This is a genomic window from Rahnella inusitata (assembly GCF_018288855.1).
GTDB lineage: Bacteria > Pseudomonadota > Gammaproteobacteria > Enterobacterales > Enterobacteriaceae > Rahnella > Rahnella inusitata.
In genome coordinates this window covers 1610673-1667609 of the sequence record NZ_CP065024.1, presented here as the reverse complement: position 1 = coordinate 1667609, position 56937 = coordinate 1610673, and the positions used below count along the sequence as shown (strand labels likewise).

General features: G+C 54.6%; 55 protein-coding genes and 6 tRNA genes (2 of these 61 running past the window's edge). 36 read left to right on the top strand and 25 right to left on the bottom strand.

All coding sequences use genetic code 11. The features are described 5' to 3' along the window. The 3 genes in view from hypC to hypA are tightly spaced (at most 28 nt apart) and all read right to left on the bottom strand, a layout consistent with a single transcriptional unit that may run on beyond the window. Window positions 1–108, bottom strand: partial view of a HypC/HybG/HupF family hydrogenase formation chaperone gene (gene hypC, locus I2123_RS07875; protein WP_112168305.1) — the 5' portion only. Its footprint begins 171 nt before the window's first position; 108 of the gene's 279 nt are visible here — the first part of the coding sequence; its start codon is at window positions 106–108; its stop codon lies beyond the left edge, outside the window. Beyond that, on the bottom strand, window positions 99–896 hold the full coding sequence (gene hypB, locus I2123_RS07870; RefSeq protein ID WP_213052138.1) for a hydrogenase nickel incorporation protein HypB: 798 nt from the start codon (window positions 894–896) through the stop codon (window positions 99–101). The genes hypC and hypB overlap by 10 nt, the downstream gene beginning before the upstream one ends. 28 nt (window positions 897–924) lie before the next feature. Continuing rightward, window positions 925–1269 (bottom strand): hydrogenase maturation nickel metallochaperone HypA, encoded by a 345-nt coding sequence (gene hypA, locus I2123_RS07865; protein ID WP_213052137.1) that lies wholly within the window; start codon window positions 1267–1269, stop codon window positions 925–927. A 322-nt stretch (window positions 1270–1591) separates the two neighbouring features. On the opposite strand from hypA, the gene hycA reads away from it, so the two are divergent. The 13 genes from hycA to I2123_RS07800 all read left to right on the top strand — a co-directional run bounded on the left by hycA (window position 1592) and on the right by I2123_RS07800 (window position 16220). After that, window positions 1592–2059 carry a formate hydrogenlyase regulator HycA gene (gene hycA / locus I2123_RS07860; RefSeq protein WP_112168302.1) on the top strand — a complete coding sequence of 156 codons (468 nt, stop codon included), beginning with the start codon at window positions 1592–1594 and terminating at the stop codon, window positions 2057–2059. Window positions 2060–2234: 175 nt separating this feature from the next. Then, on the top strand, window positions 2235–2855 hold the full coding sequence (locus I2123_RS07855; RefSeq protein ID WP_213052481.1) for a 4Fe-4S dicluster domain-containing protein: 621 nt from the start codon (window positions 2235–2237) through the stop codon (window positions 2853–2855). Then, entirely contained in the window at window positions 2855–4759 is a 1905-nt protein-coding gene (locus I2123_RS07850; protein WP_213052480.1) for a proton-conducting transporter transmembrane domain-containing protein, read from the top strand. Before I2123_RS07855 ends, I2123_RS07850 begins: the two co-directional genes overlap by 1 nt. 10 nt (window positions 4760–4769) lie before the next feature. Continuing rightward, on the top strand, window positions 4770–5723 hold the full coding sequence (locus I2123_RS07845) for a respiratory chain complex I subunit 1 family protein (protein ID WP_213052136.1): 954 nt from the start codon (window positions 4770–4772) through the stop codon (window positions 5721–5723). A 44-nt stretch (window positions 5724–5767) separates the two neighbouring features. Beyond that, window positions 5768–7492 carry a hydrogenase large subunit gene (locus I2123_RS07840; RefSeq protein ID WP_213052135.1) on the top strand — a complete coding sequence of 575 codons (1725 nt, stop codon included), beginning with the start codon at window positions 5768–5770 and terminating at the stop codon, window positions 7490–7492. A 14-nt stretch (window positions 7493–7506) separates the two neighbouring features. Beyond that, window positions 7507–8064, top strand: coding sequence for a formate hydrogenlyase complex iron-sulfur subunit (locus I2123_RS07835; RefSeq protein ID WP_112168299.1), 558 nt, complete (start codon window positions 7507–7509; stop codon window positions 8062–8064). Beyond that, window positions 8061–8858, top strand: coding sequence for an NADH-quinone oxidoreductase subunit B family protein (locus I2123_RS07830; protein WP_213052134.1), 798 nt, complete (start codon window positions 8061–8063; stop codon window positions 8856–8858). Before I2123_RS07835 ends, I2123_RS07830 begins: the two co-directional genes overlap by 4 nt. Beyond that, a complete protein-coding gene (locus I2123_RS07825; RefSeq protein ID WP_213052133.1) occupies window positions 8858–9337 on the top strand; it encodes a formate hydrogenlyase maturation HycH family protein in 480 nt (159 codons plus the stop codon). The genes I2123_RS07830 and I2123_RS07825 overlap by 1 nt, the downstream gene beginning before the upstream one ends. After that, a complete protein-coding gene (gene hycI, locus I2123_RS07820) occupies window positions 9330–9824 on the top strand; it encodes a hydrogenase maturation peptidase HycI (RefSeq protein WP_112168296.1) in 495 nt (164 codons plus the stop codon). Before I2123_RS07825 ends, hycI begins: the two co-directional genes overlap by 8 nt. 218 nt (window positions 9825–10042) lie before the next feature. Continuing rightward, window positions 10043–10588, top strand: a complete 546-nt coding sequence (gene hydN / locus I2123_RS07815) for an electron transport protein HydN (RefSeq protein WP_056774212.1) — start codon at window positions 10043–10045, stop codon at window positions 10586–10588. A 23-nt stretch (window positions 10589–10611) separates the two neighbouring features. Then, window positions 10612–12783: a formate dehydrogenase subunit alpha gene (fdhF, locus tag I2123_RS07810; protein ID WP_112168295.1), complete on the top strand. Its 2172-nt coding sequence runs from the start codon at window positions 10612–10614 to the stop codon at window positions 12781–12783. 98 nt (window positions 12784–12881) lie between these two features. After that, window positions 12882–15179, top strand: a complete 2298-nt coding sequence (gene hypF, locus I2123_RS07805) for a carbamoyltransferase HypF (protein WP_213052132.1) — start codon at window positions 12882–12884, stop codon at window positions 15177–15179. Between the two features lie 15 nt (window positions 15180–15194). Then, complete coding sequence (locus tag I2123_RS07800) at window positions 15195–16220, top strand: HoxN/HupN/NixA family nickel/cobalt transporter (RefSeq protein ID WP_213052131.1); 1026 nt, start codon at window positions 15195–15197, stop codon at window positions 16218–16220. Window positions 16221–16225: 5 nt separating this feature from the next. Here the strand turns inward: I2123_RS07800 and csgC are convergent, their stop codons facing one another. From csgC to I2123_RS07785, 3 genes are all read right to left on the bottom strand, one after another. Beyond that, window positions 16226–16555, bottom strand: coding sequence for a curli assembly chaperone CsgC (csgC, locus tag I2123_RS07795; protein ID WP_213052130.1), 330 nt, complete (start codon window positions 16553–16555; stop codon window positions 16226–16228). 91 nt (window positions 16556–16646) lie between these two features. Beyond that, window positions 16647–17120, bottom strand: a complete 474-nt coding sequence (gene csgA / locus I2123_RS07790) for a curli major subunit CsgA (RefSeq protein ID WP_112168291.1) — start codon at window positions 17118–17120, stop codon at window positions 16647–16649. Window positions 17121–17169: 49 nt separating this feature from the next. Continuing rightward, the gene (locus I2123_RS07785; protein ID WP_213052129.1) at window positions 17170–17658 is read right to left on the bottom strand and encodes a curlin; all 489 of its coding nucleotides are present in this window, start codon (window positions 17656–17658) and stop codon (window positions 17170–17172) included. Between the two features lie 874 nt (window positions 17659–18532). On the opposite strand from I2123_RS07785, the gene csgD reads away from it, so the two are divergent. The 4 genes from csgD to csgG all read left to right on the top strand — a co-directional run bounded on the left by csgD (window position 18533) and on the right by csgG (window position 20942). Continuing rightward, window positions 18533–19183, top strand: coding sequence for a biofilm master transcriptional regulator CsgD (csgD, locus tag I2123_RS07780; RefSeq protein WP_112168289.1), 651 nt, complete (start codon window positions 18533–18535; stop codon window positions 19181–19183). A gap of 4 nt (window positions 19184–19187) precedes the next feature. Further along, entirely contained in the window at window positions 19188–19583 is a 396-nt protein-coding gene (csgE, locus tag I2123_RS07775) for a curli production assembly/transport protein CsgE (protein WP_213052128.1), read from the top strand. Window positions 19584–19643: 60 nt separating this feature from the next. Then, on the top strand, window positions 19644–20036 hold the full coding sequence (gene csgF / locus I2123_RS07770) for a curli production assembly/transport protein CsgF (protein ID WP_112168310.1): 393 nt from the start codon (window positions 19644–19646) through the stop codon (window positions 20034–20036). A gap of 72 nt (window positions 20037–20108) precedes the next feature. Next, a complete protein-coding gene (gene csgG / locus I2123_RS07765) occupies window positions 20109–20942 on the top strand; it encodes a curli production assembly/transport protein CsgG (RefSeq protein ID WP_112168287.1) in 834 nt (277 codons plus the stop codon). A 60-nt stretch (window positions 20943–21002) separates the two neighbouring features. Here the strand turns inward: csgG and I2123_RS07760 are convergent, their stop codons facing one another. Further along, window positions 21003–21461 (bottom strand): nuclear transport factor 2 family protein, encoded by a 459-nt coding sequence (locus I2123_RS07760; protein ID WP_213052127.1) that lies wholly within the window; start codon window positions 21459–21461, stop codon window positions 21003–21005. Window positions 21462–21677: 216 nt separating this feature from the next. On the opposite strand from I2123_RS07760, the gene I2123_RS07755 reads away from it, so the two are divergent. Beyond that, window positions 21678–23453, top strand: a complete 1776-nt coding sequence (locus tag I2123_RS07755; RefSeq protein WP_244879894.1) for a DUF4153 domain-containing protein — start codon at window positions 21678–21680, stop codon at window positions 23451–23453. Between the two features lie 49 nt (window positions 23454–23502). Here the strand turns inward: I2123_RS07755 and I2123_RS07750 are convergent, their stop codons facing one another. From I2123_RS07750 to I2123_RS07740, 3 genes are all read right to left on the bottom strand, one after another. Beyond that, window positions 23503–24021, bottom strand: a complete 519-nt coding sequence (locus I2123_RS07750; protein ID WP_213052125.1) for a cytochrome b — start codon at window positions 24019–24021, stop codon at window positions 23503–23505. Window positions 24022–24156: 135 nt separating this feature from the next. Further along, on the bottom strand, window positions 24157–25416 hold the full coding sequence (gene alaC, locus I2123_RS07745; RefSeq protein ID WP_213052124.1) for an alanine transaminase: 1260 nt from the start codon (window positions 25414–25416) through the stop codon (window positions 24157–24159). Between the two features lie 119 nt (window positions 25417–25535). Continuing rightward, complete coding sequence (locus I2123_RS07740; RefSeq protein ID WP_213052123.1) at window positions 25536–26072, bottom strand: GNAT family N-acetyltransferase; 537 nt, start codon at window positions 26070–26072, stop codon at window positions 25536–25538. 157 nt (window positions 26073–26229) lie between these two features. Here I2123_RS07740 and I2123_RS07735 point away from each other — a divergent pair, with 157 nt between their 5' ends. Further along, window positions 26230–27933 (top strand): sensor histidine kinase, encoded by a 1704-nt coding sequence (locus tag I2123_RS07735; protein ID WP_112168282.1) that lies wholly within the window; start codon window positions 26230–26232, stop codon window positions 27931–27933. Window positions 27934–28007: 74 nt separating this feature from the next. Next, the gene (locus tag I2123_RS07730) at window positions 28008–28763 is read left to right on the top strand and encodes a LytR/AlgR family response regulator transcription factor (protein ID WP_213052122.1); all 756 of its coding nucleotides are present in this window, start codon (window positions 28008–28010) and stop codon (window positions 28761–28763) included. Window positions 28764–28799: 36 nt separating this feature from the next. On the opposite strand, the gene glk is transcribed toward I2123_RS07730, so the two are convergent. Then, window positions 28800–29765 carry a glucokinase gene (gene glk / locus I2123_RS07725; RefSeq protein ID WP_112168280.1) on the bottom strand — a complete coding sequence of 322 codons (966 nt, stop codon included), beginning with the start codon at window positions 29763–29765 and terminating at the stop codon, window positions 28800–28802. A gap of 327 nt (window positions 29766–30092) precedes the next feature. Between glk and I2123_RS07720 the strand changes: the two genes are divergently transcribed. Beyond that, window positions 30093–31358 carry an ion channel protein gene (locus I2123_RS07720; protein WP_213052121.1) on the top strand — a complete coding sequence of 422 codons (1266 nt, stop codon included), beginning with the start codon at window positions 30093–30095 and terminating at the stop codon, window positions 31356–31358. Between the two features lie 3 nt (window positions 31359–31361). Here I2123_RS07720 and I2123_RS07715 read toward each other — a convergent pair whose 3' ends face one another. Further along, window positions 31362–32063, bottom strand: a complete 702-nt coding sequence (locus tag I2123_RS07715) for an aspartate/glutamate racemase family protein (protein WP_213052120.1) — start codon at window positions 32061–32063, stop codon at window positions 31362–31364. Between the two features lie 102 nt (window positions 32064–32165). Next, window positions 32166–32639, bottom strand: coding sequence for a multidrug/biocide efflux PACE transporter (locus I2123_RS07710; RefSeq protein WP_213052119.1), 474 nt, complete (start codon window positions 32637–32639; stop codon window positions 32166–32168). Between the two features lie 131 nt (window positions 32640–32770). Here I2123_RS07710 and I2123_RS07705 point away from each other — a divergent pair, with 131 nt between their 5' ends. After that, window positions 32771–33658, top strand: coding sequence for a LysR family transcriptional regulator (locus tag I2123_RS07705; protein ID WP_112168276.1), 888 nt, complete (start codon window positions 32771–32773; stop codon window positions 33656–33658). Here the strand turns inward: I2123_RS07705 and I2123_RS07700 are convergent. Then, a complete protein-coding gene (locus tag I2123_RS07700; RefSeq protein WP_213052118.1) occupies window positions 33647–35305 on the bottom strand; it encodes an alpha-keto acid decarboxylase family protein in 1659 nt (552 codons plus the stop codon). The two genes, I2123_RS07705 and I2123_RS07700, sit on opposite strands and share 12 nt — an antisense overlap. Before the next feature lie 319 nt (window positions 35306–35624). Here I2123_RS07700 and mgrA point away from each other — a divergent pair, with 319 nt between their 5' ends. Both mgrA and I2123_RS07690 read left to right on the top strand, forming a co-directional pair. Beyond that, window positions 35625–36614 (top strand): L-glyceraldehyde 3-phosphate reductase, encoded by a 990-nt coding sequence (mgrA, locus tag I2123_RS07695; RefSeq protein WP_112168308.1) that lies wholly within the window; start codon window positions 35625–35627, stop codon window positions 36612–36614. 158 nt (window positions 36615–36772) lie between these two features. Then, window positions 36773–37207, top strand: a complete 435-nt coding sequence (locus tag I2123_RS07690; protein ID WP_112168274.1) for a DUF2502 domain-containing protein — start codon at window positions 36773–36775, stop codon at window positions 37205–37207. Between the two features lie 71 nt (window positions 37208–37278). On the opposite strand, the gene I2123_RS07685 is transcribed toward I2123_RS07690, so the two are convergent. Then, window positions 37279–38508 (bottom strand): Nramp family divalent metal transporter, encoded by a 1230-nt coding sequence (locus I2123_RS07685; protein WP_112168273.1) that lies wholly within the window; start codon window positions 38506–38508, stop codon window positions 37279–37281. A 409-nt stretch (window positions 38509–38917) separates the two neighbouring features. Between I2123_RS07685 and I2123_RS07680 the strand changes: the two genes are divergently transcribed. Continuing rightward, window positions 38918–40105, top strand: a complete 1188-nt coding sequence (locus I2123_RS07680; protein ID WP_112168272.1) for a NupC/NupG family nucleoside CNT transporter — start codon at window positions 38918–38920, stop codon at window positions 40103–40105. Between the two features lie 143 nt (window positions 40106–40248). On the opposite strand, the gene I2123_RS07675 is transcribed toward I2123_RS07680, so the two are convergent. Both I2123_RS07675 and I2123_RS07670 read right to left on the bottom strand, forming a co-directional pair. Beyond that, window positions 40249–40324 (bottom strand) — tRNA-Ala (locus I2123_RS07675). Window positions 40325–40407: 83 nt separating this feature from the next. Next, window positions 40408–40483 (bottom strand) — tRNA-Ala (locus I2123_RS07670). Between the two features lie 352 nt (window positions 40484–40835). On the opposite strand from I2123_RS07670, the gene I2123_RS07665 reads away from it, so the two are divergent. After that, window positions 40836–41627 (top strand): formate/nitrite transporter family protein, encoded by a 792-nt coding sequence (locus tag I2123_RS07665; protein ID WP_112169553.1) that lies wholly within the window; start codon window positions 40836–40838, stop codon window positions 41625–41627. Between the two features lie 73 nt (window positions 41628–41700). Here I2123_RS07665 and gltX read toward each other — a convergent pair whose 3' ends face one another. Then, a complete protein-coding gene (gene gltX / locus I2123_RS07660) occupies window positions 41701–43119 on the bottom strand; it encodes a glutamate--tRNA ligase (RefSeq protein ID WP_213052117.1) in 1419 nt (472 codons plus the stop codon). A gap of 263 nt (window positions 43120–43382) precedes the next feature. On the opposite strand from gltX, the gene I2123_RS07655 reads away from it, so the two are divergent. The 4 genes from I2123_RS07655 to I2123_RS07640 all read left to right on the top strand — a co-directional run bounded on the left by I2123_RS07655 (window position 43383) and on the right by I2123_RS07640 (window position 43780). After that, a tRNA-Val gene (locus tag I2123_RS07655) sits at window positions 43383–43458 on the top strand. A 44-nt stretch (window positions 43459–43502) separates the two neighbouring features. Next, window positions 43503–43578, top strand: a tRNA-Val gene (locus tag I2123_RS07650). Window positions 43579–43621: 43 nt separating this feature from the next. Further along, window positions 43622–43697, top strand: a tRNA-Val gene (locus tag I2123_RS07645). Window positions 43698–43704: 7 nt separating this feature from the next. After that, window positions 43705–43780 (top strand) — tRNA-Lys (locus I2123_RS07640). Window positions 43781–43883: 103 nt separating this feature from the next. Here the strand turns inward: I2123_RS07640 and eutC are convergent. From eutC to eat, 3 genes are read right to left on the bottom strand one after another with little or no spacing between them, the layout of a single operon-like run. Beyond that, window positions 43884–44669, bottom strand: coding sequence for an ethanolamine ammonia-lyase subunit EutC (eutC, locus tag I2123_RS07635; RefSeq protein WP_112165007.1), 786 nt, complete (start codon window positions 44667–44669; stop codon window positions 43884–43886). A 30-nt stretch (window positions 44670–44699) separates the two neighbouring features. Further along, entirely contained in the window at window positions 44700–46082 is a 1383-nt protein-coding gene (locus tag I2123_RS07630) for an ethanolamine ammonia-lyase subunit EutB (protein WP_112164991.1), read from the bottom strand. Between the two features lie 21 nt (window positions 46083–46103). Further along, window positions 46104–47513, bottom strand: coding sequence for an ethanolamine permease (gene eat / locus I2123_RS07625; protein ID WP_112164989.1), 1410 nt, complete (start codon window positions 47511–47513; stop codon window positions 46104–46106). A 261-nt stretch (window positions 47514–47774) separates the two neighbouring features. On the opposite strand from eat, the gene I2123_RS07620 reads away from it, so the two are divergent. Together I2123_RS07620 and I2123_RS07615 are read left to right on the top strand one after the other, a co-directional pair. Further along, window positions 47775–48332 (top strand): nucleotidyltransferase family protein, encoded by a 558-nt coding sequence (locus I2123_RS07620; protein ID WP_244879893.1) that lies wholly within the window; start codon window positions 47775–47777, stop codon window positions 48330–48332. A 103-nt stretch (window positions 48333–48435) separates the two neighbouring features. Further along, window positions 48436–48777, top strand: a complete 342-nt coding sequence (locus tag I2123_RS07615) for a FlxA-like family protein (RefSeq protein ID WP_112164985.1) — start codon at window positions 48436–48438, stop codon at window positions 48775–48777. Between the two features lie 32 nt (window positions 48778–48809). On the opposite strand, the gene I2123_RS07610 is transcribed toward I2123_RS07615, so the two are convergent. Further along, window positions 48810–49736 carry a LysR family transcriptional regulator gene (locus tag I2123_RS07610; protein ID WP_213052115.1) on the bottom strand — a complete coding sequence of 309 codons (927 nt, stop codon included), beginning with the start codon at window positions 49734–49736 and terminating at the stop codon, window positions 48810–48812. A gap of 100 nt (window positions 49737–49836) precedes the next feature. On the opposite strand from I2123_RS07610, the gene I2123_RS07605 reads away from it, so the two are divergent. Continuing rightward, a complete protein-coding gene (locus I2123_RS07605; protein WP_213052114.1) occupies window positions 49837–50829 on the top strand; it encodes a bile acid:sodium symporter family protein in 993 nt (330 codons plus the stop codon). A gap of 51 nt (window positions 50830–50880) precedes the next feature. Here the strand turns inward: I2123_RS07605 and I2123_RS07600 are convergent, their stop codons facing one another. The 3 genes from I2123_RS07600 to zipA all read right to left on the bottom strand — a co-directional run bounded on the left by I2123_RS07600 (window position 50881) and on the right by zipA (window position 54205). Next, window positions 50881–51123: a DUF3820 family protein gene (locus I2123_RS07600; protein WP_112164979.1), complete on the bottom strand. Its 243-nt coding sequence runs from the start codon at window positions 51121–51123 to the stop codon at window positions 50881–50883. A gap of 3 nt (window positions 51124–51126) precedes the next feature. After that, complete coding sequence (gene ligA, locus I2123_RS07595) at window positions 51127–53148, bottom strand: NAD-dependent DNA ligase LigA (RefSeq protein WP_213052113.1); 2022 nt, start codon at window positions 53146–53148, stop codon at window positions 51127–51129. A 70-nt stretch (window positions 53149–53218) separates the two neighbouring features. Next, window positions 53219–54205 carry a cell division protein ZipA gene (gene zipA / locus I2123_RS07590; protein ID WP_213052112.1) on the bottom strand — a complete coding sequence of 329 codons (987 nt, stop codon included), beginning with the start codon at window positions 54203–54205 and terminating at the stop codon, window positions 53219–53221. 223 nt (window positions 54206–54428) lie between these two features. Between zipA and cysZ the strand changes: the two genes are divergently transcribed. The 3 genes from cysZ to ptsH all read left to right on the top strand — a co-directional run. Then, entirely contained in the window at window positions 54429–55214 is a 786-nt protein-coding gene (gene cysZ / locus I2123_RS07585; protein WP_213052111.1) for a sulfate transporter CysZ, read from the top strand. A 234-nt stretch (window positions 55215–55448) separates the two neighbouring features. Next, complete coding sequence (cysK, locus tag I2123_RS07580; protein ID WP_213052110.1) at window positions 55449–56414, top strand: cysteine synthase A; 966 nt, start codon at window positions 55449–55451, stop codon at window positions 56412–56414. Window positions 56415–56814: 400 nt separating this feature from the next. Further along, window positions 56815–56937: the beginning of a phosphocarrier protein Hpr gene (gene ptsH / locus I2123_RS07575; protein ID WP_003038086.1), read on the top strand. 135 nt of this gene lie beyond the right edge of the window; the window shows 123 of its 258 coding nt (coding positions 1–123); it begins with the start codon at window positions 56815–56817; its stop codon lies off the right edge, out of view.

Genomic DNA, 56937 nt, shown 5'->3' with positions numbered 1-56937 from the left:
CACCAGCGCAATATTCACTTCGCGACGCATGCCGCACACTTCTGCCCAGGCATGATCGGGCTGCTGTTCGTGCAGCGCGACAATTTGTCCCGGAATGCCTATGCACATCGTTGCTGCTCCAGCCACGCCAGCCACTGTTCCATGCCCTCGCCTGTCGTGGCCGAAAGCTGAATAACTTCAATCTCTGGATTCACCTGACGCGCATTGGCGATGCAGGTGTCGACATCAAAAGTGACGTAAGGCAGAAGATCGATTTTATTGAGGATCATCAGCCGCGACGCCGCGAACATATGCGGGTATTTCAGCGGTTTGTCTTCACCTTCGGTGACCGAAAGCACTGCCACTTTATGACGTTCGCCAAGATCGAAACTGGCCGGGCACACCAGATTGCCGACGTTTTCGATAAACAGCAGGCTGTTATTTTTCGGTGCCAGCTGATGTACGGCATCGTGAACCATCTGCGCATCCAGATGGCAGCCTTTACCGGTATTGACCTGGATTGCCGGAACGCCCGTCGCGCGGATGCGATCGGCATCGTTGGTGGTTTGCTGATCGCCCTCAACTACCGCGCAGTCAAACTGCAAAGCCAGACGGGTGAGTGTGCTGGTCAGCAACGTGGTTTTACCGGAGCCGGGGCTGGAAACCAGATTCAGTGCCAAAATCGACGCCTGCGCAAAATGCTCGCGGTTATGGGCGGCGATATGATTATTTTTGGCCAGAACGTCCATTTCGATATCAATCAGGCGACGCGGTGCAAACGGCAGGCCGTGGGAATGATCGTGAATGTAGGAATGAGAATGCGGGGAAGCGTCGTCAGAAGAGTGATGATGAGAATGTTCGCTGCTGACGCCTTCAATCCGAAGCTCGCCGCTGGCGCAACCACAGGTACTGCACATAGTTTTCTCCCCGGGCACATCGTGCCCGTTATTCGATTTCAATACGTTTGATTTTCATGCCATCGTCGGCAATGACCCTTAAATTGCGGCCGCCGCACTGCGGGCAGAGCAGCACGCCGGGGCTGAGCAAGCGGATATCCTGCTGGCAATCGTGGCACCAGCTAACGGCGGCGGGCGTCGCAAGATGCAGCTCGCAGCCTTGTGCCAGCGTTTCGCGGCAGGCCAGTTCAAAGCAGAATGTCAGCGCCTCTGGCTCAACGCAGGAAAATGCGCCCACTTCCATCCACACGGCAGTAATTCTGTGCGCATTATTTTGCCGGCCAAATTCCTGCATGATTTCCACGGCATTCTGGCACAGGGTTATTTCGTGCATGATTTCCGCTCTCTTTGGAAAGTGATGAAGGATGTTTGCAATATTAATGCCAGAGTTTTTCGCACGAATTAAATCCGCGACTGACAGTAAAATCACGTCACGACATATATGTCGAAATAAGGTGTCATCGACATGTCATTTCTTTCCCCGCAGAAGACACTTAAAAGTTATTAATTCATCAAGCTGTTGATTTTAAATCTGTTATATCAAAATTATCGTAACTGGCACGCTTTATGCCAACAGAGACTTATGCGCCGTATTTTCGTCGTCATCTGACATTTCGAAATGGCACCCATAAAGAACTCAATAACGGGTAAATACCATGAGCACTCTCAGCGAACTGACCAGCAAAGCGGATTACATTGCCAGTAAAAATAATCACCTTAAATCGCAATGGCACACCTATCAGAACAGCCTGATTCAGGCGATTACCACGTCAAATAAGAAAATAAATCATGAGTTTACCTGTAGCGAAGAACAGGACATCCGTTTCACCCTGTTTAACCATTTCTCCGTCAGTATTCATCTGAGCGACGATTTTTACAGTCAGGATGTTATCTACAGTTTGAATATGACCCCAGCCAGTGAAGAGCCTGATTTCAAAGCCTTCGCCCACGCAAAACTGAGTGAAGACGGGCGTCTCGACGGCACCGTGGATATCCGCGATAAAAATGCTGTACAGGAACATTACCTGAATAAAATTTCCGCTATTTATCAGTGTCTGTTTGACTCCCTGCATAACAATCAGCCCGTATTACCGCAATTAGAAAAATTATTAATTCAGGCATGAATATTCGCCTGAATACATTTTTAAGGCATGGCGAAAATTAAATTACGCCTCGCGAAACTGCCGTTGAATTAATGCAATTCATTCTGACATAAGTGTCGAAATGTCATTTTAAGTGCCGATTTCGTCATCTTTGACGAAACAGAGAGGAGACTTCATGAGCCGCACTGCCGTTGCCATGAATCAATATGTGATAGCCGATCCGAAGCTCTGCATCGGCTGCAATACCTGTATGGCCAGCTGTTCGCAGGAACATCAGCGCCACGGCTTACAGTCTGCACCGCGTTTGCAGGTGATGCGTAACCGTCTGGATTCCGCGCCGGTGATGTGTCACCAGTGTGAAGATGCCCCCTGCGCGCAGGTGTGTCCGGTCAATGCCATCACCCGCGAGAATAACGCCATTCATCTCAATGAAAGTCTGTGCGTCAGTTGCAAACTGTGCGGCATCGCCTGCCCGTTTGGGGCCATCACCTTTTCCGGCAGTACGCCTGTGGATATTCCGCGCGACTGCAACACCTCGAAAGCGCTGCCCGCCCCTCGTGCGCCGCGCGCTGTCAGCCCGTTTCTCGACTGCGTTCCCGGCATCCGCGCCGTGGCGGTGAAATGTGATTTATGCAGTTTCAGCCCGCAAGGTCCGGCGTGCATCACCACCTGTCCGACCCAGGCGATCACCCTGGTCACCGCTGATCTCTCTGACCGTGCCAGCCAGCTAAAACGCCTTAACGCCATGAACGTTTTCCCGGCAGAACTTCCTGTCGAACTCACGGCCTTCAACACCCCTGACGCGGAGGCAAAATGATGACCTCTTTATTTGCATGGACGCCGGCATCGCTGCTGACGCTGGCGCTGATGATCTGGCTGCTGAGCGGCATCGTGAGCTGGCTGGTGGCGGCTTTCGCCCGTCTGAGCAGCCTGATATCCGGGGCGGGAGGCATGCTGGCTTCACTGGCTGTCATCCTCGCCGCGATGCAGATTTTGCACAGCGGGCCCGCACAGAGCATCACCTTACCGGTACTGCATTTTGCTGCCGAATTTAGCCCGCTCAACGGTCTGTTACTGCTGGCGATGGCGGTCCCGGCGCTGTTTTGCAGCCTGTATGCCTGCGCATGGCTTAACAGTGTGAACCAGCGCAAACGCGCGCGCACCGGACTGTTGTGTAACCTGCTGCTGGCCGCGCTGACGGCGGCGGCAATATCCGCCAATGGCGCCGGGCTGATTTTGATGATGGAGCTGGCGGCGCTGTGTGCATATTTCCTGATAGTGCAAACCGACGATGTGAAAAGTCGTCGCGCCGGTCTGAATCAGTTTCTGTCCGGGCGTCTGGGCACGCTGTGCCTGATCCTGGCCTTTGCCCTGCTCCATCACGCCAGCGGCAGTGTGAATTATGATGTGCTGCGCCATACAGAATTCACCCCCGGCGTGAAATCTCTCGCTTTCCTGCTGTCGCTGCTCGGTTTCGGGTTGTACGCCGGGATTATTCCGCTGCACGGCTGGGTACCGCAGTCGCACTCCAGCGCACCGGCACAGGCTGCCGCGCTGTTCTCTTCCGCCCTGATGAAAATTGGCATCATGGGTGTCATAAAAGTCGGTCTGGATCTGCTCGGTGCGCCGCCACTCTGGTGGGGCCTGATGGTGCTGCTTCTGGCGATCCTGACCGCATTTATTGGCGGATTGTACGCCCTGATGGAACACGATATCCGCCGCCTGCTGGCCTATCACACACTGGAAAACGTTGGGATTATCCTGCTCGGCGTCGGCGGCGCAATGGTCGGCGTGGCGCTGAAGCTGCCGGTGCTCGCATCTCTCGCACTGCTGGCCGGGTTGTTCCATCTCTTCAATCATGGCCTGTTCAAAACCGCGCTGTTCCTCGGCGCCGGTGAAATCGAAATGCAGACCGGTATTAAGGATATGGAAAAGCTTGGCGGGATGGCGCGCCTGATGCCGTGGACCGCCGTGGCGATGCTGATTGCGCTGATGTCGATGGCCGCGCTGCCGCCGCTGAACGGCTTCGCCAGTGAATGGCTACTTTACCAGTCGCTGTTCCAGCTGAGCGGCAGTCATGTGTTTATCGCTCGCCTGCTCGGGCCGCTGCTGGCGGTCGGGCTGGCGCTGACCGGTGCGCTGGCGCTGATGTGTATCGCCAAAGTGTTTGGTGTGACCTTCCTCGGCGCACCGCGCAGTCAGGCCGCGGCCGATGCCACACCGGCACCGCTTCCGATGACGCTGGCCAGCCTGCTGCTGGCACTGCTGTGCGTGATTTTTGGCGTCGCGTCACCGTGGCTTATTCCGCATTTCTCCGCCGTGGCGGCGTCGGTGCTGAACGCGCCGTTGATGCCGTTTGCCGGTCAGGGCGCGGCGATGACCGGCACTTCCGCCGTATCGGCACCAATGATTGCCCTGCTGCTGCTGGCGATGCCGGTGTTGCCGTGGCTTATCGCCAGTCTGTTGCGCGGCCAACGTCTGCCGAACCGGCTGCGCGGCGATGCCTGGGCCTGCGGCTACGGGCATTCGCCGGACATGGTGGTGACTGCTACCGGTTTCGCCCAGCCGCTGCGTGTGATGTTTGCGCCGCTGTACCGTCTGCGTCAGCGCGCTACGCCTGCCGCACTGGTGACCGCGCTGCATCAGGGCTGGCTCGGCGCTTTCTGCCGCCGTCTGGCTTTCATCGAACTGGCTGTGTTGCTGGTCGTGGCTTTCGCCTGAGGAACTGACTATGAATTTTCCCGTTTTGATGAGTAACGCGCTGTGGCCGCTGGCGCTGATCCAGGCCATTGCACTGCTGGCCGTTGCCCCGCTGTTCGCCGGATTCAGCCGCGTCATACGCGCCAAAATGCACAACCGTCAGGGACCGGGGGTGTTACAGGAATACCGCGACATCGCAAAGTTGCTGAAAAGGCAAAGCGTCGCCCCGGCGGCGGCGGGTGCAGCGTTTCGCAGTATGCCGTATCTGCTAACTGGCGGCCTGCTGGCAATCGCCACCGCCTTGCCGATGGTGACGCTGGCATCGCCGATGGGCGCAGCCGGCGACCTGATCACGGTCATTTATCTCTTCGCTATCGTGCGTTTTGTGTTTGCCATCGCCGGTCTGGATACCGGCAGCCCGTTTACCGGTATCGGCGCCAGCCGTGAAGCCGTGCTCGGCGTGCTGGTCGAGCCGATTTTGCTGCTCGGCCTGTGGGTGGCGGCGCTGGTCGCCGGTTCAACGTCCCTCGGCGCGATTGCTGACTGTGTACGCCACTGGCCGGTTTCCTCTTCCTTAACGCTGATTCTCGCCGGTCTGGCCTGCGCTTTCGCCACTTATATCGAAATGGGCAAACTGCCGTTTGATATGGCGGAAGCCGAGCAGGAGTTACAGGAAGGGCCGCTGACCGAATATTCCGGCGCGGCGCTCGGTGTGCTGAAAATGGGGATCAGCCTGAAACAGCTGGTGGTCTTACAGCTGTTCCTCGGTCTGTTTTTCCCGTTCGGGCTGGCGGAAAACCTGACGCCGCTGACGCTACTGGTCGCCGTGGTGCTGTGCCTGCTGAAACTGCTGATCGCCGTTTTTGTCGTCGCGCTTCTTGAAAACAGCGTTGCCCGTCTGCGCTTTCTTAAAACTTCCCGCACCACCTGGGCGGGCTTCGGGCTGGCGTTTCTGGCGCTGGTGTCCTGGCTGGTCGCAGGCTGACCTGACATTTTTCTTGTCCCGCTGCGGCGGGAAGAGGCTTTGTAATGAGTGATTTCAATACCGCGTTAAACCAAAATCCGGTCGGTAAGCATTATCTGGCGGCGCTGGCGAAACAGTTTCCGTCGGCGATTTTAGGCAGTGAATGGCAAACCGACACGCAGGCAACCGTGACAATCAAACTGAACGCCCTGCCGGAAGTGGTTGAGTGGCTTTACTACCAGCAGGGCGGCTGGCTGTCGGTGCTGTTCGGCAATGACGAACGCACGCTGTGCGGCAATTACGCGCTGTATTACGTGCTCTCGATGGAGCAAGGCGTGAAGTGCTGGATTACAGTACGCGCCGAAGTGGATCCGGTTTCGCTGGAATTCCCGTCCGTAACGCCACGCGTGCCTGCCGCTGTCTGGGGCGAGCGCGAAGTGCGCGATATGTACGGTCTGCGTCCGGTCGGATTGCCGGATGAACGCCGTCTGGTGCTGCCCGATGACTGGCCAGACGATTTATATCCGCTGCGCAAAGATGCCATGGATTATCGCCAGCGCCCCGCGCCGACCACTGACGAAGAAACCTATCCGTTTATTTCCGAAGCCAAAGAAGGCAGCAAAATCGTGCCGATTGGCCCGCTGCACGTCACCTCTGACGAACCCGGACATTTCCGTCTGTTTGTCGATGGCGAAGACATTATCGACGCCGACTACCGCCTGTTCTACGTTCATCGCGGCATGGAAAAACTGGCCGAAACCCGGATGGGCTACAACGAAGTGACGTTCCTGTCGGATCGCGTCTGCGGCATCTGCGGCTTTACGCACAGTGTGGCCTATACCTCATCGGTGGAAAACGCGATGGGGATTGTGGTGCCGGAACGCGCGCAGATGATCCGCTCAATTTTGCTGGAAGTTGAACGTCTGCACAGCCACCTGCTGAACCTTGGGCTGGCCTGCCATTTTGTCGGGTTTGACTCCGGCTTCATGCAGTTTTTCCGCGTCCGTGAGCAATCCATGAAAATGGCAGAAATCCTCACCGGCGCGCGCAAAACCTACGGCATGAATCTGATCGGCGGTATGCGTCGCGACATTCTCAAAGACGACATGACAGCCACCATTGCACTGGCGGGCAGCATGCGCCGTGACCTGCATGAGCTGGTGGATATTCTGCTCAGTACGCCGAATACCGAACAGCGCAGCATCGGCGTCGGCCTTCTGGATCCGCAGGTTGCGCGCGATTTCAGCAACGTTGGTCCGATGGTACGCGGCAGCGGCCACCGCCGTGATATGCGTCAGGATCATCCTTACGCCGGTTACGCCAGGCTGCCCTTTGAAATTTGCAGCGAAACCGGTAACGACGTTTATTCCCGCCTGAAAGTGCGCATCCACGAAGTGTTCAACTCCCTGAATATGATCGAGTTTGGCCTGCAAAGCCTGCCGGGCGGCCCGCTGGCGGTGGAAGGCTTTAACTACATTCCGCACCGCTTTGCGCTGGGCTTTGCCGAAGCACCACGTGGTGACGACATTCACTGGAGCATGACCGGCGACAACCAGAAACTCTTCCGCTGGCGCTGCCGCGCGGCGACCTACGCCAACTGGCCGACGTTGCGCTACATGCTGCGCGGCAACACGGTGTCAGACGCGCCACTGATCATCGGCAGTCTCGACCCTTGTTATTCGTGCACCGACCGCATGACGGTGGTGGATGTGCGTAAGAAAACGACCATCGTCGTGCCTTACAAAGAGATCGAACGTTACGGCATTGAACGTAAAAACTCGCCGCTTTAAGGAGCCGCCCAATCATGCTGAAACTGATTAAAAAAGTCCTGAAGACCGGCAAGGCGACGGTGGGCTACCCGTTCACACCGCTGGATCTGGCACCGAATTTTCGCGGCAAACCGCAGTACGACGCGCAACAGTGTATCGCCTGCGGTGCCTGTGCTAACGCCTGCCCGTCCAACGCGCTGACCATGACCACGGCCGAAGACGGTGAAAATATCCGCTGGTCGCTTTTTTTAGGGCGCTGCATTTTCTGCGCCCGCTGTGAAGAAGTCTGCCCGACGGCAGCTATAAAACTTTCACAAGAGTTCGAGCTGGCGGTGTGGCGCAAAGAAGACTTATACGAAACTGCCGATTTCCCGGTCTGCCACTGCCGTGAATGCGGCAAACCTTACGCCGTGCAAAAGGAAATCGACTTCGCGCTCAGTCTGTTACAGGAGAACGGCGCGCTGAGCGACCGGCAAATCGATGACCGCCGCGCGCAGTATGAAACCTGCCCGGCCTGCAAAAAAATGCACTGTCTTTCATCCACGGACCGAATTGATATTGGCCGTCATATGACCACGGAGGCGCAGTCATGAGCCAGACACTGATCGGCCCGCGTGACGAAAATGGTCTGCCGGTGCCCGTCACGCTTGACGAAAGCATCGCCAAACTTAAATCCACCCTCCTCACCAGCATCCGCCGCTCGGCCTACGTGTATCGCGTGGACTGCGGCGGCTGCAATGGTTGCGAGATTGAAATTTTCGCCGCAATTTCGCCGCTGTTTGATGCCGAACGCTTCGGGATCAAAGTAGTGCCCTCGCCGCGTCATGCCGATATTTTGCTGTTCACCGGCGCGGTGACACGTGCCATGCGGGTACCGGCACTGCGCGCCTGGGATTCGGCACCGGATCCAAAAATCTGCATTTCTTACGGGGCCTGTGGCAACAGCGGCGGCATCTTCCACGACCTGTATTGCGTCTGGGGCGGTACCGACAAAATCGTGCCAGTGGACGTCTATATTCCCGGCTGCCCGCCAACGCCCGCCGCCACGATTTATGGCTTTGCGATGGCGCTCGGCCTGCTTGATCAAAAAATCAAAGGCCAGCAACACGATGAAGAAGCAGCCCTTCCCGCGATGTTGCTGCACCCGGATTTGCCACAACCGCTGCGCGTATTGCTCGATCGCGAAGCGCGCCGCATGGCCGGTTATCGCTATGGTCGTCAGATTGCCGACCGGTTTATGCAACTGGTCGCCGCCCCCGGTCTGCAACCGGCTGAGGAGCGCGTATCGGCATATCTGGAAGAACAGGGGGATATGCGTCTCAATGAAATCGTCGGCAATCTGCAACAAATTTATCAGCAGGTACTGCGCGGGGAGGTTCGCCTGTGATGACCCCGGCCAACGACCAGCGTTACGCCCGACACCAGACCATGGCGGGCGTGAAAGCAGAGAAAAACAAAGTGATTTTCTATTCGCTGAGCAGCAAGTTCGTCGATGAGAAAAGTGCGCAGAAACGCAGCTCACAAAAAGTTCAGGAGGTGATTTATTACAGCCTGGCGATCGGCCATCACCTGGGGGTGATTGACTGCCTGAAATCCCGTCTGGAATGCCCGCTCGACGACTACAGTCAGTGGATGGACTGCCTGGCGGAAAACAGCGAGGCGCGCCGCAAATTGGCCGGTGTTCAGCGCTTTGGTGAAATCAACATCGACAGCACCCACACCCATTGTCTGGCGCTGGCGCTGCGCGATGCCCGCGAAAAGATGAACTTGCAGCAGCAGGGCTGGAGCGACGCGCTGATTGTGCTGCTCCAGCAAATCGAAAACGACCCCGCCATGTACCTGATGGTCAGGAGATACGATGCCTGATATCGCTTCCCATTTATCCCGCTTCGCCCTGCTGTGCGTCGGCAACAGCATGATGGGGGATGACGGCGCTGGCCCGCGGCTGGCTGAAATCTGTGCTGAACACCCGCTGAGCGGCTGGACGGTGGTCGACGGCGGTGCCGCGCCGGAAAACGACATCGGTTTTTTGCGCGAACTGCGCCCGGATTATCTGGTGATTGTCGACGCCACCGACATGGGGCTGGCACCCGGTGAGATGCGCATCATTGATGAAAATGACATCGGTGAGATGTTCATGATGACCACGCACAACTTGCCGTTAACGTTCCTTATTCAGCAACTGCGCGAAGATATTCCGCAAATCACCTTTGTCGGCATCCAGCCTGACGTCGTGGCGTTTTATTACCCGATGAGCCCGGTGGTGGAGCAGGCGGTTAGCCGCTTGCATCAACTCTTACCCCGACTGGAAACCGGGCTGGGCATCGCTCCTTACAGGGCGGAAATAGCCTGACGCCAGCTTTCGACACAACTGTCGAGGCAGTGACGAAGCGGACATGACGTCAGCGCCGGATTTCGTCACTGCCCTAGCCATCTCGGCTAACCCATTGAATAAATAACGTAAAAATTAATCACCGGAACTGGCACGGTTTATGTATAGCCAGTGCAGCAATGTCGTCAGGCCGGTGTCATCCGGCTTCATAAGAAAATCCGGAATCAGGAGAGTTGAAGATGAACCGGTTTATTATCGCCGACCCTAAAAAATGTATCGGCTGCCGTACCTGTGAAATCGCCTGCGTCATGGCTCACAGTGAATCACAGGATATCTCCCTGCTCAACGCCGCCACGTTTGCGCCGCGTTTGCATGTGATCAAAGGCGTCAATCTGAGCACCGCCGTGATGTGTCGCCAGTGTGAAGATGCGCCCTGCGCCAATGTCTGCCCGAACGGCGCCATCAGCCGCGTCGGTGACCGCGTTCAGGTAATGCAGGAACGTTGCATCGGCTGCAAAACCTGCGTCGTCGCCTGTCCGTACGGTGCGATGGAGGTCGTCACCAAACCGATTTTCCGCCAGAACGGCGCGGCCATGACCGCCACCTCTGACAAAGCCGAAGCGCATAAATGCGACCTGTGCCATGCCCGCGCTGGCGGCCCGGCCTGTATGGAGATCTGCCCGACCAAGGCGCTTTATGCCATCGATCGCAATCACTTACAGGAAATGAACGCAGAAAAACGCCGCCGCGCTGCGCTCGATAGCACCTCCCCCCTGCTGTTTTAACCTCGAAGAGAGGAAGGAAGAACATGAAAAAAGTCACCACTGTCTGCCCATACTGTGGGGCGGGATGCAAAATGAACCTCATTGTAGATAATGGCAAAATTATCCGCGCAGAAGCCGCCAATGGCGTGACCAATCAGGGCGAACTGTGCCTGAAAGGTTACTACGGCTGGGATTTCCTTAATGACACCAAACTGCTGACACCGCGCCTGACTCAGCCGCTGATCCGCCGTCAGAAAGGCGGCAAATTCGAAGCCGTCAGCTGGGATGAAGCCATCCGTTACACCGCGCAGCGCCTGAAAGAGATCAAACAAAAACACGGCCCGCGTTCGATTATGCATACCGGTTCCTCACGTGGCACCGGCAATGAAACCAACTATGTGATGCAGAAATTCGCCCGTGCGGTGATCGGCACCAACAACGTCGACTGCTGCGCCCGTGTGTGCCACGGCCCGTCAGTTGCCGGATTGCAGGCCACGCTCGGTAACGGCGCGATGAGCAATTCCATCGGCGATATCGAGAACTCGAAATGTCTGCTGGTGATCGGCTATAACTGCGCCGATTCCCATCCGATCGTCGCCCGCCGGGTGATCAAAGCCAAAGAGAAAGGCGCGCAGATCATTGTCTGCGATCCGCGTCGTATCGAAACCGCGCGTATTGCCGATCAGCATCTGCAAATCACCAACGGCTGCAACATGGCGCTGGTGAATGCGTTTGCCTATGTGCTGATCGAAGAAAATCTGTACGACCATGACTATGTCGCCAAATACACTGAGGGCTTCGAGGAGTACCGCAAAAACGTCGCGAATTATTCACCGGAAGCGGTGGCGGAGCAGACCGGTGTGACTGCCCAGCAAATTCGTCAGGCGATGCGGACTTATGCCGCTGCGCCTTCAGCGACCATCATGTGGGGTATGGGCGTGACGCAGTTTGGTCAGGCGGTGGATGTGGTGAAAGGTCTGGCCGGTCTGGCGTTACTGACCGGTAATCTGGGGCGCGCCAACGTCGGCGTCGGGCCGGTGCGCGGCCAGAATAATGTGCAGGGTGCCTGTGATATGGGCGTGCTGCCCAACGAATTCCCCGGCTACCAGTCGGTCACCGATCCGAAAGTGCGTGCGAAATTCGCTGATGCCTGGGGGATCGACGTGAACCAGATGGATCCTGAAATCGGTCATCGCATCACCGAGATCCCGCATCTTGCGCTGGAAGGCCACGTCAAAGCCTATTACATCATGGGCGAAGATCCATTGCAGACCGAAGCGGACCTGAGTCTGGTACGTAAAGGCTTTGAGGCGCTGGAATTTGTGGTGGTGCAGGACATCTTCATGACCAAAACTGCCGAACAGGCCGATGTGATCCTGCCTGCCACCTCATGGGGCGAGCACGGCGGCGTGTTCTCCTGTGCGGATCGTGGCTTCCAGCGTTTCGAGAAAGCCATCGAACCTAAGTACAACGTGAAGCGCGACTGGGAAATCATCAGCCTGCTGGCGACCGAACTCGGTTATCCGATGCATTACAACGATAACCAGGAAATATGGGACGAAATGCGTGAGCTGTGCCCGCTGTTTTACGGTGCGACCTACGAAAAAATGGGCACGCTCGGGCATGTACAGTGGCCGTGTACCACGCTGGAAAGTCCGGGAACGCAGTACCTGTATCAGGACAATCACTTCGATACCCCGACCGGCAAGGGCCAGCTGTTCGCCGCACCGTGGCGCGCACCGGCTGAAGTGCCGGACAGTGATTATCCGCTGGTACTCTGTACCGTGCGCGAAGTTGGCCACTACTCCTGCCGCTCAATGACCGGTAACTGCGCCGCTCTGCAAACGCTGGCCGACGAACCGGGTTTTGTGCAGATGCATCCACAAGACGCGCAGGCGCTGGGCATTCGCGATCAGCAACTGGTGTGGGTTGCCTCGCGCCGTGGCAAAGTCATTTCCCGCGCCAACTACAACGAGCGCATCAACATTGGCGCGGTTTATATGACCTATCAGTGGTGGATCGGCGCCTGTAATGAACTGACGCAGGAAAATCTGGATCCAATATCTAAAACGCCGGAAACCAAATACTGCGCGGTCAACGTCGAGCAAATCGCCGATCAACGCTGGGCGGAAGATTATGCCCAGCAAAGCTACAGCGATATGAAAGCGCGTCTGCGCAGTGCCGTTGAAGATGTGATCCCGGTGGTTGAGGTGTAGTTTTTTTGCTTCATAAGTCGATGCTTTTAGCGCCTCCCCCTGCCAGCCTTCCCCTCGTGAGAGGGGAAGGCGATATCGCTCCATTTCAGAGAAACTTTATGTCTGATTCTTTACTTATCCGCATCAGTGGCAAGGTTCAGGGGGTCGGTTTTCGGCCCTTTATCTGGCAACTGGCTGACCGTTTACGGCTTCGTGGCGACGTCAGTAACGACAGCGCGGGTGTGGAAATCAGACTGCTTCAACCGGTCAATATCGATAGTTTTATCGAACAGTTACAACGCGACTGCCCGCCACTGGCACGCATCGACAGCATGACTCTCGCCCCTTTTGACTGGCAGAGTCCCCCGCAAAACTTCACCATTACCGGCAGTCGAAAAACGCAGATGGATACTCAGGTAGTGCCCGACGCCGCGACCTGCCCGGAATGCCTGAAGGACATAAATCAGCCCGGCGATCGTCGCTTTGGCTACGCCTTTACCAACTGCACCCACTGCGGCCCGCGCTTTACGCTGATCCGCGCGATGCCTTACGACCGCCCTTCTACCAGCATGGCGGATTTTCCGCTGTGCCCGGCGTGTCAGCAGGAATATCAAAACCCGGCCAACCGGCGCTTTCATGCGCAGCCAGTGGCCTGCCCACACTGCGGTCCGCAGGTCAGCGCCACGTTGCAAAATGGCGAAATCGTGGCGCAAAGTCAGGCGGCCATTGAACAGGCAGTGATTGCGCTGCGCGCCGGAAAAATCGTCGCCATCAAAGGGCTCGGCGGTTTTCATCTGGCCTGTGACGCCACACAACAGGCCGCCGTAATGCGGCTGCGTCAGCGGAAACATCGCCCGACAAAACCGCTGGCCGTCATGCTGCCGGACATCGTCTGGCTGGCGCGTTGCAGCGACGAAAGCCCCCAGTTTGCGCTGCGGGAAGTGTTGCAATCCCCCGCCGCGCCGATTGTGCTGACGCCGCAGAGTGCGATAACACCTCTTTGCGCGGCCATTGCGCCGGAGCTCGATGAAGTCGGCCTGATGCTGCCATTTACGCCACTGCACCATTTACTGATGCAGGCCTGCCAGACGCCGCTGGTGATGACCTCGGGGAATTGCGCAGGCAGCGCCCCTGCATTAACTAACGCGGACGCACTGAACCAGCTCGACGGCATCGCCGATCTGTGGCTGCTGCACAACCGCGATATCGTCCAGCGCGCTGATGATTCGCTGGTGCGCCTGACCCCCGGGGGCATCGAAGTATTACGCCGCGCCAGAGGTTATGTGCCCGATGCTTTGTCGCTGCCTCCGGGTTTCATCGCGCTGCCGCCGTTACTCGCGCTGGGTGGCGATCTCAAAAATACCTTTTGCCTGGTGCGCAACGGCCAGGCAGTGCTCAGCGCACATTTTGGTTCGCTGGCGCATCGCGATATTGCCCTGCAACAGCAACAGGCGCAGGAACATTTTCAGCATCTCTTTGCCTGTACGCCGTCTGTCATCGCGCGCGATGCGCATCCCGCCTACGTCAGCCATGTTCAGGCCAACCGCCACGGAATACGGGTGATTGACGTTCTGCATCACCACGCGCATATCGCCGCCTGCCTGGCAGAACACCGCTGGCCACTGGACGGCGGAAACGTCATCGGTCTGGCGCTTGACGGTCTGGGATATGGTCAGAAAGGTGAACTGTGGGGCGGCGAATGTCTGAACGTGAATTATCTGCGCTGTGAACATTTGGGCGGATTACCGGCGGTGGCGCTGCCCGGCGGCGACCGCGCTGCGCGGGAACCCTGGCGAAATCTGCTGGCACAGTGGATGGCGTTCGTGCCCGGCTGGGAACAGCTTCCCGAGGCACAGGCGCTGCTGGCGCATCCGTGGCAGCCGCTGTCTAAGGCGATCGCCGCCAGGATTAATTCACCGCTGGCCTCTTCTTGCGGGCGCTTATTCGACGCCGTTGCCGCCGCCCTCGGCTGCGCGCCGGAGAAACTCAGCTGGGAGGGCGAAGCTGCCTGCCGCCTGGAAGTGCTGGCGCGGCGGGCGTATGGCGTAAAACATCCGGTCACCCTGCCGCTGATTCATGCAGACAAGGGGACGTTTCTCGATTTGGCGGTCTTCTGGCAGCAGTGGCTCGCCTGGCAGGCGACACCGGCGGAGCGGGCTTTTGCCTTTCATGACGCGCTGGCACAAGGCTTTGCTGCCCTCGCCCGCTATCACTGCACGAAAACCGGCACCCGCACGGTCGCGCTCGGCGGCGGCGTGCTGCATAACCGGTTGCTGCGCCAGCGTTTATACGACGCGTTAACGCCACTGCAGGTACTCATGCCTCTCGACTATCCGGCAGGCGACGGCGGGCTGGCGCTGGGTCAGGCGGTTATCGCCTGTGCCCGTCTTCAATCTGTTTCTGAATTAACTGAATGATAAATAAGGATTCCCATGATTAACCGCGCGTTTTTTCATACCCATCGCCGTGCCTTTTGGCTTTTTATAGGCCTGATCGCCGTCAATCTGCTGGCCTGGGGCTGGGCGCTGGCGGCGTTTCGCCACAGCGCAGCACTGATTGCGGCGGCGCTGCTGGCCTACGGTTATGGCCTGCGCCACGCGGTGGATGCCGACCATATTGCGGCGATCGATAACGTCACCCGCAAGCTGATGCAGCAAGGCCAGCGTCCGGTCGCGGTTGGGGCGTTTTTTTCACTCGGCCATTCGAGCATTGTTGTGCTGGCCTGCGTGGCAATCGCCGCCACATCGCTGGTATTCGGCAATAAAATCGGCTGGCTGCACGATTACGGCAGCACCATCGGCACGCTGGTTTCGGCGTTATTTTTGCTGATGATGGCGCTGCTGAATGCGTTGATCCTGCGCGATGTCTATCGCCGTTTTCAGCAAGTGAAACACGGCAAAACTTTCACGGATAAAGAGGAATTGCACCAGATTCAGGGCGGCGTGATGAGCAGGCTATTCAGCTTCGCCTTCAATATGGTGAATAAGAGCTGGCAAATGTATCTGGTGGGATTTCTGTTCGGGCTGGGCTTTGATACCGCCACGGAAATTGGTCTGCTGGGGATTTCAGCGGCGGGGGCATCGTCGGGCATGTCAGTGTGGAGCATCATGGTGTTTCCGGCGCTGTTCGCCAGCGGCATGGCGCTGATTGATTCACTGGATAACTTTGTGATGGTCGGTGCCTACGGCTGGGCGTTCGACAAGCCGGTGCGTAAGCTCTATTACAATATGACCATTACCGCCACCAGCGTGGTGATTGCGCTATTTATTGGCGGGCTGGAAGCGCTGGGGCTGATGGCCGATAAGCTGGAACTTCACGGCGGAGCGTGGTCGGTGGTTGAGCGACTGAACGACAATATGGGCAGCGTGGGTTACGCCGCGGTGGCTATCTTCGTGGTGTTCTGGGGGATCTCGGCGCTGAATTATCGCCGCAAAGGGTACGATAATCTGGCGGTCTGATGCCGTTACGCATCACCCGGTAAAGTAATTCGTTTTTCCAGACGCAACGTGCCGCCGTCGGTGACGGTAATCATGATTTGCGTTTTGCTGCCCGGCGTTACCGAAAAACGCATACGCCCCAGCGGCTGAGGCTGATTGGCTGAGAGGTTGACGTTGCTGCTCTGATGGCTGGTACTGTTACCGGCGCCGCCTTCTTGCGAGACCGACACCGCCACCTGACAGGCACAGGCTTTGGTGAGATTGACCATCGGCGTCACTACGTAACTTTGTGCATCGCTTTGGGTATCGAACCAAAGCTGATTCGACATGACTGCCGCGATCAGAAGTAAATGCATATTTTTATCCTCAGACACATCATTAAAACAGTCGAAAAAAAACAGGGCTAGTGCCCTGTTTTTAACTCACTCCGTATAAGGAGAAAGCGAATCAGTTTTGAGACGCATACGCCAGGTTAGCAGTGCCCACCTGAGTGATGCTGGTCAGAGAACCATTGGCACCCTGAGAAGCTTGCGCATAGTTGCCTGAACCATTCTGGGAGACCAGAACTTTACTGCCGTTAGCGCTTTGCGCCACGTTAGTATTGTTATAGTCACCTTTTTGAACCACGCTGATCAGGCTGCCATCACCGGTCTGATTGGTACCGGCACTGTTTCTGTACCCATCCTGATTAACCGCAGTCAGCGATTTTTGAGCCCCGGTCTGAGTGGCATTCGCGAGGTTTGCGGTACCCTGCTGATAAATCTGAATTTCAGAATTCCACTGGGTGGCCGTAAACGTCGGCACTGTGGATGGAGGAGTAGAAGGACCGCCGCCACCACCGCCGCCGTGATTGTTACCGGTTGCGAATGCACTGCCACTGACGACTAAAGCGGAGACTGCCACAATTTTCCAAAGTTTCATGATGCTACCCCATTAGTTAAATATCGGATGTCATAAGAACGTATGTTATTTAATGCTGTGTCACTCTAATCGCCATTCCTGACGAGTTTTGTACAACACCGCTGGTCTGGTTCGTACCATTCTGGCGTATCTCAGTTACACTCCGGCCTTTTTGCAGAATGTAAGCCGTGTTGCCAAAATTTTGTTGCGTAATGGATGAATTCCCGCCGCCGGTTTGCGAAATATAGGCAAAATTATCGCTGCCGCTTTGAGAAATATCCGCGTTATTTCCATTACCTCGTTGTTTTATCAGTGCGGTATTGTCTGAGCCTGACTGCCGGATAATGCTGGAACTGCCATTTCCCGCCTGATTACTGTAGGCCGCATTACTATTACCGTTCTGATAAATCATTGATGTATTCCCTGATGAACTTCCCGCACCGGTATAATATTGTTCGGCGCTGCCGGAGCTTATCTCCGGGAAAGCCATATCATATTGTTGTGCGTGAACGACCCAGGATGCTGAAAGTAACGCCAGGGTCAATAAAGTCTTTTTCATTGCGTCACCCTGTATTAAAGCCGGAAACCAATTTCTTGCTGACCGGTTTTATTGCTGTTGACGAATTGATTATGGAGTTATCGGGAAATAAGAAACTCACCCGCACGGCGTATTTTAATTTCGCAGTTCATTACAAAGTATGAGTCGCTCCGTCTCATGCGGATTGACCAGACGATTTTGGCTAAAGGTCAATATCGCTAATCTGGTGTATGGCATTAATCCTAAAGTAACGGGAAAGAGTCATTTAATTAATCACACAAATGCAACTATTCTTAATACTTCGGGAACGTTCCCTTTTCAAATAAAGCGATCTGCGCCACAATTCCGAGGCTTATAATTGAGGTCAAACCCCCGCCATACTGCCGTTTCCCACCTTTTGCACCCCGCAGAAGGGTGTTCTTACGTCCGCCACCTAAGTTAAATCGATAATTAGGGGGGCCAATATTTGCGTTATTAAAGAGGAAACATGCAGTGTATTGCAGTTTACGGAGGGTGTTTATGGCCAGCGTAACGTTAAAAACACAGGCTTAACAAAGGCAAACGTTAAGATTATGTAAACTGCATTACTTAAGTTTAATTTAACAGGCCAGAAGAAAATACTCACAATACATTAGGAAAACTTTATACATTTTGAGTTACATTTTGAAACATAAATAAGCCTTGCGTAAGAGAGGCCAAACGCTAAATTGAGTCTGTACCGCACATGAAATGACCTGAATTATTATGTGCACCAGGTTGTGTTTATTTTCTCTTTTTAGATATACACAGCAAATAACCAGCTATAGATTTAGCAAAAAAGTTAACGGCCTATTTTCTGTTTCCTCTATCGGATGACAGCAGGCCGTGACGATAAAAATCAGGGCAGGGTTTGATTATGCTTAATGAAGCGGCGATCAATAATAATATCCTTTTATTAGTGACAAAACCGTCATTGCAGGCCAGTGCTTTATTGCAACAATTGAAACAGCAACTTTGTGTCAACACACGACTTCACAACATTCATAAATCTTTAGAGGATCAATATCTTCATCAGACGTTAATTCTCTTCGATATGATGGAGGCTGATCGCCGCACGATTGATCACTGGCAATCAGCATTACATCATTATCACGATAGCGTGAAGTTATTATTATTAAATACGCCTGACGAATATCATTTCCGGGAAATTGAAACCTGGCCGCGGATCAGTGCTGTGTTTTATCTCTCGGCCGATGAAAACAATCTGGTTGAAGGAATTAAAAGCGTGATCCGCGGAGAGTGCTACTTCTCGCAGGGCTTTGCCAGCTATCTGATCAACCAGTCCGGTGCCTTCCGTCATCTTCATTCTGAGGACACCGGACTGACCCATCGTGAAAAAGAGATCCTCAATAAATTACGCGTCGGCGCCTCGAACACTGAAATCGCGCGGTTGCTGTTTATCAGTGAGAACACCGTAAAGACGCATCTCTATAATTTATTTAGAAAAATCTCGGTTAAAAACCGCACTCAGGCGGCGTCCTGGGCCAACGACAATCTCAAGCGCTGACATCATGACACTTTGCAGGAAGACCTTCTGGCTGTGGCTGGTGCTGCTCTGCGCCTCCTGCCTGCATGTTCAGGCAGCAGATGTGAAAGACCCCGGCCTGATTACCGACCACACGGTAACCTCGGTCGGCCATGATTTTTATCGTGGTTTTACCGATAAGTGGGACCGCAACTACCCGGAAACCATCACTATTTCTGAACGACCCAGCGCACGCTGGGGCAGCTGGATCAGCATCAAAATAGGCCAGGACACGCTCTATCAGACGCTGTTGTTCCCAAACCGTCGCAATTTTAATAAGGACATCGACACCGCCATAGATGGCGTCACCGAGGCGCTTTCACGTCGCCAGTTAGACAAGGCGTTACTTGGCACCGGGGATCTTGCCCATGATGAATTTTAATGCACAGCCTCTTGTAAGGAGAGCATCGTGAATATTCCAGTTTCAGTCCCCCGCTCGGTGATGCTGCTGGCGTTGCTGACGGCGTCCCCACTTTCCTGGGGCGGCAATATGGTGTTCCAGTTTGTGAATCCGAATTTTGGCGGTAACCCGAATAACGGTTCGTTTTTACTCAACGAGGCGCAGGCGCAGAACTCGTATAAAGACCCTGACAGCTATGACTTTGGGTCGTCCGGCACCTCGGCGCTGGATAACTTCACGTCATCGATTCAGTCGCAACTGCTTGGCAGCCTGATGGGTAACATCAATCAGGGCAAACCGGGGCGGCTGGTGACGCAGGACTTTATAGTCGATATCCAGAATACCGACGGGCAGCTGGTGATGAATGTTACCGACCGCCAGACCGGCAAGGTATCCACCATTCAGGTTCAGGGTTTGTCTTCCACGACGAACTAATACCGAAGAACAAAATCCCCAAAATAATTCGATATGAAATCGAAATAAGAAGGGAAAAATGGGAATCAGATCATGCGCAATTACTTATTACTCATCGCAGTTTTTGTGTTGAGCGGGTGCCTTGCAGCAGCACCTAAAGAAGCCGCAAGACCGACATTATTACCACGTGCGCCCAGCTACACCGACCTGACACATCTCCCTGCCCCGCAGGGCCGGATCTTTGTCTCTGTGTATAACATTCAGGATGAAACCGGGCAGTTTAAACCGTATCCGGCGAGTAACTTCTCGACGGCGGTGCCGCAGAGCGCCACGGCGATGCTGGTCTCCGCGCTGAAAGATTCGAAATGGTTTATCCCGCTGGAACGTCAGGGGCTGCAAAACCTGCTTAACGAACGCAAGATTATCCGCGCCGCGCAGGAAAATGGCAGCGTCGCCATCAACAACCAGCGACCGCTGGCTTCGCTGGTGGCGGCAAACATTTTGATTGAAGGCTCAATCATCGGTTATGAAAGTAATGTGAAATCAGGCGGGATTGGCGCGCGGTACTTCGGGATCGGCGCCAGCACGCAATACCAGTTGGACCAGATAGCCGTGAACCTGCGCGCTGTCGACGTCAATACCGGGGAAGTTCTGTCGTCAGTGAATACCAGTAAGACGATATTGTCATATGAAGTGCAGGCCGGGGTGTTCCGCTTTATCGACTATCAGCGTCTGCTGGAAGGCGAACTGGGCTATACCACCAACGAGCCAGTGATGCTTTGCCTGATGTCGGCCATTGAATCCGGGGTCATTTATCTGGTCAATGACGGTATCGATCGTAATCTGTGGCAGTTGCAGAATCCTTCAGAGATCAATTCACCGGTTCTTCAACGCTATAAGAACACTATTGTCCCTGCCGAATCCTGATGGGAGGCAGTTGGCGAAAGATAGCCGCTGGTTGAGGCGGCTGTCTTTCCTTTTTTAACGTCAGGCTTTATTTTCCTCAGTTTTCACCACCTGCCGGTAATTATTGACGCGTTTTTTATCCTCAAGATTGAAGTCAGGATCAAGGTAAATGCTCACCCGCTTAATCAGTAACGCGTCAAATTCAAACACCGTACAAAAATGATGACTGCCTGTTTGTGACGTCGGCCAGCGATCGCCGTTTTGCATCACCCCGCGCATCTGGCCTTCCAGCACCAGGGTATCGCCATCATAGACAAACCGGAACCCATCCTGAATGTGCTGGATTTTGTCGATCTCCAGCGCGAAACGCTTACCTAATTCTCCCAGTGAGGATTTGCCCTGAGCGGTGCCAAACTTAGGAAAGAACAGCTGTACGTCTTCCGCAAAAAGATCTAATAAGGAAGCATCTGCCAGATCCAGTTTGGCGTAAAAATTCTTCACAACGTTGATGCGTTTATCTTTCAATTGTTGTTCTGTCATTTTCACCTCGAATTCTCTCTCCCAGCCTCAAGCCTAGTGACTGTCGCTGAATTTGCCAGTTATGCAGCCGGGCTCACAAAAATGACAGCCTGGCCAGATCAAAGAGTTTTCTGCACTCCTTCGCGGAACCCATTACACTGACAGCACTTTTTAATTTACCTGCCCTTACATTTTGGAGAGTCACGGATGCCTCAGTTCACCCGCGCAGGCAGCGTTATGCCACCTGTTCCCTCAGCCACCCGCGCATTGATCTTCGCGATTTGCGTACTCCAGGGGCTGTTGCTGTATTTCTTCCTTTCGTACCACGCGTCACCCGCGCTCGAATCCCTTAGCCATAATATTTACGGCCAGACGATGGCATTTACATTACCGGTACTGATTTCTTTATCTGTGGTGAGACTGAATGACCGTCGTTTTTGGGGCTGTATGGCTGTGCTCGCGCTGCTGCTCGCGGGCATGTCGGCATGGGTTAACAGCAACAGCACGGCAACACCGGCGGACTCGCTGCTCCTGCCTTTTTATCTTTCACTGATCCTGCTTATCTATTTTGTGCTGCCGTGGTTGCAGGTGCAGTCTTTCCCGTCAGAGACGCGCTACCGCTATGCCAATCTGGCCGCCTGCTATTCGCAAAATACGCTATGCCTGATGTTCACCCTGCTGCTGATGCAGCTGACCGTCGGCGTGCTGGCCCTGTGCAGCGCGCTGTTCCGGCTGATTGGCATTGATTATTTCCACGAGCTTTTCTTCGACACGCCGCTGTTTATGTGGCTGGTTTACGGGGTATTGCTCGGGATCAGTATCATCACCTGCCGCACACAGCCGTCGCTGATGAATGTCACTAAAAATATCATCCGCCTTATCCTGAAATGTCTGCTGCCGCTGGTGGCGTTCGTGGCATTGATCTTCCTTTTCGCCCTGCCGTTTACTGGCCTGAAAGCCTTGTCGACGGCCTGGTCTGCCGCCAGTCTGCTGACCGTGATGGCGATGAGCATTCTGATCCTGGTTAACGTGGTACGGGAAACGGACAGCGCGGTGAAGCCCTATCCGCGCTTCATACGCCTGATGGTCAATGCCGCTGTCCTGCTGCTGCCGGTGTATGCAGCGCTGGCGATGTACGCGACCGGGCTGCGCATCGCGCAGTACGGCTGGACGCCGCAGCGCATGTGGGCGGTGCTGACCATCGGCGTGACACTGGTGGCGTCGGTTTGCTATAGCCTGTCGGTTATCGATAAGCGCCCCGAGTGGTTGCCGCACATCACGCAGTTCAATAAACCGCTTTCGCTGCTGGTGGTGCTGCTGGTGATCGCCGTAAACAGCCCGTTGCTCGACCCTTATCGCATCAGCGTGAATAATCAGATTGCCCGTTTAGACGAAGGGAAAACCCAGGCGAAAGATCTCGATCTGAGCATGTTGCGCTTCGATACCGGTCGTCGCGGAAATGAAGCGCTGAAAGATTTACAGCAAAACCCGGCGTTTATGACCGATCCACGCCTGATGGCCATACTGAAAAATACGATTTCGCAGACGTCACGCTGGGGATCTTACGGTGTGGAAGATGCCGCTCAGGCGGCAAAAAATTATCGTCCGGAAAACGCGAAGAAAATGTTTCAGCTGGCGAAAGGCTCGGTTTCACCCGAGGATGCCTGGTGGAACAGCCTGCCGGAACTGGAGAAATACAGTAGCACGTTGCGCGATTGTCTTGGCCTGCAGGGCGCGTGCATCCTGAATACGCTTGAGCTCAATAATGACAAACAGAAAGAAATTTTCCTGTGTAATACGCTCAATACCGTTTCCATTAACTGCCGTATATACGCTAAACAGTCAGGGAAATGGCAGCAATCCGGCGAACTTTATCTTTATGATGACAAAGATAAAAACGGGCTGATCCAGGCACTGCGCGACGGGGAAGTGAAACCGGTGCCGCGTAAATGGGCGGACGTGCAGATTCAGGGGAAACGTCGGGTGGTCCATTACAGCAGCGAAAATGAGTAATTCTATATGTCATTCACCGGCAGGCATTCCGCCTGCCGGTTTATCAAAATTAAGGCGTCATACGTAACAGCGTATCGTCCTTACGAACGTAATGATGATAAATCGCCGCCAGCGCGTGTAAGCCAATCAGGTAATAACCGCAGTTCGCCAGAAACTCATGCGTTGCTTTTACCGCACTGCGCGTGTCGGGATCAGGCGTCACAAACTGCGGCACCTGCCAGCCCAGTAAAAACCACTCTCGCCCGCCAAACTCCAGCGTCAGCACGCCCAGCACCGGTAACGACAGAAAAAGCAGATACAAAATGCCATGAATCGCATGCGAAGCGGCATGTTGCCAGCGCGGCAGCGGCGGCGTGACCGGCGGCGTGGCGTGACGGGTGCGAAGAAAAATACGCGCAAACATCAGCAGCCAGACGCAAATCCCAAAGTTGAAGTGCAGCAGCTTGACCAGCGGCTGATTGTCTTCCGGGAAATAATCGCGGGTTAGCATTGCGGCGTAGGTCAGGATAATCATCAGCAACGTCGCCCAGTGCAGGCTTATCTGAGACAGCGAATAACGGGTTTTCATAAGTCATTTCCTGGGGAGGATGAACACAATATCAACAGGGGTATCGAAGTGAGTATAAGGGGTAATCATGCAGACTTTATGAAAACAAAAGATAAAAAAACCGGGACAAGCCCGGTTTAATGCAAAGACATTGAATTACGGATTGAGCGCAGGATCCTGTTCCACCGGGGGTTCACCCGCCGCTTTCTTCGGAGGAAGCAAACCGTCGGCGCGGAACATCGCTTTGATGCCGCGAAGCGCCTGACGGATCCTGTCCTGATTTTCGATCAGCGCGAAACGCACGTGGGTATCGCCGTAATCCCCAAAACCGATGCCCGGAGACACGCAGACTTTGGCCTCCGCCAGCAGACGTTTAGCGAATTCCAGCGAACCTAAATGGGCATACGCCGGCGGGATTTTTGCCCAGACATACATCGACGCTTTCGGATTTTCCACCATCCAGCCTGCTTCGTGCAGACCGCGTACCAGCACGTTACGACGCTGACGGTACTGCTCGGCGATATCTTTCACACATTGCTGATCGCCCTCGAGCGCCGCAATCGCTGCAACCTGAAGAGGCGTAAAGGTGCCGTAGTCGTGATAACTTTTGATACGCGCCAGCGCGCTGACCAGCTCAGGGTTACCCACCATGAAGCCGATGCGCCAGCCCGCCATATTGTAGCTTTTTGATAGCGTAAAGAATTCCACCGCGATGTCTTTTGCACCCGGCACCTGCATGATCGACGGAGCTTTCCAGCCGTCATAGACGATGTCGGCATAGGCCAGATCGTGGATCACCAGCACGTCGTACTGTTTCGCCAGCGCAACCACGCGTTCGAAGAAATCAAGTTCCACGCACTGCGCCGTCGGGTTAGACGGGAAACCGAGGATCATCATTTTCGGACGCGGAATGGTTTCGCGAATGGCTTTTTCCAGCTCAGCGAAGAAATCCACCCCTTCGGCCAGCGGTACGGAGCGCACCTGCGCACCGGCTATCACCGCACCGTAAATGTGGATGGGATAACTTGGGTTCGGCACCAGCACGGTGTCACCATGATCCAGCGTGGCCAACATCAGATGCGCCAGACCTTCTTTCGAACCGATGGTGACGATGGCTTCGCTTTCCGGATCAATCTCAACCTGATAGCGATCCGCATACCAGCGGGAAATGGCGCGGCGCAGACGCGGGATACCGCGTGAGGTCGAATAACCGTGAGTGTCTTCACGCTGGGCAACCTGCACCAGTTTTTCCACAATGTGTGGCGGTGTCGGGCCGTCGGGGTTACCCATACTGAAATCGATGATGTCTTCGCCACGATGGCGCGCAGCCATTTTCAGCTCAGCGGTGATGTTGAACACATAAGGGGGAAGACGATCAATGCGTGAAAAACGACGTGGTGAACGTGAGTCAGCCATAAATTCCTCGAGGATACGTAAGCGCCCGGACCGTCCGAGCGACGCTGGCCGCTTTGCGGCCTTCCACGAACATATCGCAGTCGCAAAAAACTGTCGAGAGAGTGAGCAAAATTTTTTAATTAAGAGCGCGGATCGCTTTTCAGCAGCCCCAACAGCCAGTCGTTCTTCCACTCTTCCCCGATGCGGTAGCTGTCGCGCAACAGCCCTTCCATCAGGAAACCACATTTCTCCAGCACGCGGCGAGAGGCGTGATTGCCTTCGAGCACGTTAGCCTGTAAGCGGTGAAAATCGCAGTGATCGAAGGCGAAATTCAGCACTTCACGCAGGGATTCCGCCGCGTAGCCTTTGCCCTGATGTTCAGGTGCCAGAATAAACCCCACCTCCCCTTGCTGATAAGGTCGCCAGTCGGGAAAGAATCCGGTCAGTCCGACGGCGGAGCCGGTCTCTTTTTCGCGGATCAGTAAGCACAACCAGAAATCACAGTAGCGATCCCAGTTACCCAGACGCTGCTCAAACCGGCTGTGGATCTGAGCAGGGGTTTCGAGATTACCGATAAAACGCATGACGTCAGGGGTCTGGTATAACCGCAGGAAAAAAGCCCAGTCGTCGGCCTGAAGCGGCTGCATCACCAGCCTTGAGGTGGATAACGAAATCATGTCCAAAACTCCCTTGCTGTCTGATCACTATCCCTGATTTTATCGTGCCAAAACAGACGGCGGAGGGTCTGTCCGGTGGTTAATCACGGGCCTTTTACATATAATAAACCACGAATTAATTTAGCGTGATTATACAATGTCGCGCAGAGAACCTGCCATGCAACACATGTTCGATATGCTGCTGGCGGTCTTTGACCGCGCAGCGCTGATGCTGATCTGCCTGTTCTTCCTCACGCGCACCCCGCTGTTTCGCAAACTGCTGCACAAAGAAAACGAAAACCATACGGCGCTTGAGCTGGCGGCGGTCACGGCGATTTTCTCGTTGTTTGCCATTTTCGGCACGCTCTCGGGCATCAACGTCGAAGGGTCACTGATTAACGTGCGAACCATCGCCATTATGTCCGGCGGGATCCTGTTCGGTCCGTGGGTGGGAATTATCACCGGCGTGATTTCCGGTACGCACCGTTTTTTGATAGACATTCACGGCCCGACCTCCATTCCTTGTCTGATCACCAGCATTACCGCCGGCGTGCTTTCGGGCTACATCAATAAGAAAGTCAAAAAGGCACTTCACTGGAAGGTCGGTATCCTCGCCGGAATGTTGTGCGAAACACTGACCATGGTGCTTATCCTGCTGATGGCGCGCCCGTTTTCGCTCGGGCTGGATATCGTGATGAACATCGCCGCGCCGCTGATCCTCGGTGCCAGCTCTATCGGGCTAATCGTACTGCTGGTGCAAAGCGTCGAGGATGAAAAAGAGGTGATCGCCGCCCGCCAGGCAAGGCTGGCACTGGATATCGCCAATAAAACGCTGCCCTATTTCCGCGATATCAACGCCGAATCGTTAGCCAGTATATGCCGGATTATCCGCGATGATATCGATGCCGATGCGGTGGCGATCACTGATAACAAAAATATTCTGGCGTACGTCGGGGTGGGAGCAGAAGAATACAATATCGGCCATGAAACGCTGAGTGACATGACCAAAGCCACGCTGGAAAGCGGGGAAATCACGGTCAGAAATAACGACGAAATGCACCGCACGCCGCAAATTCACTCGCTTATCATTATCCCGCTGTGGGAAAAAGGTGAAGTGACCGGTTCGTTGAAAATCTATTATTGCGACCCGCACCGCATCACCTATTCGCTGAAAGTTATGGCGATCGGGCTGTCGCAGATTATGTCGACGCAGATGGAAGTGTCGCGTACCGAACAGCTGCGCGAAATGGCGAACAAAGCCGAAATGCGCGCGTTGCAGAGCAAGATAAATCCGCACTTCCTGTTTAATGCCTTGAATGCGATTTCCTCATCGATCCGTGCCAAACCTGACGTCGCTCGCCAGCTGGTAATCAATCTCTCCCGTTATTTGCGCTACAACCTGGAGCTGAACGACGAGCTAATCGACCTGCGCAAGGAGCTGCATCAGGTGCAGGATTACATCGCCATCGAACAGGCGCGTTTTGGCAGTAAACTGACGGTTATCTACGATATTGATGATGATATTTCGGTGAAAATACCCAGCCTGCTGATCCAGCCGCTGGTGGAAAACGCCATCGTGCACGGCATTCAAAAATGCAGCGGCAAAGGTGTGGTGGTGATTTCAATCAAGCACCATGCAAAGGGTATCTGGGTTTCTGTGAAAGACACCGGCCACGGGATTAATCAGGAAACCATTGACCGCGTGGCGCGTAATGAAATGCCGGGCAATAAAATTGGACTGCTGAATGTGCATCACCGCGTCTCTTTACTGTATGGTCAGGGGCTGGTGATCCGCCGCCTGGAGCCCGGCACCGATATTTCGTTTCTGATAACCCAATCCCCGGCAAAAGTCACGGCAGCCCTCGAGAGCGATATAGCCTGACCACGTTTGAGGGAAAATTGTTCACACTTTTTACTCATGCCCGCTTTTCGGGCGTTCGCACGGGGGATAATTCCATGAAAGCTATTATCGTCGAAGATGAAGTGCTGGCTCAGGAAGAGCTGAGTTATCTCATTAATACGCACAGCAGCATCAAAATTGAAGCCACGTTCGACGACGGGCTGGACGTGCTCAAATATCTGCAAACTCATGAAGTCGATGCGATTTTTCTCGATATCAGCATCCCTTCCCTCGACGGCGTATTACTGGCGCAGAACATCAGTAAATTCGCCCACAAGCCGTACATCGTGTTTATCACCGCCTACAAAGAACACGCTGCCGAAGCCTTTGAAATCGAGGCGTTCGATTACATTCTTAAGCCGTATCATGAGTCGCGCATTGTGACCATGCTGCAAAAACTGGAACTGCATTTTGCGCGCGATAAGCAGAGCGTGAATAAGCCGGAAGACGTTCATCCGGCCCAGGGCAGCGCCACCCGCGTGAGTCACAGCATCAATCTGATTAAAGACGAACGCATTATCGTCACTGACATCAACGATATTTATTACGCGGCCGCGCAGGAAAAGGTAACGCAGGTGTACACACGTAAAGAAGAATTCACCATGCCGATGAATATCACCGAGTTGTGCAACCGCCTGCCGGAAGAACATTTTTTCCGCTGCCACCGGTCGTATTGTGTCAATTTGTCGAAGATCCGCGAGATCGTGCCGTGGTTTAACAACACCTACATTTTGCGGTTAAGCGATCTGGATTTTGAAGTGCCGGTGAGTCGCAGTAAAGTGAAAGAGTTCAGGCAGTTAATGCGGTTTTGATATGGCTTCCTCCCCTTCGCAGGGGAGGGAGTAAAATCAGATGGTCATACCCATCGACTGGCGCAAGTAGGCACCTGCACCTAATAATCCCGGCTGATCGTAAGTGATCAGGAAGACAGGAATATCCATCAGGTAATCTTTGAAGCGGCCTTTATCTTCGAACGCGGCGCGAAAGCCCGACGCTTTGAAGAATTCCAGGAAGCGCGGAACGATGCCGCCTGCGATGTACACACCGCCGAACGTGCCCATGTTCAGCGCCAGATTGCCCCCGAAACGCCCCATAATCACACAGAACAGCGACAGCGCGCGGCGACAGTCGACGTTGTCATCTGACAGCGCCAGTTCGGTGACGTCTTTCGGTTTGAAGTTTTCCGGCACGCGGTTATCGGATTTTACGATTGCGCGGTACAGATTCACCAATCCCGGACCGGAGAGAATACGCTCGGCAGAAACGTGACCCATTTCGGTACGCAGCTGCTCAAGGATGATGTCTTCCTCTTCACTGTTCGGTGCAAAATCCACGTGACCGCCTTCGCCCGGCAGGCTCAGCCACTGCTTATTGGCGTGGATCAGGTGCGCGACACCCAGACCCGTGCCCGCACCGTAGATCACCGCCGGTTTGCCATCCAGCGCTTTCTTACCGCCGAATTGCAACAAATCCTGTTCTTTCAACATCGGGATCGCCATTGATACGGCGGTGAAGTCGTTGATGACTTCCAGATGCTGCAGGCCAAGGCTTTTTTTCATTTCAGCAATGGAGAACGCCCACGTATGGTTGGTCATCGCCACCCAGTCACCGGTGATCGGACAGGCAATCGCAATACACGCATCCTCAATCTCCTGATGCTGCTGCGAGAGATACTCACGCACCGCCGCTTCGAGACTGTCGTAATCCAGCCCGGAAAAGGTTTGTGACTGTGAAATTTCGCCGCTGTCTAAAGCGCAAAGCGCCAGACGGCAGTTAGTGCCCCCGACATCGCCCACCAGGGAGTATTTGGTCATGTTATTCTCCACGAAAATAATGTAGTTATACTGCGCACCCGCGTCAAAACGGCTGGGCCAGAGAGTACGCTGCCCGACGCCACGATGTAAGCGGTATTCATCGATTAATGCGACTGGCTAAAGCCTGCTAACAAGGCTATACAAGGTAAAAGTGCTGAATAAATCGTGTGGGCAAAATAGCCGTATTTGCTATACGCTGCAACGCTGTTTTGAACCAACGCACATTTATGCGGCATGTCACACAAAATAATGTCGAAGGTCCGCAACCCGACCGCATTAAGATTCATCGGAACTATCAGATAAGTATAACTATAAGGAAATATTTGCATGTTTCATCCCCGCGCCAGAATCATGCTGGCTTTCGCCCTGCCTGCTCTCATTATCGGCGTGTTATCGAGCCTGATTCTGGTGGCGGTTATGATGATTGCCGGCGCGCTGCAGACCTTATTGTGGCAGCACATTCCCGCTGTCCTGCACATCAACACCCAGTCCGCCAGCTGGACGTTGTTCATGCTGACGCTGACCGGGATCGGCGTCGGTGCGCTGATTAAGTATATGCCAGGACACGCCGGGCCGGATCCGGCGGCAGAATCACTGATTGGCGCACCGGTCGCAGTGAACGCCTTACCCGGTCTGGCACTGGCACTGATGCTCGGTTTAGCAGGGGGTGTCAGCCTCGGACCTGAATATCCGATTACGGTGATCAATATCGCGCTGGCCGCAGCGTTTGGCGCACGGTTTATGCCGAAAGTTCCGACCACCGATTGGGTGATCCTCGCGGCATCGGGCACCATCGGTGCGCTGTTTGGCACACCGGTTGCAGCCGCGCTGATTTTCTCGCAATCGCTCGGGACCAATAAAGATGTGCCGCTGTGGGATCGCCTGTTCGCTCCGCTGGTCGCGGCAGGTGCCGGGGCGATCACCACCGATCAGTTCTTCGAACCGGATTTTTCGCTGAGTATTCCACCGTATGACAGCTCTAATTTGATCGATATTTTCAGCGGTTCGGTGGTGGTGCTCATTGCCGTTGCGCTGGGTATGATCGCCGTGTGGTTGTTCCCGCACGTACACAGGCTGTTTAACAGCATTCAAAATCCGGTGCTGAAACTGGGGATCGGCGGGTTTGTACTTGGCCTGCTGGCGCTGATCGGCGGGGAAATCACCCTGTTCAAAGGGCTGGATGAGATGAAGGAACTGGCGCATTCCAACCAGCTGTTTGAGATGGGGCCGCTGCTGGCGATCACCCTGACCAAACTCGCGGCCTTAGTGGTAGCGGCAGCCTGCGGTTTTCGTGGTGGACGCATTTTCCCGGCGGTATTTGTTGGCGTCTCGCTCGGCCTGATGCTGCATCAGTACGCGCCAGATGTACCGGCGGCGGTGACGGTTTCCTGCGCCGTGATGGGCATGGTGCTGGTGGTCACGCGTGACGGCTGGCTAAGTTTGTTTATGGCCGCCGCCGTGGTGCCGGGGCTGAAATTATTGCCACTGCTGTGCATCGTGATGCTGCCAGCCTGGCTGATGCTGGCAGGAAAACCGCTGATGCTGGTGGCGAAACAGCAGCTGCGTCGTCAGCCGCCGGATCCTGAGTCGTAAAGCTTAAACATCTTCTTTAAGAGAGAACTCCGCCGCCGCCAGCGCATGGATGGCGGTGGTGTCGAAGACCGGCACGCTGGCGTCTGCCGCACCGACCAGCAGGGTGATTTCAGTGCAGCCCAGAATAATGCCTTCAACGCCCTGCAGCTCCAGTTTGGCAATAATCTGGCGGTATTCTTCGCGTGATGCGTCATTAACGATCCCCAGACACAACTCTTCGTAGATGATCCGGTGGACAATTACGCGGTCGGCTTCATCCGGCGTCACGACCTCAATCTGATGAATATCCTGTAAACGCCCGCGATAGAAATCCTGTTCCATGGTGAAACGGGTGCCAAGCAGACCGATTTTTCGCAGCCCCTGCCCTTTAATTTTTTCTGCCGTCGCATCAGCGATATGCAGTAACGGCAGGCCGCCGATGCGTTCGATATCGTCCGCCACTTTGTGCATGGTGTTGGTACAAACCACAATCACCTCTGCCCCGGCGCGCGCCAGGGCATTGGCCGCATTACCGAGGATTTCGCCCGCCTGCTGCCAGTCTCCGGCCATTTGCAGTTTTTCAATTTCATAGAAATCGACGCTGTAGAGAAATAGTTTGGCCGAGTGTAAGCCGCCGAGCTGCTGCTTGACGTGTTCGTTGATCATACGGTAATACGGCACGGTGGATTCCCAGCTCATGCCGCCAATCAGCCCTAACGTCTTCATCTTCGCCCCTGAATGTGTGTGATGTGCAAAACCATAACCGACAAAAAGCCCGCAAACAAAGAAAATGTCTGCGGGCTTTTCGGTGTGACGTCAAAACGACGATCAGTGCTTCGCGGGGCAATCCTGCATTGTCTGACGACGGCTTATCAAGCGTTGACGCAGGGTGTCGTAGATCCAGTTGTACGCCACGGTGTACGGCAGGAAGAACAGGAAGAACCCGATTTCCAGCATGAAAGCGTCCAGCAGGCTGATACCCAGCCACAACGCGGCAATCGGCAGACCGATAAGGATAAAGCCGCCTTCAAAACCCAAAGCGTGAGCCACGCGGATTTTAAACGTCCGCACCACGCGCGATACGGGCCACAACCGGTCAAAGATGCTGTTATAAACGATGTTCCACACCATCGCCGTTGTCGACAACATGATGGCCAGTGCGCCCATTTCCCAGACCGGTTTATTTAATAACCAGGCCGCTGCCGGGGCTGAGATCAGCACGGCCAGCGTTTCGAAGCCCACCGCATGTAAAATGCGCTCGCCGAAGGTTTTCTGAGAGATGTTCCGTGTTTGCTTAGACATAAAAACCTGCCTGATTCCTGAATATTGATGAGTGACGGTTGTCACAGGCGGGCATTATCATCATAAAATGAGATAGGTAAAAGATAGAAAGTATCGATAAAATAGATACATCAATGGTAAGGAGAGTGAACATGCGTTATTCGCCGGAAGCCCTGATGGCCTTTGTAGAAGCCGCCGACGCCGGGTCATTTTCCGCCGCCGCCAGAAAGCTGCGCAAAAGTCAGTCCACCGTCAGTACCGCCATCGCTAATCTGGAAGTGGATTTAGGCGTGACGCTGTTTGACCGCCAGAGCCGCCATCCAGTGCTGACACCCGCCGGGCAGCGCGTGCTGAGCCACGTACAGGCGATCCTTGCCGCCAGTGAACGCCTCGACGAACTGGCGGTGCGGTTATCCACCCAGGTGGAGACGCGCCTGACGTTTGTACTTTCAGATACGTATCAGCCGACCCACCACGAAGCGCTGCTCCGCCGGTTCGAACGGCGTTATCCCGATATCGAATTCGAGTGCCAGATTGCGGAAGATCAGGACGTTATCGACCTGTTGCAGTCGGGCCGCGCCCATATCGGCATGGTGGAAGTCCAGAAGAGCTACCCGCCGGACATCGGCGTGGCGCGATTGCCGGAGCAGACGGATATGTCGATTTTTTGCAGCAAAGCCCATCCGCTGGCAAAGATCCCACAATTGCAGCCCGAGCAGTTACCTACCTTCCGCGAGCTGTGTCTGCAACCTTACAGCCGCCGGGAAATGCCGCGCGCGCAGGGACAGATCTGGTCTGCGCCGAGCTATCTGATGCTGCTGGAAATGGCGGAACAAGGGTTTGGCTGGGCGACGCTGCCGCACTGGCTGGTGCAGCAGTTCGGGCATGACAAGCTGGTCGCCCTTCCCCTGCGCGGCTGGCCGAAGAAGATTTCGGTGGATGCGGTGTGGAGCAAGAATAATCAGCCCGGACCGGCGGGAAGCTGGTTCATCGACCAGCTGATCGACCCGCCGTCGCCGGACGCTGAGTTACTGCCCTGAGTTACGCTTCGCCAGCGATTTGGTGACGGAATCGAGCAGCTCGGGAATGTCCATTTTCGGCAACATCACCTCAATCCACGCCATCTGCCGTTTGGCGCTGGCCTGTTCAATTGCCGCTTTCAGCGCCTGCGGGGTATCTGCCCGCGCGCTGAACACATTTTTACCACCGAATGCCGCCGGGAACTGCGTCCAGTTCCATTGCGCAATATCGTTGTAGCGCTGAGTCTCGCCGTGGATCGCTCTTTCTACCGTGTAGCCTTCATTATTGATGACGAAAATCACCGGCGGCAGTCCGTAGCGGATCGCAGCGCCTAACCCCTGAAGCGTCAGCTGCGCCGAGCCGTCACCGATAAGCAACACCACACGGCGATCCGGCACCGCAATCTGCACGCCAAACGCAGCGGGCAGCGTAAAGCCGATCGACCCCCACAATGGCTGGACGACAAACTGGCAGTCCTGCGGCAGCGTCAGCGCCGCCGCGCCGAAACAAGATGTCCCCTGCTCGGCAACCAGCACGTCACCTGGCCGGAGAAAGGCCTGAATCTGTTGCCAGAAGGCATGCTGATCGAGGCTGTCATCCGCCGGTTGAGGAAGCGTTGTGCGTTTCACGGCATACGGCGGCCACAGTGAGGCCAGTTCAGCCGTCAGCCGGTGCAACACGCTGACAGTTTTGGCGATCGGCAACTGGTGGAAGATCTGATTACCTACGCGGGCGGAAAACGGCTGGAGATCGATACATTTTTCGGCGGGAAGTTGCTGGGTGAAACCTGCGGTGATGGTGTCAGTGAATTTAACGCCAACGGTAATCACCACATCAGCGCCTTCAATCGCCTCTTTGGTGGAAGCCGCGCTGGCCGCGCCGGAGTATGTACCGGCAAAATTCGGCTGCTGTTCATTGAACAATCCTTTGCCCATCAGCAGCGTTGAGTGCGCCAGCGGCACGTCCTCCATCCAGTGTTCCAGTGCGGCTTTTACATCAAATCGCTCGGCCAGAAAATCCGCCAGCAGGGCAACGCGTCCTGCACGGCGAAGTTGGGCATCGGCGGCGGCCACGAAAGCTTCCAGCGAAGACGCTGAAAACGTCGGTTGCCGCGCAGGGACGGCGTGCGCCCGCGTGCTGACCGGCATAGCGGCGACATCGCTTGGCAACAACAGATAGCCGGGACGCGAGGTGTAGATCACTTCTTCGATAACGCGGTCGATTTCGGTCAGCGCATTTTCCGGGGTCAGCGAGCCCAGCGCCACGCTTACTGGCTGCGACATGCGCATGAAATGGCTGAAATCACCGTCGCCCAGCGTGTGATGCAGTAATTCACCTTTGCGCTGTGCAGAGAGTGGCGGCGCGCCCACGATGTGGATCACCGGGACATATTCGGCATAACTGCCTGCAATGCCGTTCAGCGCGCTGAGTTCGCCGACGCCAAAGGTGGTCAGCAGCGCGGCGATGCCTTTGGTGCGCGCGTAGCCGTCCGCGCCATAGGCCGCGTTGAGCTCGTTGGTGCAGCCAACCCAGGTAATTTCCTGATGGTTGATGACGCTGTCGAGGAATTGCAGATTGTAATCGCCCGGCACGCCAAACAGTTCGGAGATACCGCTGAAGGATAAGCGATCCAAGAGATAGTCACCTACGGTGTATAGATTATCCATGACGATCCTCTGTTAAATAGAAGGTAAACAGTTAATCCCGCTAACTTAAGTATTACGCCAAAAACGGGGATAGGATATTTTTTATTCGAAAGAGGTATGGCAACGCAGAGTTACAGTATTGCACTGAGATCACGCAACGATGCAGGTTCAGCAATGAAAGTAATGGATGATGATAATAACTCCGCTTTTCAACGGTAACGGAAACTAAGGATTGTTCTGGTTGTGATCGGAGTAGCTGGAATTGCGAGTGAAAACGCATACACTAAAACAGCACTTACCTCATCCTTACATTATTTCTACCTCAATCAAAAAGGTTCTTATGCCGTATCTTGCCAGTCAAAACCGTTACGAAAAGATGGAATATCGTCGCTGCGGCCATAGCGGCCTGAAACTGCCCGCCGTTTCCCTCGGCCTGTGGCACAACTTCGGCGATAACGCGCATTTTGAAAATGGCCGCAAGCTTATCCGCCATGCTTTTGACCACGGGATCACCCACTTCGACCTCGCCAACAACTACGGGCCACCTCCGGGTTCGGCAGAACAACATTTTGGCCGTATTTTGCAGGAAGATTTGCTGCCTTACCGCGACGAGCTGATCATCTCTTCAAAAGCCGGTTACACCATGTGGGACGGCCCCTACGGCGACTGGGGTTCCAGGAAGTATCTGGTCGCCAGCCTGAATCAGAGCCTGAAACGCATGGGCCTGGACTACGTGGATATCTTCTATCATCACCGCCCGGATCCCGATACGCCGCTGGAAGAAACCATGGCCGCGCTGGATTTGATCGTCCGTCAGGGCAAAGCGCTGTACGTCGGGCTGTCCAACTATCCTGCTGACCGCGCTAAAGAAGCGTTTGAAATCCTGAAACAGCTCGGTACGCCATGCCTTATCCATCAGCCGAAATATTCAATGTTCGAGCGCTGGGTGGAAGCCGATTTGCTCGAAACGCTGGCAGACAACGGCGTCGGTTCAATCGCCTTCTCCCCGCTGGCCGGTGGCGTACTGACTGACCGTTATCTGGCCGGTATTCCTGAGGATTCACGCGCCGCCAGCGGCAGTAAGTTCCTGACTACCGATTCGCTCACTGAAGAAAAACTGGCGAAAGTCCGCAAGCTAAATGACATCGCGCAGGCGCGCGGGCAGAAGCTCTCGCAGATGGCGCTGGCGTGGGTGCTGCGCGGCGACCGCGTGACTTCCGTGCTGATTGGTGCCAGTAAAACCAGTCAGATTGATGATGCAGTCGGCATGGTCGCTAACCGTCATTTCACGCAGGAAGAACTGGCGGCGATTGAAGCGATTTTAGTGTAACCGTTTACGCATATGAGCAAAAAACGCGCCTTTATGGAGACTCAGTAAGGATTCCGTTAAGGCGCGTAAATCAATCAAAACAGGATTGCGACCAATAGTATCGGGGGTGTCTTCGCCTTATAACTGTCAGCATAAATTATAAGGAATCTGGGGGCATTATGATTAAGCCTTTACTGTTTGGTACATTATTATTTGCACTGCTTCCTGCTGCGGCTCCCGCTGTAGAGGCCAGCAGCTTTAGCCTGAGTACTCCGGGTCTTTCAATCAATATCGGTGACCGCGATCGTCGCGGTTATTACTGGGATGGGTATGACTGGCGTGATGCCGGCTGGTGGAACAATCACCACGGCCGTTACTACGGTGAACGCAGCCATCGCGGCTATTACTGGGATGGCGGCCGCTGGCGCGATCGTGGCTGGTGGGATAACCGTTCTCATCATCGTCCACCTCCGCCGCGCTATTATGGCCGTCCGCATTATGATAATCATGGTCGCGGGCCGGACCGGGGTCATGGTCACGACAGAGGTCGCGGCCCGGATCGCGGGCACGACAGACATGATGATCACCGGGGTCATGGCGATCACCGCCATTGATTCGCAAAGATTTCAGATAAAAAAACGGGACAGTTTGCGCTGTCCCGTTTTTTATTGCTGCGGCGCTGAGGTTATTTCAGCATGCCGATCAGCAGATAGAGGTTAAGGCTGACGACAATCAGCACAATCAGCCGCCCCGCCCATTGCACCGTTCTGGTGTTGGTCATCTCACCCATCAGGCTGCGGTTGCCGGTGAACGCCAGCAGCGGCAACAGCGCCAGCGCAATCCCGAAACTCAGCAGCACCTGGCTCATCACCAGAATTCGTGTGGCGTCGAGCCCCATCAGAATAACGATAAAGGACGGCATCATGGTGACGACGCGACGCACCCAAATCGGGATATAGAACTTCACAAAGCCCTGCATGACCACCTGACCGGCCAGTGTTCCGACGACGGTCGAAGACAACCCGGCGGCGACCAGACTCAGGCCAAAGGTGGTGGCGGCGGCGTGGCCGAGCAAAGGTTGCAGCGTCAGATAGGCCTCATCGAGCTCGCTGATACCGCTGTGCCCGCTAAAGTGGAAAGCCGCAGCGGCGGTCGCCATCATCGCCAGATTCACGAAACCCGCGATGGTCATGGCGATCCCGACATCCAGCTTGGTGGCAGAATAACGTTGCGCTTTCGATGCCTTGCCCCCGCGCTGGGTCAGCGAAGAGTGCAGGTAGATGACGTGGGGCATAATTGTCGCCCCCAGCACACCGGCAGCCAGATAGACGGAATCACTGGTCGGCAGCGCCGGAATTAACATCCCTTTTCCCAGCGCGACCATACTCGGCTGCGAAAAGAACAGTTCGACAATATAAGCGGCTGCCACGAACAGCAGAAGACCGGCGATCACCAGTTCCAGCGGCTTTTGTCCGCGCTTTTGCAGAGCAAGAATAATGAAGGTGGCAATACCGGTCAGCACCGCGCCCTGAAACAGCGACACGCCGAGCAGTAATTTGAAACCGATGGCCGCACCGATAAATTCTGCCAGATCGGTGGCCATCGCAATAATTTCTGCCTGCACCCAGTAAGCCCAGACGGCAGGACGCGGGAAGCGATCGCGAATATGTTCAGCGAGATTTTTGCCAGTGGCGATACCGAGCTTGGCAGAAAGAAGCTGGATCAACATCGCCATCACGTTGGCCCAGACGACGACCCACAGCAACTGGTAGCCGTAAGAAGCACCGGCCTGGATATTTGTCGCAAAGTTACCCGGATCGATGTAACCGATGGCGGCTATAAAAGCCGGTCCCATCAACGAAAGCTTCATCTTTCTGGATGCGCGGCCTGAAGATTCGGTCCGGCTGTTCAACATAATGTGTTAACCCCTACAATTATTACGCTTACACAAATATCGTCTAAATGATAATGATTATCAAGTGCATTTAGATAAATTTGAGCGATGATTCTGATAGGCAGTAAGCGACGACGTGATAACTGTGTGGTTATTCGCCCGCCCGGCTTTCTCAATCCGGACGCGCGCGCTTTCCTAAAACAGAGGCTGTTTGACCAGATTTAGAACGCATTACGGCACATGATAAAGCTAGCACAGGAAAGCAAACTGTGCCTATTTTTCTTAACATCTTGATTTTTTGTGTGGTGGAATGGGATTTGTTGCAATTCATGTCTGCAATTTCTATATTTGCAAGCGACTTCACGTTTTAAATGTACGCGTTACATAGAATGTCCGTCGAAATATAGCCTGCCTCTAATTTGGAGCACCCATGTCTAACATTTTGCACTTTGTATTAGCGTTGGCCGTTGTCGCAGTACTCGCTTTACTGGTGAGCCGTGACCGTAAAAGTATCCGTTTACGGTTCATCGTTCAGCTGTTAGTGATTGAAGTCCTATTAGCCTATTTCTTCCTGAACTCATCTATTGGTTTAGGTTTTGTGAAAGGCTTCTCAGATATGTTTGAGAAATTATTAGGATTCGCTGCGGAAGGAACCGGCTTCGTATTTGGGGGCATGAGCGATAAGGGATTAGCGTTCTTCTTCTTGAAAGTCTTGTGTCCGATCGTGTTTATTTCCGCACTGATCGGTATTTTACAGCACATTCGCGTACTGCCTTTCGTCATCCGTATCATCGGTACGGTACTGTCGAAAATTAATGGCATGGGAAAACTGGAATCTTTCAACGCCATCAGTTCCCTGATTTTGGGTCAGTCAGAAAACTTTATCGCGTATAAAGATATTCTGGGCAAAATGTCTGAAAAACGTATGTACACCATGGCCGCTACGGCAATGTCGACGGTTTCTATGTCGATCGTGGGTGCGTACATGACCATGCTGGAACCGCGCTTTGTTGTTGCTGCGCTGGTACTCAACATGTTCAGTACCTTTATCGTATTGTCGCTTATCAACCCTTATAAAGTTGATTCGGAAGAAGACCTGCAGATCGGTAACACGCATCAGGGTCAGAGCTTCTTTGAAATGCTGGGTGAATACATCCTCGCCGGCTTCAAAGTGGCGATCATCGTTGCAGCCATGTTGATTGGTTTCATCGCACTGATCTCTTGCCTGAATGCGTTGTTCGACGTGGTATTCGGTATCACCTTCCAGGGCGTACTGGGTTATGTCTTCTATCCGTTTGCATGGATGATGGGCGTACCAAGCCACGAAGCCTTGCAGGTCGGCAGCATGATGGCCACCAAGCTGGTTTCCAACGAGTTCGTTGCCATGCTGGATCTGCAGAAAGTTGCTGCTGATTTGTCACCACGCAGCGTCGGTATCTTGTCCGTGTTCCTGGTGTCCTTCGCTAACTTCTCCTCGATTGGTATCGTGGCAGGGGCTATCAAAGGTCTGAACGAACATCAGGGCAACGTAGTTTCTCGCTTTGGCCTGAAACTGCTGTACGGCTCGACGCTGGTCAGCGTGTTGTCTGCTTCTATCGCGGGTCTGGTACTGGCGTAAGTAAGCGAACGACAGAACGACAAGAAAGGCGCTCCGGCGCCTTTTTTTATGCCTGCAATTTGGGAAATACCGGGAGTAGAACACGGGGAAAGCAGTGAACAGCAGAAAGCAAAAAACCCGCCTAAGCGGGTTTCTTTAATATTTGGTGGAGATAAGCGGGATCGAACCGCTGACCTCTTGCATGCCATGCAAGCGCTCTCCCAGCTGAGCTATACCCCCACACGAGGTACTTCTTTAATCACTAGATTTTCACATCTCTGTTTCCTTTTCAGGAAACGACCAACTTACTCTGGAAAGGAAGTTGGTGGAGATAAGCGGGATCGAACCGCTGACCTCTTGCATGCCATGCAAGCGCTCTCCCAGCTGAGCTATACCCCCAATTCAAACCAGTAAAAACCGGTGAACGGGGCGCATGATATGAAACCGTGTCTACCCTGTCAACGGCTAAATCCGTTTCTGCAACCAAGCGCTGAAAAAGCCGCCAAATACCCCATTTTGCTGGAAAAAACCCTCTGCCCTGAAGCAAATATTCAGCAGGATACTTTGTTTTGCAATCGCCCCGGCAGCCCGCACTGTGACTAGCTTTCTGATCAGCCTACACATTTCTTTAACAAGCAGGATTTAATGATTAATGAAATGTTAGCAGACTATTAAAATCGCCTTGTTTTGAGAGAAATCTCAGAATAGACTGCTCGCGCAATAATCATAATCCATTACTTCGAGCAATCTCATGTCCTTGTATTCACCTAAAGAAATCGCATCCATCGCTGTCACGGCGGGCGTTAATAAAAGCCATTCTTCCGTGTTGAATTTGTTAATTTTGGGTTTCCTGGCGGGCGCATTCATCGCCACCGGTTTCCTGCTGGATCTGCATGTAATAGGGACGTTACCTGCATCCTGGGGCTCTTTCAGTAACCTGCTGGGCGCAGCCGTATTCCCGGTCGGCATCATTCTGACCGTTTTAGCAGGGGGAGAACTGCTAACCGGAAATATGATGACCTTACCGATTGCCTGGTTCGCCCGTCAGATAAGTCTGTTCGCCGTGCTGCGTAACTGGTTCTGGGTCACACTGGCTAACCTGCTGGGCAGCCTGGCCGTGGCGTATTTCTTCGGCCATGTGTTAGGGCTGACCGAAGGCGCATTCCTGAGCAAAACGGTGGCCACTGCGACCGCGAAAGTTAACGCTGACTTCATGCACGCGTTCATTTCTGGCATCGGCTGTAACTGGCTGGTGTGTCTGGCTATCTGGCTGGCTTTCGCCAGTAAAGAGATGGGCGGCAAAGTGATCGGGATGTGGTTCCCGGTCATGGCGTTTGTGGCGATTGGCTTCCAGCACGTGGTGGCGAATATGTTCATCATTCCGGCCGCCATTTTTGCCGGTGCGCTGAGCTGGTCTCAATACTTCCCGAACTTCGTCGCCGTATTCCTCGGTAACGCCGTCGGCGGTGCGGGCTTCGTCGGTCTGATGTACTTCCTGGCTTACCGCCCTACGGTGGCCGCGCCTGCGACCGAGCAACGTTAATCATCACCCTTTAACGTAATAAAAAAGCCAGCGCGGGAAACCGGCTGGCTTTTTTTACATCTGCACGATGGAATTACTGCTGTTGCGTTTCACGCTCAGCAATAAAGGCCAGCGCCATATCGATACGCGCCAGCACACGGCTCTGCCCGATAGCGTGAACGGTGACGTCCACACCAGGAGACTGACCCGCGCCAGTGACGGCTACGCGCAGCGGCATACCGACTTTACCCATCCCCACTTCCAGCTCATCCGCCGTGCCCTGAATGGCATGGTGAATGTTTTCAGCCGTCCAGTCAGTGATGGCTGCCAGTTTGGCACGAACCACTTCCAGCGGCTGACGGGCAACCGGACGCAGGTGTTTCTTCGCTGCATCGGCATCAAACTCTGCAAAATCTTCGTAGAAGTAACGGCAGGATTCCGCCATTTCTTTCAGAGTCTTGCAACGTTCGCCCAGCAGGGTCACGATTTCAAACAGCTGCGGACCGTTGCGGGTTTCGATACCGGCCTGCTCTACGTGCCACAGCAGGTGCGTTGCGACATATTGCGGATCCATCGAGTTAATGTAGTGATGGTTCAGCCATTGCAGTTTTTCAGTGTTAAACGCACTGGCAGACTTGCTGACGTTTTCCAGTGAGAACAGCGCTTTCATTTCGTCACGGCTGAAGATTTCCTGATCGCCATGAGACCAGCCCAGACGCACCAGATAGTTCAGCAGCGCTTCCGGCAGATAACCATCATCGCGGTACTGCATCACGCCGACCGCACCATGACGCTTGGACAGTTTTTTGCCATCGTCACCCAGAATCATGGAAACGTGCGCGTAAACCGGTACCGGTGCGCCCAGCGCTTTCAGGATGTTGATCTGACGTGGGGTGTTGTTGATATGGTCTTCGCCACGGATAACGTGGGTAATTTCCATATCCCAGTCATCGACCACGACGCAGAAATTATAAGTAGGAGAACCGTCGGTACGACGGATGATCAGATCATCCAGCTCGTCGTTGCTAAATTCAATCGGCCCACGGATCTGGTCATCAAAGATAACTGAGCCTTCCTGCGGGTTGCGAAAACGTACTACGCATGGCTCATCAGCGGCGTGATGTTCGTGGCTGTCGCGGCAGCGGCCGTCATAACGAGGCTTTTCGTTATTCGCCATCTGATGCTCACGCAGCTCTTCCAGACGTTCTTTAGAGCAGTAGCATTTATACGCGGTACCGTTTTCCAACATTTCGTCGATCACGCCGTTATAGCGATCAAAACGTTTGGTCTGGAAATACGGGCCTTCATCCCAGTCCAGATTCAGCCAGTTCATGCCATCCATAATCGCGTCGATCGCTTCCTGAGTGGAACGCTCGAGATCGGTGTCTTCGATACGCAGCACGAACTCACCGCCAAGGTTGCGGGCAAAGAGCCAGGAATAGAGTGCGGTACGGGCGCCACCGACGTGCAGATAGCCGGTCGGGCTTGGGGCAAAACGGGTTTTGATTTTCATCCGGGTGCAACCTTAATCATGCAACGCTACGAAACGCTGCTATCAATTAACAAAAAGTGGCTGACATTCTACCACTCTGCCCTGAATCCTCAACGCCGATACAGGGTAAGGCGACCGGTTTAAGACCATGAATGCGTAAAGAATCGACTACGCGGGCGAGAAACACGTCATGTTGTCTAAAAATAAGCCGAACGATCATTTTTGTTTTTAAAAAGCGTTGACGTAATTTCAAGTATCCCTATAATGCGACTCCATCACGACGGGGGCGATTAGCTCAGTTGGTAGAGCATCTCCTTTACACGGAGGGGGTCGGCGGTTCGAACCCGTCATCGCCCACCACTCTTAGAGTGGACGCGTTGTGATAGTAAGCAGGAATGAGAAATGGGCGATTAGCTCAGTTGGTAGAGCATCTCCTTTACACGGAGGGGGTCGGCGGTTCGAACCCGTCATCGCCCACCATTTCTCAGCAGTTTCTGACTTACGTTGTGGAGTACCCAGAAGTGGGCGATTAGCTCAGTTGGTAGAGCATCTCCTTTACACGGAGGGGGTCGGCGGTTCGAACCCGTCATCGCCCACCACTTCTGCGGGCCGTTAGCTCAGTTGGTAGAGCAGTTGACTTTTAATCAATTGGTCGCTGGTTCGAATCCAGCACGGCCCACCAATTCAGAAAAAAGCGCCCTTTGGCGCTTTTTTCGTATGTGAAATCCGGAGTCAATCCGTGATGGAGGCGAACCCGTTGCTGGTTCGAGCATATTCCTCATCCCCTACCCCAGCGTAAACGTCGGCACCACTTTATTGTGCAGCGCCGGATTATCACTTTCGTCTTTCAGATTCACACCGGACAGCTGGCGGTGGAAAGATTGTTCCAACAACCAGGCGAGCTTAAAAGCAGCCTGCGGGTAGTCCAGCCCTTCCGGGCGCACGTTCGAAATACAATTGCGCTCCGACTCCAGCCTTTTGGTATGCGGCCCCCAGGTCATGTAAATACCTAAACTGTCGGGTGAGGACAATCCCGGACGTTCGCCGATCAAAATCGCCACCGCCTTAGCTTTCATCACCTGCGCAATATCATCCCCCAGCGCCACCCGAGACTGATGCGCCAGAACCACCGGTCCTAACGTCAGTTCCAGCGTCCTTAAATACGGCAGCAGCGCGTTAATCAGCGGCACGGCCTGACGATGAACGGCTTTGGAAGATAATCCGTCAGCAACGACCAGCACGATATCTGACGCCTCCCGTGCGCGACTTTGCAACGACTCGCGACTTTCCTCAGAGAGTTTGCGCCCTAGATCCGGACGGCACAGGTACGTTGCCCTGTCTGGCGCAGCACTGGCGACGGTCAGCGTTTCCAGCCCCATTTGATGAAGTTCGGTTTCCAGTGCATCACTGTCGAAAGGCTGATGCACAGCGTCACGCGCCTGCGCATGGGCTAATCCGAAACGCAGCAGTTCATCGGTCGGCAGACTTGAACCGGTTCGCCCCAGCGCAATGCGCGCCGCGGTAAACTGCCGCAGCGTTTCCCACGGATTGTTGTGGACCAGCGGCGACAGCCCTTTGTCTTTATCGGTCACAGGCTTTCCTCAGCTTAGTTGCGGCAACTGACGCAGTAACGGATGTGACGCGCGGGTATCCTGCAAAGCACCCTGCGGATCAATAATCTTCATTTTCTCCAGCCAGACGGCAAATTCCGGCGCGTGTTTAAGCCCCAGCAACTCACGGATATACAACGCGTCGTGGAACGACGTGCTCTGATAGTTCAGCATGATGTCATCCGCGCCCGGCACACCAATCAGGAACGTCAGCCCGGCGGTGCCCAGCAGCGTCAGCAGTGTATCCATATCATCCTGATCGGCTTCGGCATGGTTGGTGTAGCACACATCGCAGCCCAGCGGCACGCCCAGCAGTTTTCCGCAGAAATGGTCCTCCAGCCCGGCGCGGATGATTTGCTTGCCGTCATAGAGATATTCCGGCCCGATAAAGCCGACCACCGTATTGATCAGCAACGGCGAGAATCGTCTGGCGATAGCGTAAGCCCGCGCTTCACAGGTTTGCTGATCGACACCGAAATGCGCATTGGCAGACAGACAGCTCCCCTGCCCGGTTTCGAAATACATCACGTTATCGCCAAGCGTCCCGCGTTTCAGGCTCAGCGCCGCCTGTTGCGCCTCTTCGAGCAGCGCAAGATTGATGCCGAACCCGCTATTGGCGGCCTCCGTTCCTGCAATCGACTGAAACACCAGATCGACCGGCGCACCGCGTTCCACCAATTTGATGGTGTTGGTGACGTGAGTCAGCACGCAGGACTGCGTGGGAATTTCAAAGCGCGTGATGATGTCATCGAGCATGTAATTGAGATTTTCCAGCAGCGGCAGGCTGTCGCTGGCCGGATTGATGCCGATGACCGCATCGCCTGAGCCATAAAGTAGCCCGTCGAGCATACTGGCGGCGATGCCCTGCAAATTGTCAGTCGGATGATTCGGTTGCAGACGCACGCTCATGTGCCCCGGCAACCCGATGGTATTGCGAAATTTAGTGATCACCCGGCATTTTTTAGCGACCAGAATCAGATCCTGATTGCGCATCAGCTTACTGACCGCCGCCGCCATTTCCGGAGTAATCCCCCACGCAACCGCCGCAAGCACGGCGCTGTCGGTTTTTTCGCTCAGCAGCCAGTCGCGAAAATCTCCCACGGTGAGATGTGAAATCGCGGCAAACGCCGTGACGTCGTGGGTATCGATAATCAGCCGCGTGACTTCATCATCTTCATACGGCACCAGCAACTGTTGCAGGAAGGTTTTCAGCGGGACGTCGGCCAGCGCCATTTTTGCCGCCATCCGCTCTTCCGCGCTGGTCGCCGCCACTTCAGCAAGATAATCCCCCGACCTCGCGGGAGACGCTTTTGCCATCAGCTCGCGTAAATCTTTAAACCGGTAGCTGCGATGGCTCAATGTGGTCTGAAACATAACGCTCCTTAGCGAATCGGGTTATTTGCCGATTTTGGCCGATGCCGGTCGCAATCCACGTAACTGCGGGTCTTCCGCCGCGTCCGTGCGCGCCTGATGTGTCAGCAGGAACCAGGCGTAGGCCAGCAACATCATGGCGGCGAAGATCAAAAACAGCAGAGTGTTGTAATAGATCATAGCCCCCAGACACACCACCGCCAACACCAGAGCCAGCGCCGGTGCAAAAGGATAGAGCGGCGCGCGGAATGGCCGGATCAGGTTCGGCTCGCTGCGCCGCAGTTTGAACAGCGCAGCCATCGAAATGATGTACATCACAATCGCACCAAACACCGACATGGTCACGATATTCGCGGTCAGCGGCTGCCCGCCAATCACAATCAGCGAATCCGAGAAAATGGCCGCAATCCCTACCACGCCACCGGCGATAATGCCCAGATGCGGAGTCTGGAAACGTGCATTCACCGTCGCCAGCCGTTTGGGCAGATACCCGGCGCGCGCCAGCGCAAATATCTGACGGGAATAGCCCATGATAATGCCGTGGAAAGACGCAATGAGCCCGAATAACCCCAGCCACACCAGCATATGCAGCCAGCCGCTGTTACTGCCGACAATCAGTTTCATGGCCTGTGGTAACGGATCGTTGATATTCGACAATTTGGTCCAGTCGCCCACACCTCCGGCAAACAGCATCACGCCCAGCGCCAGCACGGTGAGCGTCAGGATCCCGCCGATAAAGGCTTTCGGGATGGTGCGCTGCGGATCTTTGGCTTCCTCAGCGGCCATTGATGCGCCTTCGATTGCCAGGAAGAACCAGATGGCAAAAGGGATCGCCGCAAAGATGCCGGAGAACGCCGCCGGGCTGAACGTATCGCTGCCCGCCCAGCCGCCGTGCATGAAGTTCGACATCTGGAAGCCCGGTGCAACCACGCCCATAAACACCAGCAGTTCAAAAATCGCCAGCAGCGTGACCAGCAGTTCAAACGTCGCGGCAATGCTGACGCCGAGAATATTCAGTACCATAAAAACAATGTACGCGCCGACCGCTACCCATTTCGGTTCGATGGAAGGAAACTGCACGTTGAGATAGGCACCGATAGCCATCGCAATCGCCGGTGGCGCAAAAACAAATTCCACCAGCGTGGCGAATCCGGCGACGAATCCTCCCGTCGGCCCGAAGGCTCGATAGGCGTAGGCAAAAGGACCGCCTGCATGAGGAATCGACGTGGTGAGTTCGGTAAAGCTGAAAATAAAGGCGCAGTACATGGCGGCAATCACCAGCGCGGTGATAAGAAAACCCAGCGTGCCGGCCTGCGCCCAACCATAGCTCCAGCCAAAATACTCGCCGGAAATAACCAGTCCGACGGCAATGCCCCACAGTTTAAAACTGCCCAGCGTCCGCTTTAAAACGGGAGTGACTTTCGTGGTATGCATGTGTGATCCCCTGCCCGGTGATAACTCAATTTTTGTTGGAAGAGAAAGGCCGCCGTTCTGCCCGATTTTTCTGCGGCATAATTCATCCTGCAAAGGCTGTACCACTTAACCGATCCAGCATTAACGCTGCCTGACAGGCTTCCGCTGGCCGGTTTGCTTCATTTTGGCGCGTCCGGATTGCAGCAAAATCCGAAACGGTGCGTTGCCGTGCTGTCATCAAATTTGGCTACAATGAGATCCCATTCCTGTGGAGAAGCGCGTGTGAAAGAGAGGGAGCAGCAAATTATCACCTGGCTCAGCGAAGAACCGCTGCATGTGCGGGCGCTGATGGAAGTGCAAAAACTGGGGCTGAACGATGGCTGGCTGGCGGCGGGTTTTGTACGCAATCTGGTGTGGGACCGGCTGCACGGCTACCCGCGCGTCACGCCGCTCAACGATATCGACGTAGTGTATTTCAATCCTGAGGACCGTTCAGTGGAAGCGGATGAACGTTTAGAGCAGCGTTTGCGCGCAGCCACGCCTGAGCTGCCGTGGTCAGTGAAAAATCAGGCGCGTATGCATGAACGTCACGGCCACGTGCCTTACGCTTCCAGCGCGCAGGCCATCAGTTACTGGGTAGAAGTGGAAACGGCGATTGGCGCGCGAATGAATGCTGACGGACAGATTGAACTGAACGCCCCGCTCGGACTGGAGAGTTTATTCCACTTAACGATCACGCCTAATCCGCGCCACGCTATCCCGGCGGTATTTGCCGAACGCGTCAGTACCAAAGGCTGGCTGAGGCTGTGGCCAAAGCTTGAAGTACAAGAAATGCGTTAACACTGTAAGGAATATGCAAAACCAATAAAGCCGGGCCAAACGCCGCCGATAACGCTTAAGCACCTTTACGTGCAAAATTTTATTCACACTAAGCGAGGCTATTATGAGCACTATCAGTGCCACCGGCAGTGCAGTGAGTTCGTCTTCAAGCAGTGATGCGGGCAGCAGCAGTCAGATTGCACAGTTGACTAAACAGATCCAGAAACTGACCGAACAGGTTAAGAATCTGAGCAGCTCAGGCGGCGATTCTGAAGACGTGAAACAACAGCAGGAACTGTTGCAGCAACAGATCGAAATGCTGCAACAACAGATCGCACAGATTCAGCAGCAGCAGGCGGAAAAAGCGCTGGAACAGCAGCAAAAAGCCGAAGCAGCCACTGACATCAAAAAAGAGGAAGGCGTCAACAAGCCGACCGACACCAATGCGATTGATATTTACGTCTAACCAACGTCCGGCATGAAACAGCCGGCATGGTGTCAGGGTTTGAACACACCCTGCTGGCTGCGTTTTTCACTCAGTATTAGCGCCTGATCTTTCACTACCTGCCAGATGGCCTGCGCGGCGGGCGAAAGCGACCGGTTCTTGCGCTTTGCCAGCATCAGCACGCGGTTGATTTCAGGTTCCAGCGGCCTGATCGCCAGCCTGCTGCCTTGCGGTACCGGCAACGCCAGCGCCGGAAATACGCTGATGCCAATCCCCGCTTCCACCATCGGAAACAAGGTGGCGGTATGCCCGATTTCCTGGGCGATTTCCGCCTTCACGCCCTGAGATTTCAGCGCGTTATCAATCAGGATGCGGCTGCCCGAAGCGTAATCCTGCAATACCAGCCGGCAACCGTTCAGCGCCTGCCACTTCACCGACGTCTGGCTGGCGAACGGATGATCTTCCCGGCACATCAGCAAAAAAGGCTCATGCAATACCGGCTCGCAGTCGAGATCGGTATTTTCGCCGGGATCAATCACAATGCCGAAATCCACTTCGGCATTACGCACGCTGTTGAGTACCAGCTGCTGCGCCTGATCGCGCAATAAGATGCGGATATCAGGATAAAGCCGCTCTCCGTTGGCGATGCATTGCGGCATCAGTTGGGCAGAAATGGTCTGGCTGGACGCAATCCGCACGCGGCCATTATGCTGCGTACCGAAACTGCGGGTATCGAGCAGCATGGCGTGCAACTCATCCAGCAGCGGTTCCACGCGATTTGCCAGACGATGGCCAGCGTCAGTCAGTGCCACTTCGCGCGTGGTGCGATCGAGCAGCCGTACGCCCATTTCCATTTCCAGCTCTTTCATGCTGTGGCTGACCGCCGACTGACTCAGGCCAATGGCCTCACCCGCCCGGCTGAAGCTGCCGTGGCGCGAAACGGCGACAAACACGCGAAGCTGTCTGAGGGAATAATTCATGAATTTTCCGCATCAATGGATTAAATAAATCAATTTTTTAATTGTATCGCAGTCGCTCAGAATAGCGCTCACGATAAGATTATAAATATGAGATATCCCCATGCGCTTCTTACCCGATCGCTTCACCCTGACGCTGATTGTCACCGTGCTACTGGCGACATTTTTCCCGGCCAGCGGCATGTTCGTTGCGTTTTTCAACAATCTGACCATTTTCGCCATCGGCCTGCTGTTTTTTATGCACGGCGCCAAGCTTTCCCGCGAGGCGATTTTTCAGGGCAGTAATAACTGGCGACTGCACCTGTGGGTGATGTTCAGCACCTTCATTTTGTTCCCGGTCCTCGGCCTGCTGTTTCAGTGGTGGCATCCGGTGGACGTCAGCCCGCAGATTTACAGCGGGTTCGTCTATCTGTGTATTCTGCCTGCGACCGTACAATCGGCGATCGCCTTCACGTCGCTGGCGGGCGGTAACGTCGCGGCGGCGGTGTGCAGCGCCTCGGCCTCAAGCCTGTTGGGGATTTTTGTATCACCGCTGCTGGTCAGCCTGCTGATGCACGTCCAGGGTACAACCGGAAACGGTCTGGAACAGGTCGGGCACATCGTCCTGCAACTGCTGGTACCATTTATTGCCGGGCATCTTCTGCGGCCGCTGATTGGCGGGTTTGTAGAGCGTCACCGCAAAATGATCGGCAAAACCGACCAGACGTCCATTTTGCTGGTGGTGTATTCGGCATTCAGCGAAGCCGTCACGCAGGGGATCTGGCATCAGGTGGGCATCGGATCGCTGCTGTTTATCGTTGTAGTCAGTCTGGTTCTGCTGGCGCTGATTCTGGTGATCAATACATACATGGCGCGCTGGATGGGGTTCAGCAAACCGGATGAAATCACCATTGTGTTCTGCGGCTCGAAGAAAAGTCTGGCGAACGGCATTCCGATGGCCAACATTCTGTTCCCGGTCAGTGCGATTGGCATGATGGTGCTGCCGCTGATGATCTTCCATCAGGTTCAGCTGATGACCTGCGCGGTGCTGGCGAAAAGGTATCAGAAGAAACAGCAGGACATGGCGCTGAAAAAAGTGCCGGTGACAGAGTCATAGGAACAAGAAAGGCGCTGAGATCAGCGCCTTTCTTCGTTATGAGGTCTGACGTTAATCGTCAGTGCCGCCTGAACCCGGCCCGTTGCGACGCAGTGGATTAATCAGACTTTGCAGCCCTTCGCTTTTGATGGTCAGCGTCAGTTGCATCAGTTCACCGAGTTTTCCCTGCGGAAATTCGTCTTTGCGGGCGAACCACAGCAAATACTCTTCAGGCAGGTCAATCAGCACCCGCCCGGCATATTTGCCAAACGGCATCACCATGTTGGCGATTTGGATCAGATCTTCTTTTTCCATCGCTTATTCACCCAGCAGGCGGATCATCTCCGCTTCGTCGATAACGGCAATCCCCAGCTCCTGCGCTTTCGCCAGTTTGGATCCGGCCGCTTCTCCGGCTATCACCAGATCGGTTTTCTTCGATACGCTGCCGGAGACTTTCGCGCCCAGCGCCGTCAGGCGGTCTTTGGCTTCATCGCGCGACAGGACAGACAGAGAACCGGTCAGCACCACGGTTTTACCGGAGAACGGGCTGTCGATCTCTTCCGGTACAATCACTTGCACTGCGGGCCAGTGAATGTTGATTTCCGGGCTGAGAAGCTCGTCGATCACCTGCTGGTTATGCTCTTCCGACAGGAAATTCACCACGTGCTTCGCCACCACGTCACCGACATCCGGCACGGCTTTCAGGGAATCAATATCCGCCGCTTTCAGCGCCTCCACAGAACCGTAATGCGCCGCCAGATTAGCCGCCGTCGCTTCGCCCACTTCGCGAATACCGAGCGCATACAGGAAACGAGCGAGCGTGGTTTCTTTGGCTTTTTCCAGCGCATTCACTACGTTCTGTGCGGACTTCGGCCCCATGCGATCAAGACCGGTGAGTTTGCCGGCAGTCAGGCGGAACAGATCGGCCGGATTCTTGACGTACTCTTTTTCCACCAGCTGATCGATAATTTTATCGCCCATGCCATCAACGTCCAGCGCACGGCGGGAAACAAAATGCTTCAGCGCCTCTTTGCGCTGCGCGCCGCAGATAAGACCGCCGGTACAGCGGGCCACCGCTTCGCCTTCCACGCGTTCAACGTCGGAATTACACACCGGACAATGGGTCGGGAAGATCACTTCGCGGGCATTTTCCGGACGTTCGTCCATCACGACCCCGACAACCTGCGGGATGACGTCACCGGCGCGGCGGACAATCACCGTGTCGCCAATGCGCAAACCAAGGCGTTCGATTTCATCGGCGTTATGCAGGGTCGCATTGCTGACCATCACACCGGCGACCAGCACCGGCTCCAGACGGGCCACCGGCGTAATCGCCCCGGTACGGCCAACCTGAAACTCGACGTCTTTCACCTGCGTGATTTGTTCCTGGGCCGGGAATTTAAAAGCCGTCGCCCAGCGCGGCGCACGCGCCACGAAGCCCAGCGTTTCCTGAATATCCAGCGAATCAATTTTCACCACCACGCCGTCGATATCAAAACCGAGCGTCGGACGGTCAGCTTCCACCTGACGGTAAAATTCGAGCACGTCTTGACTGCCGGTGCAGACGCGCACGCGGTCGCTGACCGGTAAACCCCAGGCTTTCAGCTGTTGCAGGCGTTCATAATGGCTGCGCGGCAATTCACCGCCATCCAGCACGCCGATGCCGTAGCAGAAGAAGGTCAGCGGACGTTTGGCGGTGATACGCGGATCGAGCTGTCGCAGTGATCCGGCGGCGGCATTTCGCGGATTAGCAAATACTTTGCCACCGGTACGGCGTGCTTCTTCGTTCATCGCTTCAAAGCCCGGCTGCGGCATGAACACTTCGCCACGCACTTCGAGCCTTGCGGGAATATTGTCACCCTGCAAACGCAGCGGGATCGCGCGGATTGTGCGCACGTTGGCGGTAATGTTCTCGCCGGTCGTGCCGTCACCGCGCGTCGCGGCCTGCACCAGTTCACCATTTTCGTACAGCAGGCTCACGGCTAAACCATCGAGCTTCAGCTCACAGCAAAACGTCAGCGGCTCAGCGGTTTTCAACCGATCCTGAACGCGCTTGTAGAATGCCAGATAGCTGTCTTCATCAAACACGTTGTCCAGCGAAAGCATTGGCACCTGATGTTTCACCTGCCCGAATTCGGACAGCGGTGCAGCTCCCACGCGCTGCGTCGGGGAATCGGCGGTGACCAGGTCAGGGTGCGCCGTTTCCAGCTCTCGCAGCTCACGCATCAGACGATCGTATTCGGCATCAGGCACTTCCGGTGCATCAAGAACGTGGTACTGATATTCGTGATGGCGCAGCTGAGTGCGTAAATGGTTGATTTGTTGTTCGATAGTGGCCATGACTCACCGTGGAGATAAAAAACCCCCGCAAGCGGGGGTCTTGAAAAGGGGGATGTCACAACTGCCTGAGTCAGGCAGTCGCCTCGAGGACCTCACGGATCCGCGCTTTATAGGTTTCGAGCTTCTGCGGCGTAATCATACGACGCTCATCGTCGAGCACCATTGCACCGACATCATCGGCAATGCGTTGTGCGGACTGTAACAGCAGTTTGAAGTTCTGATGCGCATCACCGTAGCAAGGCACCATCATGAACAACGTAATCCCCGGCGTGGAGAAGTCGGACATATTGTCAGGGTCGAAGGAACCTGGTTTGACCATATTTGCCAGACTAAACAACACAGGGCCACTGCCCGCAGGGCTGACGTGACGATGGAAAATATTCATGGCACCGAACTGGAAGCCGGACTGAAGCACGCTGTTAAGCAACACTTCACCGCCGATCACACCACCCTGATGCGCTGCGACATGCAGAACCAGAACCGTCTCTTTCAGTTTTGCTTTTTCTGCCGGCTCGTCTGGCTCAGCAGGGGCAAACGGTGACGTTTGAGGCTCTGCTTTCGCCGCAGGTGCTGCGTCCGCATGAATTTCCTGCGGAGGAACCGGTGTCTGCGGTCTCGCTGGTGCTGAAGGGGCGAAATCAACCGCAGGTTCGCGGCGGGATCCGGTTTCAGGTTCAGCAGCAGAATACCCGCTTAACAGCGGATCTTCCTGCACGGCATGATGTTGAGGCTGAGCAGGCTGCTGCGGACGTGCAGCAGGCGCTGGCTGCGCAGGGGGTGCCTGCGGCTGACGTGGCGGTGCAGACTGTTCTGGTTCATCGTACTGACCAAAAGTCGGCTCGTCCTGAGAATGAGCAGGACGCACGCGCACCTCTCCCACTCCATCGACAAAATCGTCAGACGGAGACGGGTCCCGTTCTTTTTTCATACGTTTAGCTGGACGATCGCGAAACAGCGAAGAGCGTTCTTTACGGCTGGTCCACAAACCGTGCAATAACAACGCTATTATGGCGATCGCGCCAACAACGATTAATATCAGACGCAAATCCTGCATCATTGCTATCTCTGTTGTTCTAATTCATTGCCACCACGGCAAACATATACATGTTTAACTCTATTTGCCCACGTAGATAAGTGCAAGTCTGGACACTACTTTCTGGTAAGAAACATTATAGTTGCACCTTTTTTTGCTGCTTTTTCAGCCAATACGCGGCTAGCCAGTGGAAAATCATACCGATATGATAGTCCATGTCATTCAACTCAGAGAGAAAATTTCTTTTATGACTTCATCGCCAAACGCCGCAGACCACAACGGCGTGCATTATTTCAAACAGGGCTGGACGCTCATTTCCTTATCCGGGATACGACGTTTTGTGATTTTACCCCTCGCGGTTAACGTCATTCTGATGGGCGGTGCCTTTTGGTGGCTGTTCACTAAGCTCGGGGAATGGATCCCGGCGATGATGAGCCGCGTGCCCGGCTGGCTAAGCTGGCTGGATTATCTGATCTGGCCGGTCGCAGTGATTTCTGTGGTACTGGTATTTAGCTATTTCTTCAGCACAATTGCCAATCTGATCGCCGCCCCGTTTAGCGGCTTACTCTCGGAACAGCTCGAAGCGCGGCTGACCGGAAAAGCGCCGCCGGATACCGGCATCTGGGACATCATGAAAGACCTGCCGCGCATCATGAAACGCGAATGGCAAAAGCTGGCGTATTACATCCCGCGCGCGCTGGTGCTGTTTGCGCTGTACTTTATTCCGGTGATTGGACAGACCGCCGCGCCGGTGCTGTGGTTCCTGTTCAGCGCCTGGATGGTCGTTATCCAATACTGCGACTATCCTTTCGATAATCACAAAGTCAGTTTTGCCGACATGCGCCGTTCGCTCGGTAAAAACCGAATCGACAACATGCAGTTCGGCGCGTTGGTGAGCCTGTTTACGATGATCCCGGTGCTGAATCTGGTGATCCTCCCGGTGGCGGTGTGTGGCGCAACGGCGATGTGGTGCGACCGCTACCGTTCGCTGTACGTCAGAAATAATCTGGACATTAACCCGACACGAGGATAAGCGCCTCAGGCACTTGTTTTTAATGATTTTTATCGCAACAGCCGCGTTATGCGGCTGTTGGCTTAGCTTGACTTTTGCCTCTCAAACTTATTTCTTAATAACCTATCGATATACCAAATACCAAAAGCTTACTTCACTGGAAAAGCCGTTCGCGTATGCTTTTCTGATTCCCACTAATTTCAGAGTGTTGAAAGCTTCACACCGTGGATATTTCATACAGTTAAAGGACGGGTTATGAGCAAGATCTATGAAGACAATTCATTAACAATCGGCCATACGCCACTGGTTCGCCTGAACCGCATCGGTAATGGTCGCATCCTGGCTAAGGTCGAGTCGCGTAACCCGAGCTTCAGCGTGAAGTGCCGTATCGGTGCCAACATGATTTGGGATGCCGAAAAACGCGGCATCCTGACCAAAGATATCGAACTGGTAGAACCGACCAGCGGCAATACCGGCATCGCGCTGGCGTACGTCGCTGCTGCGCGTGGTTACAAGCTGACACTGACCATGCCGGAAACCATGAGCGTTGAACGCCGCAAACTGCTCAAAGCCCTCGGCGCCACTCTGGTGCTCACCGAAGGCGCGAAAGGCATGAAAGGCGCGATTGCCAAAGCTGAAGAAATTCAGGCCAGCGATCCGCAACGTTATTTGATTCTTCAGCAGTTCAGCAATCCGGCGAACCCTGCCATCCATGAACAAACCACCGGCCCTGAAATCTGGGAAGACACCGACGGTGACGTGGACGTACTGATCGCGGGCGTAGGTACCGGCGGTACCATCACCGGGACGGGCCGTTATCTGAAAAGCAAAAAAAGCAGCGTGACGCTGGTGGCCGTCGAGCCGACGGACTCCCCCGTTATCACCCAGACGCTGAACGGCGAAGAAGTGAAACCGGGCCCGCATAAAATTCAGGGTATCGGTGCCGGCTTTATTCCGGGTAACCTTGATTTAGAACTGCTGGACCGTGTGACGTTGATCACAAATGATGAATCCATTCAAATGGCGCGCCGTCTGATGGAAGAAGAAGGGATTCTGGCCGGGATTTCTTCCGGTGCAGCAGTAGCGGCTGCGGTTAAATTGTCCGAAGAAGCGGACTTTGCTGATAAAACCATCGTCGTGATTTTACCGTCCTCTGGTGAACGCTATCTGAGTACCGCATTGTTTGCTGATTTATTCACTGAAAAAGAATTGCAACAATAATGCTACATCACTAAAAGCGCTCAAAAAAGCACCTTAACGGGTGCTTTTTTGTGGGCTACGTCAAACTTTACACCACTCTGTCATTGATTTTACCCGCCAGTTTTAGTATTTAACCGGACAATTATTTCGGTGCGCGAAATTAATCGCCATCATCCCGCCTCCCGCTGAATCGATTTACCGATTTGTTACATGAGGGAAAAAGACGGCATAATGGGGTGAGAACAGAAAAGCCTAGATCTAGGGCAAAGAGTTTTATCGCAGAGTGCGGTATTTTCTCTTTTCTGTTGCATCAGAACCAGCCCCTGAACCATAGTCAGGCGCGAATCTCTCAGGCCAAAGTGAAGCCAATACGCTAAACTTTAGCTCCACAACATTACTTTAATAAGTTGGGGAAACAACAATGTTCCAGCAAGAAGTTACTATCACTGCACCAAATGGTCTGCACACTCGCCCTGCGGCACAATTCGTGAAAGAAGCGAAAGGTTTCACTTCTGACATTACCGTGACTTCAAACGGTAAAAGC

Coding starts and splice junctions, on each gene's coding strand:
- hypB (WP_213052138.1), bottom strand. CDS start 896: ATGTGCAGTACCTGTGGTTGCGCCAGCGGCGAGCTTCGGATTGAAGGC.
- hypA (WP_213052137.1), bottom strand. CDS start 1,269: ATGCACGAAATAACCCTGTGCCAGAATGCCGTGGAAATCATGCAGGAA.
- hycA (WP_112168302.1), top strand. CDS start 1,592: ATGAGCACTCTCAGCGAACTGACCAGCAAAGCGGATTACATTGCCAGT.
- I2123_RS07855 (WP_213052481.1), top strand. CDS start 2,235: ATGAATCAATATGTGATAGCCGATCCGAAGCTCTGCATCGGCTGCAAT.
- I2123_RS07850 (WP_213052480.1), top strand. CDS start 2,855: ATGACCTCTTTATTTGCATGGACGCCGGCATCGCTGCTGACGCTGGCG.
- I2123_RS07845 (WP_213052136.1), top strand. CDS start 4,770: ATGAATTTTCCCGTTTTGATGAGTAACGCGCTGTGGCCGCTGGCGCTG.
- I2123_RS07840 (WP_213052135.1), top strand. CDS start 5,768: ATGAGTGATTTCAATACCGCGTTAAACCAAAATCCGGTCGGTAAGCAT.
- I2123_RS07835 (WP_112168299.1), top strand. CDS start 7,507: ATGCTGAAACTGATTAAAAAAGTCCTGAAGACCGGCAAGGCGACGGTG.
- I2123_RS07830 (WP_213052134.1), top strand. CDS start 8,061: ATGAGCCAGACACTGATCGGCCCGCGTGACGAAAATGGTCTGCCGGTG.
- I2123_RS07825 (WP_213052133.1), top strand. CDS start 8,858: ATGACCCCGGCCAACGACCAGCGTTACGCCCGACACCAGACCATGGCG.
- hycI (WP_112168296.1), top strand. CDS start 9,330: ATGCCTGATATCGCTTCCCATTTATCCCGCTTCGCCCTGCTGTGCGTC.
- hydN (WP_056774212.1), top strand. CDS start 10,043: ATGAACCGGTTTATTATCGCCGACCCTAAAAAATGTATCGGCTGCCGT.
- fdhF (WP_112168295.1), top strand. CDS start 10,612: ATGAAAAAAGTCACCACTGTCTGCCCATACTGTGGGGCGGGATGCAAA.
- hypF (WP_213052132.1), top strand. CDS start 12,882: ATGTCTGATTCTTTACTTATCCGCATCAGTGGCAAGGTTCAGGGGGTC.
- I2123_RS07800 (WP_213052131.1), top strand. CDS start 15,195: ATGATTAACCGCGCGTTTTTTCATACCCATCGCCGTGCCTTTTGGCTT.
- csgC (WP_213052130.1), bottom strand. CDS start 16,555: ATGCATTTACTTCTGATCGCGGCAGTCATGTCGAATCAGCTTTGGTTC.
- csgA (WP_112168291.1), bottom strand. CDS start 17,120: ATGAAACTTTGGAAAATTGTGGCAGTCTCCGCTTTAGTCGTCAGTGGC.
- I2123_RS07785 (WP_213052129.1), bottom strand. CDS start 17,658: ATGAAAAAGACTTTATTGACCCTGGCGTTACTTTCAGCATCCTGGGTC.
- csgD (WP_112168289.1), top strand. CDS start 18,533: ATGCTTAATGAAGCGGCGATCAATAATAATATCCTTTTATTAGTGACA.
- csgE (WP_213052128.1), top strand. CDS start 19,188: ATGACACTTTGCAGGAAGACCTTCTGGCTGTGGCTGGTGCTGCTCTGC.
- csgF (WP_112168310.1), top strand. CDS start 19,644: ATGCTGCTGGCGTTGCTGACGGCGTCCCCACTTTCCTGGGGCGGCAAT.
- csgG (WP_112168287.1), top strand. CDS start 20,109: ATGCGCAATTACTTATTACTCATCGCAGTTTTTGTGTTGAGCGGGTGC.
- I2123_RS07760 (WP_213052127.1), bottom strand. CDS start 21,461: ATGACAGAACAACAATTGAAAGATAAACGCATCAACGTTGTGAAGAAT.
- I2123_RS07755 (WP_244879894.1), top strand. CDS start 21,678: ATGCCACCTGTTCCCTCAGCCACCCGCGCATTGATCTTCGCGATTTGC.
- I2123_RS07750 (WP_213052125.1), bottom strand. CDS start 24,021: ATGAAAACCCGTTATTCGCTGTCTCAGATAAGCCTGCACTGGGCGACG.
- alaC (WP_213052124.1), bottom strand. CDS start 25,416: ATGGCTGACTCACGTTCACCACGTCGTTTTTCACGCATTGATCGTCTT.
- I2123_RS07740 (WP_213052123.1), bottom strand. CDS start 26,072: ATGATTTCGTTATCCACCTCAAGGCTGGTGATGCAGCCGCTTCAGGCC.
- I2123_RS07735 (WP_112168282.1), top strand. CDS start 26,230: ATGCAACACATGTTCGATATGCTGCTGGCGGTCTTTGACCGCGCAGCG.
- I2123_RS07730 (WP_213052122.1), top strand. CDS start 28,008: ATGAAAGCTATTATCGTCGAAGATGAAGTGCTGGCTCAGGAAGAGCTG.
- glk (WP_112168280.1), bottom strand. CDS start 29,765: ATGACCAAATACTCCCTGGTGGGCGATGTCGGGGGCACTAACTGCCGT.
- I2123_RS07720 (WP_213052121.1), top strand. CDS start 30,093: ATGTTTCATCCCCGCGCCAGAATCATGCTGGCTTTCGCCCTGCCTGCT.
- I2123_RS07715 (WP_213052120.1), bottom strand. CDS start 32,063: ATGAAGACGTTAGGGCTGATTGGCGGCATGAGCTGGGAATCCACCGTG.
- I2123_RS07710 (WP_213052119.1), bottom strand. CDS start 32,639: ATGTCTAAGCAAACACGGAACATCTCTCAGAAAACCTTCGGCGAGCGC.
- I2123_RS07705 (WP_112168276.1), top strand. CDS start 32,771: ATGCGTTATTCGCCGGAAGCCCTGATGGCCTTTGTAGAAGCCGCCGAC.
- I2123_RS07700 (WP_213052118.1), bottom strand. CDS start 35,305: ATGGATAATCTATACACCGTAGGTGACTATCTCTTGGATCGCTTATCC.
- mgrA (WP_112168308.1), top strand. CDS start 35,625: ATGCCGTATCTTGCCAGTCAAAACCGTTACGAAAAGATGGAATATCGT.
- I2123_RS07690 (WP_112168274.1), top strand. CDS start 36,773: ATGATTAAGCCTTTACTGTTTGGTACATTATTATTTGCACTGCTTCCT.
- I2123_RS07685 (WP_112168273.1), bottom strand. CDS start 38,508: ATGTTGAACAGCCGGACCGAATCTTCAGGCCGCGCATCCAGAAAGATG.
- I2123_RS07680 (WP_112168272.1), top strand. CDS start 38,918: ATGTCTAACATTTTGCACTTTGTATTAGCGTTGGCCGTTGTCGCAGTA.
- I2123_RS07665 (WP_112169553.1), top strand. CDS start 40,836: ATGTCCTTGTATTCACCTAAAGAAATCGCATCCATCGCTGTCACGGCG.
- gltX (WP_213052117.1), bottom strand. CDS start 43,119: ATGAAAATCAAAACCCGTTTTGCCCCAAGCCCGACCGGCTATCTGCAC.
- I2123_RS07630 (WP_112164991.1), bottom strand. CDS start 46,082: ATGTTTCAGACCACATTGAGCCATCGCAGCTACCGGTTTAAAGATTTA.
- eat (WP_112164989.1), bottom strand. CDS start 47,513: ATGCATACCACGAAAGTCACTCCCGTTTTAAAGCGGACGCTGGGCAGT.
- I2123_RS07615 (WP_112164985.1), top strand. CDS start 48,436: ATGAGCACTATCAGTGCCACCGGCAGTGCAGTGAGTTCGTCTTCAAGC.
- I2123_RS07610 (WP_213052115.1), bottom strand. CDS start 49,736: ATGAATTATTCCCTCAGACAGCTTCGCGTGTTTGTCGCCGTTTCGCGC.
- I2123_RS07605 (WP_213052114.1), top strand. CDS start 49,837: ATGCGCTTCTTACCCGATCGCTTCACCCTGACGCTGATTGTCACCGTG.
- I2123_RS07600 (WP_112164979.1), bottom strand. CDS start 51,123: ATGGAAAAAGAAGATCTGATCCAAATCGCCAACATGGTGATGCCGTTT.
- ligA (WP_213052113.1), bottom strand. CDS start 53,148: ATGGCCACTATCGAACAACAAATCAACCATTTACGCACTCAGCTGCGC.
- zipA (WP_213052112.1), bottom strand. CDS start 54,205: ATGATGCAGGATTTGCGTCTGATATTAATCGTTGTTGGCGCGATCGCC.
- cysZ (WP_213052111.1), top strand. CDS start 54,429: ATGACTTCATCGCCAAACGCCGCAGACCACAACGGCGTGCATTATTTC.
- cysK (WP_213052110.1), top strand. CDS start 55,449: ATGAGCAAGATCTATGAAGACAATTCATTAACAATCGGCCATACGCCA.